Source organism: Pseudomonas canadensis (assembly GCF_000503215.1).
In the GTDB taxonomy this organism is placed as follows: Bacteria; Pseudomonadota; Gammaproteobacteria; order Pseudomonadales; family Pseudomonadaceae; genus Aquipseudomonas; species Aquipseudomonas canadensis.
In genome coordinates, this window is sequence record NZ_KI628539.1 from 791,767 (window position 1) to 833,744 (window position 41,978).

Sequence of the window (41,978 nt, forward strand, 5' to 3'; positions counted from 1 at the left end):
TGGCATCGTCCACCAGCAAGCCGATGGCCAGGATCATGCCGAACATGGTCAGGGTGTTGATGGTGAAGCCGAACGCGGCCAGGATCCCGAAGGTACCCAGCAATACCACCGGTACCGTCATGGTGGTGATGATGGTGGCGCGGAAGTTCTGCAGGAACAGGAACATCACCAGGAACACCAGCACGATCGCCTCGACCAGGGTGTGGACTACACCGGAGATCGATTCGGTCACGACTGGCGTGGTGTCATACGGCACCACGGCCTTCATGCCTGGCGGGAAGAACGGTTCCAGGGACGCCACGGTGGCACGGATGGCCTTGGCGGTGTCCAGGGCGTTGGCGCCCGATGCCAGCTTGATCGCCATGCCGGAAGCCGGCTTGCCGTTGAACTGTGCACTGATGCTGTAGTTCTGGCCGCCCAGTTCGATGCGGGCGATGTCACGCAGGCGCACTTGCGAGCCGTCGGCATTCACCTTCATGAGGATCTTGCCGAACTCTTCGGCAGTCTGCAGGCGGGTCTTGCCGATGATGGTCGCGTTCAGCTGGGTGCCGGGCAGGGCAGGCAAACCGCCCAGTTGACCGGTGGCCACCTGTACGTTCTGGGCCGAGATGGCGGTGCTGACGTCTACCGGGGTCAACTGGTAGTTGTTCAGTTTGGCCGGGTCGAGCCAGATACGCATGGCGTACTGCGAACCGAACACCTGGAAGTCACCGACGCCCGCGGTACGCGAGATCGGGTCCTGGATGTTGGACACGATGTAGTTGGACAAGTCGTCCTTGGTCATGCTGCCGTCTTCCGACACCAGACCGATCACCATCAGGAAGTTCTTCACCGACTTGGTCACGCGGATACCCTGCTGCTGCACTTCTTGCGGCAGCAGTGGGGTCGCCAGGTTCAGCTTGTTCTGCACCTGAACCTGGGCGATGTCCGGGTTGGTACCCTGGTTGAACGTCGCGGTGATGGTCATGCTGCCGTCGGAGTTACTGTCCGAGGCGACATAACGCAGGTTGTCGATACCGTTGAGCTGTTGCTCGATCACCTGCACCACGGTGTCCTGCACGGTTTGTGCGGACGCGCCTGGGTAGGTGACCTGGATGTCGATGGCGGTTGGCGCGATGGCCGGGTATTGGTTGATGGGCAACTTCAGGATCGACAGTGCCCCGACCAGCATGATCACCAGGGCAATTACCCAGGCGAAAATGGGACGGTCGATAAAAAATTTCGACATGGGTTACTCCCCCTGGCCAGCAGCGGCAGCAGGAGCTGGAGCAGAACCGGCAGGCTTGGCGTTGTCGGCGTCCTTGACCTTGACTTCGATACCCGGCTTGATGAATTGCAGGCCTTCGGTGATCACGCGGTCACCGGCGTTCAGGCCTTTTTCCACCAGCCAGTAGGCGCCGGCCGTGCGGTTGGCCACCAGTTGACGCTGCTCGACCTTGTTGTCTTTGTTCACCACCATCGCGGTCGGGATACCTTTGATATCGCGGGTCACACCTTGTTGGGGTGCCAGGATGGCCTTGCTGTTGACGCCAGCTTGCAGTTGGGCGTGTACGAACATGCCCGGCAGCAGCGTGTGGTCAGGGTTGGGGAACACGGCGCGCAGGGTCACGGAACCGGTGGTCTGGTCAACCGACACTTCGGAGAATTCAAGCTTGCCGTCCTGGCCGTAGTCGCTGCCGTCTTCCAGGGTCAGCTTGACCTTGGCGGCGTTGGCGCCGGCTTTTTCCAGTTGGCCGCTTTCCAGGTCACGGCGCAGTTTCAGCATTTCGGCCGAAGACTGCGTGACGTCGACGTAGATCGGGTCCAGTTGCTGGATCACGGCCATGGCATCGGTCTGGCCATTGCTGACCAGCGCGCCTTCGGTCACCGAAGAGCGGCCGATACGCCCGGAGATCGGCGCGAATACTTTGGTGTAACGCACGTTGATCTGGGCCGTTTGAACGTTTGCTTCCGCAGTCATGCGGTTGGCGACGGCGGTGTCGTATTCCTGGCGGCTGACGGCTTGTTCATCGACCAACTGCTTGTAGCGGTCGGAGATGGACTTGGTCTGGGTCAGGCTGGCTTGTGCGCTTTTCAGGGTGGCGTCGTACACCGACGGGTCGATCTGGTAGAGCTGTTGCCCTTCCTTCACGTCGCCGCCTTCCTTGAACAGGCGCTTGAGAATGATGCCGTTGACCTGTGGGCGAACTTCCGCGATGCGGTAGGCGGTGGTGCGGCCTGGCAGCTCGGACGTCAGGGTATAGGCTTGCGGTTGAATGGTGACCACGCCGACCTGAGGGGTTTGAGCGGGCGGAGCCGCTTCTTCCTTTTTACATCCGCTGAGCAGCGATGCCAGGGCGACGGCAGTGACCAGAGCGGTAACAGCTGGCTTAAGTTGCATGAAGATCCTCGGGTCAGGCGCGCAGAGTGCGCACAAGAAGTGTGGAAGGGTAAAAAACAAGCACTGACTGGATAAGTAGCTTGCTACGCAATATACTTACGTTCATGGTTGTTTGTAAACTCTTGACAGGCTGCGCGGAATGTTGACAAAGCAACGCCCAAAGCCTCGATTTCATTACGTTCGGCACCCATGACGGTGTCGTCCCACAAATATTCGGATGATCGTTACCGACGGTTAATTCTGCGTTAACGATAGTCTCAAGTGTCCTGATTGAGGTTGTACTGCCATGGTTCGTCGCACCAAAGAGGAAGCTCAGGAAACGCGCAGCCAGATTCTTCAAGCCGCCGAGCAAGCCTTCTATGAGCGCGGCGTCGCGCGGACCACGCTGGCGGACATCGCCGCGCTGGCCGGTGTGACGCGGGGTGCCATCTACTGGCATTTCAGCAATAAATCCGATTTGCTCCAGGCGTTGCTCGACACGCTGCATGAGCCGCTGGACGAGTTGGCCAGGGCGAGTGAAAGCGAGGATGAACTCGACCCGCTGGGCTGCATGCGCAAGCTGTTGATTCATTTGTTTCATCAAGTGGCCCTGGACCCGAAAACCCGGCGCATCAACGAGATCTTGTTCCATAAGTGCGAATTCACCGATGAAATGTGCGATATGCGTCGCCAACGTCAGACCCATAGCCTGGAGTGCAACCTGCGCATCGGCCTGACCTTGCGTAACGCGGTCCATCGCGGGCAACTGCCGGAAAACCTCGATACCACCCGTGGCGCGGTGTGCATCCACGCCTACATCAACGGGCTGATCGGCCAGTGGCTGCTGGTTCCCGACAGCTTCCAACTGCATCAGGAAGCCGAACGCTGGGTGGATGCCGGGCTGGACATGCTGCGCTGGAGCCCCAGCCTGCGCAATTGAGACAAAATGCGTAATTGCATCAGGTTGTGTCAACAGTAAAGCCTAAGGACAGTCAATCGTCCTTCCGCCTGATCGGTGGGGTGACTTTATATACGGGCTGGCGCCGGGTTGATAGGTAGCCGCCTAAGTATTTTGTAGCGATTTTGTTGCAGGGCTGTGAAGGAATGTTACCCAGCATCCATGAAAAAGCCCCGGTTCCTTCGAACCGGGGCTTTTTCGTTTCAGCTTTTTACATCACAGCGCCAGCGTCGGATAGTCGATGTAACCCACTGGGCCTTTGCTATAGAAAGTATCTGGGCGGGCTTCATTCAATGGCGCATCAGCCTTCAAGCGCGCTGGCAAATCCGGGTTGGCAATGAACGGCACACCCCACGCCACGGCATCGGCTTTGCCTTCGGCCAGCCAGGCGTTGGCGCTGTCCTTGGTGAAGCGTTCGTTGGCGATGTACACGCCGCCGAAAGCCTTCTTGAGTTGTGGACCGAGGCTGTCGCCGGCTTCTTTCTCACGGGAGCAGATAAACGCGATGCCACGCTTGCCCAGTTCGCTGGCAACGTAGGTAAAGGTTTCCGCCAGGTTGTCATCGCCCATGTCATGGGAGTCGGCGCGCGGTGCGAGGTGCACACCCACGCGGCCAGCGCCCCAGACTTCGATGGCGGCGTCGGTCACTTCCAGCAGCAGGCGTGCACGATTTTCCAGGGAACCGCCGTACTGGTCGGTGCGCTTGTTGGTGCTGCTCTGCAGGAACTGGTCGAGCAGGTAACCGTTGGCGCCGTGGATTTCCACGCCGTCGAAGCCGGCGGCCTTTGCGTTCTCGGCACCGGTGCGGTAGGCATCGACGATGTCGGCGATTTCCGCGGTTTCCAGGGCACGTGGCGTTGGGTAGTCGGCCAATGGGCGCACCAGGCTGACGTGGCCTTTAGGCTGGATCGCGCTCGGGGCCACTGGGCTTTCGCCGTTCAGGTACGACTCATGGGAAATACGCCCCACGTGCCACAGTTGCAGGAAGATCTTGCCGCCCGCGCCATGAATCGCCTTGGTGACGTTGGCCCAGCCGCGCACCTGGTCATTGGACCAGATGCCCGGCGTGTCCGGGTAGCCCACGCCCAGCGGCGTCACGGAGGTGGCTTCGCTGAGGATCAGCCCGGCGGAGGCGCGTTGCACATAGTACTCGGCCATCAGTGCGTTGGGTACGCGACCGGCGTCGGCACGGCAGCGGGTCAGCGGCGCCATGATGATGCGGTTCGACAGTTCCAGGTCGCCCAGTTTGATTGGATCGAAAATAGTCGTCATGGGGAAAGCACCTTTGTCTTTGAAGTGGATCAGTGTCTTTGAAGTGGATCAGTTAGTCGCGGGGGCCAGGTCGGCATCGCCGGTCTGACGGAAAGTAATCAGGGTCACCAACAGCGCGAGGATCGCCAGGGCCGCTGCGGCCAAGGGCACGCTGGTCAGGCCGAAACCATGGGCAATCACACTGCCGCCCACCCACGCGCCGAGGGCGTTGCCGATGTTGAACGCGCCGATGTTCAGGGTGGACACCAGGTTCGGTGCGGCCTTGCCGAAGGTCACCACGTTGATCTGCAGCGCAGGCACGGCGGCGAACGACGCGGTGGCCCACAGGAACAGGGTGATTTCGGTGGGGATCACGGCGACGCTGGTCCAGGTCAGTGCCGTGGAGACCACCGCCATGCTGATGAATACGCCGATCAAAGTGGCCGCCAGGCGCTTGTCCGCCAGCTTGCCGCCGATGATGTTGCCCACAGTGAGGCCCAGGCCGATCAACAGCAGGGTCCAGGTCACGCCTTTGGGCGACACGCCGGTGACATCGCCCAGCAGCGGTGCGACGTAGGTGAAGAGGGTGAACATGGACGCGGCAAACAGCGCGGTCATGCTCAACGACAGCCAGATGCCGGCGCCCTTGAGGGCGGTCAGTTCGGCGCGCATATCGAGTTTCTCTTCATCACGCTTGGCCGGCAGGAAGCGGATCAGGCCGATCAACGCCACCACACCAATCACCGTCACCGCCCAGAAGGTCGAGCGCCAGCCGGCTTCCTGGCCCAGTGCCGTACCCAGCGGCACGCCGAGCACATTGGCCAGGGTCAGACCGGTGAACATCAAGGCCACGGCCGAAGCCCGTTTGTTGGCCGGCACCAGGTTGGCCGCTACCACTGAACCAATCCCGAAGAATGCACCGTGGCACAGCGCGGTGACCACACGGGCAAACATCAGCACGTTGTAGTCACTGGCCAGGGCGCAGAGCAGGTTGCCGATAATGAAGATGCCCATCAACGCTACCAGCGCCGCCTTGCGTGGCAATTTGGCGGTGGCCAATGCCATGAAGGGCGCGCCGATGGCCACGCCCAGGGCGTAACCGGTCACCAGCCAGCCGGCGCCGGGAATCGACACACCCAAGTCCGCCGCCACATCGGGCAACAAGCCCATGATGACGAACTCGGTGGTGCCGATGGCGAAGGCGCTGAGGGCCAGTATGAGTAGCGAGAGGGGCATTAGCGTTTCCTTGTTACAACGCGGCGCTGTCGTGCGCGCTGAGTTCGGTGGTGAGCGCCGCGAGGAAGGCTTGGATGGTGTCCTCGTTGCGTTTGAAAAAGTGCCACTGGCCGGCCTTCTGGCTGCTGATCAACCCGGCGCGTTGCAGGGTGGCCAGGTGGGCCGACACGGTCGACTGGGACAAGCCGCAGCGCTGGTCGATCTGCCCGGCGCAGATGCCGTATTCGTGGTTGTGCAGTTGTTCGGGGAATTGCACTTTCGGGTCTTTCAGCCAGGTGAGGATGTCTCGTCGTACTGGGTGCGCCAGGGCTTTTATTATTTCGTCGAGGTCGATGGACATGGCAGGTGCTCGGTGTCTTGCAGCGTTATATCGCGATGAGGCGAACTTTATATCGGTCTATCCCGATAGACCAATATGATTTTGGTCTGAGCCTAGGCTCAATCGGTATATCGGGTTATAACGATACGTTGAGGGCAGTGGTAGACTGCGCACCATGAATTATCTCGCACATCTGCACCTGGGCGGCCAACTTCCTGCGCAACTGCTGGGCAGCCTCTATGGCGATTTCGTCAAAGGTCGCCTGCAGGGCCAGTTCAGCCCGCAAATCGAGTCGGCGATCCAGCTGCATCGTTCCATCGACCGCTTCACCGACAGCCACCCGCTGGTGGGGGAGGCGTTGTCACGCTTCAGCCTGACCCGCAGGCGTTATGCCGGGATCGTCCTCGATGTGTTTTTCGACCACTGCCTGGCGCGGGACTGGGCCTTGTATGCCGACCAGCCCTTGGAGCGTTTTACGTCGCAGGTGTACCGCGTGCTGGCGGCCGAGCCGCAGTTGCCGGGGCGGCTGGCGCAGATTGCGCCGTATATGGCGGCGGATGATTGGTTGGGCTCGTACCGCGAGTTTGCGGTGATGGAGCAGGTGTTGCGGGGGATTTCCCGGCGCCTGACACAGCCCGAGGAACTGAGCCATGCCATGCGGGAGCTGCGGGAGCTGTATGAGCCGTTGAGCGAAGACTTCAGCGTTTTCTACCCGCTGTTGCAAGACTTCTGTAGGAGCGAGCTTGCTCGCGAAGATCGTCAACGATAACGCAGCGCTGTCAGCCAGCCCGTGGCGCCTATTCGTTTTTCGCGAGCAAGCTCGCTCCTACAGTGAATTGGGTTCAGGCGGCAATCAGCGCGCCGCGCGGTTCGGCTGGCTGCACCACCTCACCAAACAACGCCTTCTGCACCGCCTGCTGCGCCTGATACGCCAGCGCCGCACGCTCCTGCCCGGTGCAGGCAATCGGCGTGAGCACATGGATTTCCACATCGCCCTGGTCGTTGGCAAACAAGCGCATCAGGTGCGAGAGCAAATCATCGTCGCCAATAAAAGGCGCCAGCGGGTCGACTTGGCCGTCACGCAGATAACGGATCGCCACCGGTTGCAGCGACACATCCGCATCGATCGCACTGGCCAGCAAGCGCCCGTGGAAGGTGCGCAGGCTGCGCCCGTCGGTGGTGGTGCCTTCCGGGAACATCAGCAACGGATGCTCTTGCTCCAAGTGGCGCGTCATCTGCTTGCGGATCAACTGGCTGTCGCCCGAACCCCGGCGGATAAACAAGCTGCCAGCCTTGGCCGCCAACCAACCTGCCACCGGCCAGGTGCGCACTTCGGCCTTGGACAGGAATGACATCGGCGCCACGGCGCCCAGCAGCGGAATATCGGTCCAGGACACGTGATTGCTCACCCACAGCATCGGCTGCGTCGGCAACTCACCGTGCACCGTCACGCGAAAGGGCAGGGCGTTGGTCAGTCGCGCCATGAAAAACCGCGACCAACGCTGGCGCCGCACCATCGAATTGGCGATGCCCATGCGCTCGAATACCCCAAACACACTGGCCATGCTCAAGCCCAGCGCCACCACCACCAGCACGCGGGCAATGCGCCCGTAAACTCGCAGGCGGCTCATCACATTGCAGCCTTGAAGTGGCGCGCGTAACGCGGGCACAGCTCATCGCGCTTGAGCAGGATGAACACGTCGGCCACCTGGAAATCCTCATCCCAGCACGGCTCGCCGCAGATCTTCGCACCCAGGCGCATGTACGCCTTGAGCAATGGCGGCATCTCGGCGATCACGTTGGACGGCAGGTCCAGCGCCGGCAGTGGTTTTTTCGGTTCGGCACGCAGGTGTTCATTGCACAGGTAGCGTTCACGCAGGCGCTGCATGATTGCGTGGGCCTGGATGCCGCCATCGTGCATCGGGATGCTCGCGCAACCCATCAGGTAGCTGTAGCCACCCTGGTTGAGCACTTCGGCCAATTCGCCCCACAACACGGCAATGGTGCCGCCGTTGCGGTAGGCCGGGTCGACGCAGGTGCGGCCGATTTCCAGGATCGGGCCTTGCAGATGGAGCAAGCCATGCAGGCTGAATTCTTCTTCACTGTAGAACCGACCCAGGGTGCTGGCAGCCTGGTGGTCCAGCAAACGGGTGGTGGCCACCAGTCGACCGCTGTTCAAGTCCCGCACGCCGATGTGGCTGCAGTGAACATCATAGTCATCCATGTCCAGGCCCAGTTCCGCGCCTTTCAGCTTGGCGTTGAACTCGCCGCTGAACACGTTGAACCGCAGGGCCTGGGCTTCCTGCAACGCCTGCGCGCCAACCAGGCGTTCGGCTTGCAGACGGCGTTCATTGCCGGTGTCGCTGATGCGGGCGATCTGAGTCATGGCGAGTCTCCGAGTGCCGGCCACGATTTCGGCCGGTCGACTTTGTTGTCCAAACTCAGGCTATGTAGGCTCGGTGTCATCTCCATGAAGTTATGGTGACGCTTGGATGACAGCCCCCGCTGTCGCAAATCTGTCATCACCCTCGGCTAGGCTCGCGGGCTTGAATGCCCCCTTGAGTCTGCGTCCATGGTCAGAGGCCTGTTGTACGTTGCCCTGCTGTTCGTCACCGTTACCGCCCACGCCGAAACATGGCCCGATAAAGACTGGGCCAAGGGCACACCGCTATCGGGTCCCGCTGTTGATGCCCTGGAGGCCTACGCCTTCCCGGCGCGGGACGACGCCACTCGCCAAGGCATCCGCACCGATGCGTTGCTGGTGATTCGCGATGGCGAGGTCATCTACGAACGCTACGCCGCACCCACCACCGCCAGCACCCCGCACCTCACCTGGTCGGTCAGCAAAAGCCTGATGGCGACCGTACTGGGCGTGGCCTACGGCGATAACCGCTTCAAACTCGCTGACCCCGCCGCGCGCTTTTACCCGCCGATGAAACAGCACCCGGCCGTGACCATGGCCGACTTGCTGCACTGGGCCTCGGGCCTCGACTGGCAGGAAGATTACGAATACGCGCCGCTGAAATCCTCGGTGGTGGCGATGCTCTACACCCGAGGCCGCGGCGACATGGCCGACTTTGCCGCCGACACCGAGGCCGCCACTGCACCGGGCCAGGTGTTCCGTTATTCCAGCGGCGACACCAATATCTTGTCCGCCACCCTTAAAGGCATGCTCGGGCACAAGGCTTATATGAGTTACCCGTGGGATGCGCTGTTCAAGCCCTTGGGCATTCGCAATGCCACTTGGGAGACCGACGCCGATGAAACCTTCGTCGCCTCGTCCTATGCCTACCTCACCGCTCGCGACTTGGCGCGTGTCGGTTTGCTGATGGCGCGGGACGGTCGCTGGGGCGATCAACAACTGTTGCCCAAAGACTGGGTTGCCTTTAACCGCCAGCCCTTCGATAAATACAAACCCGGCCAGGACGAAGCCGTCCCCGGTGGTCATTGGTGGCTCAATAAAGGCGCGTCAAGACCCTGGCCCGATGCTCCCGCCGACACCTTCGCCGCCCTCGGTCATTGGGGGCAGGCGTTGTACGTGATGCCCGACGAACACTTGGTCATCGTGCGTTATGGCGATGATCGCGACGGCAGCTATCGCCATAACGAACTGCTCAAGCGCGTACTCGCGGCGGTGCAACCATGATCCGCCGTCGGCCGGTTACCAGTCTGTTTCTGCTGTTGTTGCTCGCCTTGCTGGGTTGGCTCTGGCACGAACGCGTCAACCTGCAAGCCTTCCCCGACATCATCGCGGCCTACACTGCCAAGGAGTACTGCTCATGCCGGTACGTGGCGAACAACCCGGCCGAATATTGCCGGGGGTATGTGAAGCAGTACGTGCCGACGAGCGCGTTCAGCGATAACCCGGAGCGCAGTGAAGTGACGGCGAGCGGGTTGGGGCGTACGCATGTGGCGCGGTGGTTGGGGGAGCGGCAGGGGTGTCGCCTGCTGCCGTAGGATTTACCTTTGCACGTTTCAAGCGCAACGTGCAGCGTCCTGATTTTGATGCCGCGCGCATGTAGTAATCTTGCAGGTGGCCGATGACATGGGTTGCGGCCCTTCAGAGGCAGAGCGGATGTTTCTGGCTCTAGCGCGTGTGGCTCAACATTACTTCAGGATGATAAGAATGCGAATGCGAATGGGCATGGAGAAAAGCCATTTTTTTGAGGGTTTGATGATTGGATTGTTTTTGTTTTTTTTGAGCGCTTATAGTTTCCGGTCAAACGATAACGCTGCTATTTATATTTCTATCTGCGGGGCTAATGCACTTTTGTTTCCGTTCTCAAGGCGCGCAGTAGAAAACATTGTCTTCAGTGTTACCGGGAAACGCTTTTGGGGGTCGGATCCATTAAAGACGGCTGCATCCAATGGTGGGCACACACTGTTATGGCTGTTCTATTTTGTCTTCGCCGTTCCCCTTGGTGGGTTCTATTTGATGTGGTTTTACAGAAAAAAGTAATGCCCTCTAGCACGCTTCCTTACACAAGATTCGAACCAGTTATTCATGATTTTTGGCCGCCTGGTTTTTGGCGGCACTTCCCCCTCCAACGCAAGCAAGCTTGCTCACCACAGAGAGAGGCAAGCTTCAGGAAAACCATGTAATGCGGCAAGGTTCCACAGAGTGGAACCACCTTTGATTGTCCTCCTGCCCACATCGCGGTTAGCTGGCGATGTGCAGCAAACAAGAACGGGAACACCCGCCTGTGAGGAGAATCACCATGCGCCCACACCAGCACATCTTGGATTGGCTCAGCGACGTTACCGGCGATTTGCACGCCGTGCGCCAGGACATTCACGCCCATCCTGAACTGGGCTTTGAAGAAAACCGCACCAGTGCCCTCGTCGCCAAATCCCTGAAAGACTGGGGCTATGAGGTGCACACCGGCATCGGCAAGACCGGCGTGGTGGGCGTGCTGCGCAATGGCAGCAGTTCGCGCACCCTGGGCATCCGTGCCGACATGGACGCCTTGCCCATCATCGAAAACACCGGCGCGTCCTACACCAGCCAACACGCCGGTTGCATGCACGCCTGTGGGCATGACGGCCACACCACGATGTTGCTCGGCGCCGCGCGCTACCTGGCGGCCACGCGGCAAATTGATGGCACTTTGAACCTGATCTTCCAACCCGCCGAAGAGGGCCAGGGCGGCGCCGAAGCCATGCTGGCTGACGGTTTGCTGGAGCGTTTCCCCTGCGATGGCTTGTTTGGCATGCACAACATGCCGGGGCTGCCGGCGGGGCATCTGGGGTTGCGCGTTGGGCCAATGATGGCTTCGCAAGACTTGCTCACCGTGACCCTTGAAGGCGTTGGTGGTCACGGTTCCATGCCGCATCTGACGGTGGACCCGTTGGTGGCGGCGGCGAGCATGGTCATGGCGTTGCAGACAGTGGTGGCGCGCAATATCGACACCCAGGAAGCTGCCGTGGTCACCGTCGGTGCCCTGCAAGCGGGCCAGGCCGCCAACGTGATTCCCCAGCAGGCGCTGTTGCGTCTGAGCCTGCGCGCGCTCAATCCCAAGGTGCGTGAGCAGATGCTGGAGCGGGTGTTCGCCATTATCCACACCCAGGCCGCCAGCTTTGGCTGCACGGTGCAGATCGAACACCGCCCGGCCTATCCGGTGCTGGTCAATCACGCCGAAGAAACCGAATTCGCCCGCCAGGTCGGCGTCGCCTTGCTCGGCGCCGACGCGGTGGACGGCAACACCCGTACGCTGATGGGCAGCGAAGACTTCGCCTGGATGCTGCAACGCTGCCCCGGCAGCTACCTGTTCATCGGCAACGGCGTGTCGCGGCCGATGGTGCATAACCCCGCCTATGACTTCAACGACGACATCCTGCTGACTGGCGCCGCCTATTGGGGCGCGCTGGCCGAGAGCTGGCTCAAGCCTGCCTGACGACCTTCTTTTTCTGCCGCTGGACCCTTTCCCTCGATCGGTTGAATGGAGTGTTCCTCATGCAGACTGCAAAACCAGGTGTGTCCCGCACCCGCCAAGTGGTGGCGGCCGTGATCGGCAATGCGCTGGAATGGTATGACTTCATTGTCTACGGCTTTCTGGCGAGCATCATTGCCCGACAGTTTTTTCCTTCGGATGACGAGTACGCCTCGCTGTTGATGGCCTTGGCCACTTTCGGCGTGGGCTTTTTCATGCGGCCGGTGGGCGGCATCCTGCTGGGGATGTATTCCGACCGCAAAGGCCGCAAGGCCGCGATGCAGTTGATTATCCGGCTGATGACCGTGTCCATCGCGTTGATCGCCTTTGCGCCCAACTACGCCGCCATCGGCATGGGCGCGCCGTTGTTGATCGTGGTGGCGCGCATGCTTCAAGGGTTTGCCACCGGCGGTGAATACGCGAGTGCTACAGCGTTCCTGGTGGAAAGCGCGCCAGCCCATCGCAAGGGCTTATATGGCTCTTGGCAGTTGGTGGGGCAGTGCCTGGCGGTGTTTGGTGGCGCGGCGATGGTGGCTGCGGTCACGCACTTCTTTTCGCCGGACACCCTCGACCTGTGGGGCTGGCGTCTGCCGTTCGTGTTCGGTTTGCTGATTGGCCCGGTGGGCCTGTGGATTCGTCGGCACATGGAAGACCCGGAAGAATTCATCGAGGCACGCAAACAGGCGACCGGCCCGGCGCCGAGCCTGATGCAGGTGGTGCGCGAGCATCGGCGCAGCATCCTCGTCTCCATGGGCCTGGCCTGTGGCGCGACGGTGTCGTTCTATGTGGTGCTGGTGAACATGCCGACCTTCGCCCACAAAAGCCTTGGTCTGCCGCTGGACCAGGTGTTGATGGTGCAGATGTTCGCGGTGGCGCTGATGACCGTGGTGATTCCGCTGTCTGGTTTGCTGTCGGACCGCCTGGGACGGCGGCCGGTGTTGATGGCGTTCACCCTGGCGTTTTTTGTGATGGTCTATCCGCTGTATGTTTGGGTCGCCGCCGCGCCGTCCATCGAGCGTCTACTGGTGATGCAAGTGATGCTGTGCACCGCCATCGGTGGGTTCTTCGGCCCGGCGCCGACCGCACTGGCCGAGCAGTTTCCCATCGAAGTTCGCTCGACCGGTGTATCGGTCGCCTATAACGTGGCGGTCATGGTGTTCGGCGGTTTTGCGCCGCTGATCGTCACTTGGCTGACCAAAGTGCTGGGCACGCCCGTCGCGCCCTCCTTTTATGTGTTGTTCGCTTGCGTGCTGACGCTGCTGGGCACCTACAGCATGCATGAGGCACCGCGGGCACAGAAACCGCTACCGTTTTCCAAAGAGGTGAAGCCTTGAGTATTGTTGATTGGGATGCCACCGAACTGTCGCGGGCGATCCACGCGCGGCAGGTGTCGTGCGAAGAGGTGATGCAGGCGTATCTGGCGCAGATCCAGCGCTTCAATCCGAGCGTGAATGCGCTGGTGTCGCTGCGCGACGCTGATGACGTGTTGGCCGAGGCGCGGGTACGTGATCGCGAGTTGGACCAAGGCCAGTCGCGCGGCTGGATGCACGGTATGCCCCAGGCGATCAAGGACCTCGCTGCTACCCGAGGCTTGCGCACCACCTTGGGCTCTCCGCTGTTCGCCGAGCACGTGCCCAGCGAAGACGCCATCAGCGTGGCGCGCGTGCGGGGCAGTGGCGCGATCATCATCGGCAAGAGCAACGTGCCGGAGTTCGGCCTCGGTTCGCAGACCTACAACACGCTGTTCGGCACCACCGGCAATGCTTACGACTCCAGCCTCGTCGCGGGCGGCAGCAGCGGCGGGGCGGCGGTGGCCCTGGCACTGCGCATGCTGCCGGTGGCTGACGGCAGCGACATGATGGGTTCGCTGCGCAACCCGGCGGCGTTCAACAACGTGTTTGGCTTGCGCCCGTCCCAAGGCCGAGTGCCTTACGGACCGACCCCGGAACTGTTCGTGCAGCAACTGGGCACCGAAGGCCCGATGGGCCGCAGCGTGACGGATGTGGCGCGGCTGTTGAGCATCCAGGCGGGTTACGACCCGCGAGTGCCGTTGTCGTCCAAGGAGGACCCGGCGATGTTCGGCCAGCCCTTGCAGCGTGACTTCAAGGGGGCGCGCCTGGGCTGGCTGGGGGATTACAACGGCTATCTACCGATGGACGACGGCGTGCTGAGCCTGTGCGAATCGGCCCTCGGCGATTTCACTGCATTGGGCTGCACGGTGGAAAGCTGCCAGCCGGACTTTTCCATGGCGCGGCTGTGGCGCAGTTGGCTGGTGCATCGCCACTGGCTGGTGCACGGCAACCTCGGTGCGGCCTACGCCAACCCGCAGAAACGCGCACTGCTCAAGCCCGAAGCGCAATGGGAAGTGGAGGGTGGCCTGGGGTTGACGGCCCAGCAGGTGTACCAGGCATCGCTGGATCGCAGCGAGTGGTATCGCGCCCTCGCCAAGCTGTTCGAACGTTACGATTTTCTGCTTCTGCCCACCGCCCAAGTGTTCCCTTTCGATGCACAGCAGCCCTGGCCGCGCCTCGTTGGCGGGCGTGAAATGGACACCTACCACCGCTGGATGGAAGGGGTCATCGGCCCGACCCTGGCCGGGCTGCCGAGCATGAGCGTGCCGGTGGGCTTTAACCCCCAGGGCCTGCCCATGGGCGTGCAGATCATCGGCCCGGCCCAGGCGGATCGGGCGGTGCTGCAATTGGCCTATGCTCATGAACAGCTGACGCAATGGGTGCAGCGTCGGCCGCCGACGTGCCTGGCATCGACGGGGTGAGCGGCGACCGGGCCTGTATCTTGCTGTGAACAATGATCATCCACCGGCAACAGGGAGATCGAACATGGAGACAGGCACCGTACGCTCGGTCGAGCGCGCACTGGCAATCGTCGAGTTGCTGGGCGCGCACCAGGCCCTGGGGCTGGAGGAGTTGCACTACCTCACACGCCTGCCCAAGGCCACGGTGTCGCGCATGTTGCTGACGTTGCAGGAGCAGGGCTGGGTCTATCGCGGCTTGAGCGATCGTCGTTACCGCCTGCGCGCTCAACGTCTGTTCGGCGACACCCAGCAACGCTTCAAACGCCAAGTCGTGGAAAGCGCGGCGCCGTGGTTGCTGGAGCTCAGCGAACGCACCGGGCTGGTGGTGGATTTGTCCTGCTTTGATGGCGAGCGCCTGGAAGTCATGGAGAGCGCGATCCCCAGCGTGTTGCGCAAGCTTTATCCGAACAATTGCCAGATCGTCGGCCAGCACGCCAGCCTGTTTCATTCCGCGATGGGCAAGGCCTGCCTCACCCAATTGCCGGCCGAAGAGGTGCAACGGTTGGCGGGTCGCGACCATGTGGCGGCGGACGAGCAATACCAGGCCTGCGAGCAAACCCAGCACCAGGGCTTCGGCCAGCGCACCGAGGGTTATTGGGAGTATCCGGTGCGTTTGCCGTTTCTGATTCGCGCCGTCGCCCTGCCGGTGCGCGTCAATGGTCGTCTGGTTGGGAGCATGGCGCTGCATTGGCCGATGCATCAGGCGCCAGTGGAGCGGGTGTTGAACCTGCACATGGCCAGCCTGGAAGAGACGGTGCGCGAAGTGCAGCGCGCATTGGCGTAACCCTCGCGATCCGGTTAAGGTTCGTTCAGGTTTTTCGCCCCACGAGTCTTCAATGTTCAACGCTTCTGTGATCAAACCCCTGGCCTTCGCCCTGTTGGCCGCCGCTGCCGTGCCTGCCCATGCCGACTGGTATCTGGATAACGAATCGTCGCGTCTGTCGTTCGTCACCACCAAGAACACCGAAATCGCCGAAGTGCAGCGCTTCCTGGTGTTGCACGGCAAGGTCGACAGCCAGGGCGCGGCGCAACTGGAGGTGGAGCTGGAGTCCGTCAACAGCGGCATCCCGCTGCGTGACGAGCGCATGCGCAACCAGTTGTTCGAGATCAAGACCTTTCCCGATGCGCTGATCAACGCGCAGATCAACCTGCAGCCGATCAATGATTTGGCTCCCGGCGCACAATTGGAGTTGCGCCTGCCATTGTCCGTGACCCTGCACGGCAAAACCCAAACCTACAGCGCCGAGTTGTTGGCCACGCGGTTGGACGACCGACGCTTCCAGGTAGTGACTCTGGAACCGCTGGTGATGCATGCCGAGGACTTTGACCTGGCGCCGGGTGTGGCGGCGTTGCGCAAAGCGGCGGGGCTCAAGTCGATCAGTCTGTCAGTGCCGGTGGGTGCGGTGCTGATCTTCACGGCGCGCTGATATGAGCGGCGCGGTGTTCCCCTGGCGCAGCGCCAACCGTTTCGAATTGCTGATCGACGGGCCGAATTTCTTCCCGCAGATGCTGGTGGGCATTGCTCGCGCCGAGCGGCAAGTCGAGCTGGAGTTGTACCTGGTGGAAGCCGGCGCCTGCGCCGAAGCCATGGTGCAGGCGCTGGTGCTCGCCGCCGAACGCGGCGTGCAGGTGCGCTGCCTGTTCGATGATTACGGCAGCCTGGCGTTTACCCTCGGGCTGCGCAAACGCCTGACCGACGCTGGTGTGCAACTGCGTTTCTACAATCGCCTGAGCTGGCGCCGCTGGATGCGTAACCTGTACCGCGACCATCGCAAACTGTTGTTAATCGACCAGAATGTCGCCTTCGTCGGCGGCACCGGCGTGACCGATGAATTCTGGACGCCGGGCAATGACAGTGCCGACTGGCATGAAGTCATGGTGCAGATCAGCGGCCCGTTGGTGCAGGATTGGCAGGCACTGTTTGACCGCCAATGGCACGCCAACAACGCGCGCCGCGCATGGAAACCTGCCACCCACTTCGGTTTACCGCGTTTGCCCAGGATGCCCGCCACCGGGCCGGGGCTTGGCCGTGTCGCCTATGCCGACGCCCGTCAACACCGCGATATCCTGCAATCGCTGATCCGTGCCCTGAACAGCGGCCAGCAACGTATTTGGTTAGCCACGCCGTATTTCCTGCCGACCTGGGGCGTACGCCGTGCCTTGCGCCGTGCAGCGGGGCGCGGGGTGGATGTGCGCTTGCTGCTCACCGGCCCGCGCACCGATCACCCGTCCGTGCGTTACGCCGGGCACCGTTATTACCCGCGCTTGCTGCGCGCGGGTGTGCAGATCTTTGAATACCAGCCGTGCTTCCTGCACCTGAAAATGGTGCTGGTGGATGACTGGGTAAGTATTGGGTCGTGTAATTTCGACCACTGGAATTTGCGCTTCAACCTGGAAGCCAACCTGGAAGCGCTGGACCCTGAATTGACGCGGGCGGTGGTGGGCAGTTTCGAGCGGGATTTCGAGAAGAGCCAGGCAGTGAGCCTGGAGGCGTGGAAGTCGCGGCCGTTGTGGCGGCGGGTGAAGCAGCGGGTGTGGGGGTGGATTGATCGGTTGGTGGTGAATTTGCTGGATAGACGCGGCTAGTCAAGTCAACTCGATCTAAATGTGGGAGCAGGCTTGCTCGCGAAGGCGCAGTGTCAGCCACTGAATAGTTGACTGATCTACCGCTTTCGCGAGCAAGCCCGCACCCACATTTTTTTGACCGCGTCAGGCGTTACAGCAACTCGAACGTCTGCTGCTGCACATCCTGGGAATCCAACCCGATCTGTACATTGAACTCACCCGGTTCCGCCGCGAACTTGAGCTGAGTGTTGTAGAACTTCAAGTCTTCCTCGGTGATGGTGAAGTGCAATGTGCGCTCTTCACCCGCCTTGAGCATGACCTTCTGGAAGTTCTTCAGCTCCTTGATCGGGCGGATCATCGAGCCAGCCACGTCCTGGATATACAACTGCACCACGGTTTCGCCGTCCACCTTGCCGGTGTTGGTCACGGTGACACTGGCGTCAAGCTTGCCGGTCTTGTTCAGTGTGGTGGACGACAGCGCCATGTCCGACAGGCCGAACGTGGTGTAGCTCAAGCCGTAGCCAAACGGGAACAGGGGGCCGGTGGTGTCATCGAAGTACTGCGAGGTGTAGTTGCCCGGCTTGCCCGGGGTGAACGGCCGGCCGATGGTCAGGTGGTTGTAGTAGGTCGGAATCTGCCCCACCGAGCGTGGGAAGGTGATCGGCAGCTTGCCCGACGGGTTGTAGTCACCAAACAGCACGTCGGCAATCGCGTTGCCGCCTTCGGTGCCGGCGAACCAGGTTTCCAGGATCGCGTCGGCTTGCTGGTTCTCTTCGAGAATCGACAGGGGACGACCGTTCATCAGCACCAGTACCAGCGGCTTGCCGGTGGCCTTCAGGGCCTTGATCAGGTCGCGCTGGCTTTGCGGGATGTTCAGGTCGGTGCGGCTGGAGGATTCGTGGGACATGCCACGGGATTCGCCCACGGCAGCGACTACGACATCGGCATCCTTGGCGGCTTTGACGGCCTCGTCGATCATCACTTGGGCTGGGCGGGTGTCATCCACCACTTCCGGGGCATCGAAGTTGAGGAAGTTCAGGTAGTCGACCACGGCCTTGTCGTTGGTGATGTTGGCGCCACGGGCATAGATGATCTTGCCTTTTTCGCCGATCACGGCGTTCAAGCCGTCGAGCAGGGTTACCGATTGTTCCGGTTTACCGGCGGCGGCCCAACTGCCCATCATGTCGATCGGTGCTTTAGCCAGCGGGCCGACCAGGGCGATGGTCGCGGATTTTTTCAGCGGCAGGGTGTTGTTCTGGTTTTTCAGCAAGACCAGGCTGCGACGTGCAATATCACGGGCTTCGGCGCGATGCAGGCGGCTTTCGGCGTAGGTGTCGGCCGGGTCATCCTCGGCCTTGCCGATGCGCAGGTACGGGTCCTTGAACAGGCCCATGTCGTACTTGGCGCCGAGCACTTCGCGCACGGCGTTGTCGATGTCGCTCTGCTCGATCTCGCCGGACTTGAGCAGCCCCGGCAGCTCCTTGCCGTAGAGCGAGTCGTTCATGCTCATGTCGATGCCGGCCTTGATTGCCAGCTTGGCGGCTTCACGCCCGTCCTTGGCCACGCCGTGCTTGATCAGCTCGAAGATCGCGCCATGGTCGCTGACGGCCAGGCCCTTGAAGCCCCAGTCCTTGCGCAGCAGGTCGTTCATCAGCCAGGTGTTGGCGGTGGCGGGCACGCCGTTGATCGAGTTCAACGCCACCATCACGCCGCCGGAACCGGCCTTGATGGCCGCGTGGTAAGGCGGCAGGTAGTCCTGGTACATCTTGACCGGGCTCATGTCGACCACGTTGTAGTCGCGGCCGCCTTCCACCGCGCCATACAGGGCGAAGTGCTTGACGCTGGCCATGATGCTGTCGGCATTCGCGGCGCTGACACCCTGGAACGCCTTGACCATCACTTCGGCAATGCGCGAGACCAGGTAGGTGTCTTCACCGAAGCCTTCGGAGGTGCGGCCCCAGCGCGGGTCGCGGGAGATGTCGACCATTGGCGCAAAGGTGATGTCGAGGCTGTCGGCGGCGGCTTCCTGGGCGGCGATGCGCCCGGAACGGCCGATGGCGTCCATGTCCCAGCTGGACGCCAGGGCCAGGCTGATCGGGAAAATCGTGCGGTGGCCGTGGATCACGTCGTAGGCGAAGAACATCGGGATCTTCAGGCGGCTGCGCATGGCCGCGTCCTGCATCGGACGGTTTTCCGGGCGGGTGATGGAGTTGAACGTGCCACCGATGCGGCCGGCGGCGATTTCCTTGCGGATCAGCTCGCGGGGCATCTCGGGGCCGATGCTGATCAGGCGCAATTGGCCGATCTTTTCATCCAGGGTCATCTGCTTGAGCAGGTCGCTGACAAAGGCGTCCTTGTCTTTAAGCGCAGCAGGCTTTGTTTCTGCCCATACGGGGTGACTGGCCAGAGTGGCAACAAGGCCGAGCAAACACAGCTTTTTCATGAATATCCTTTTTCGGCTCACTGCACAGCGAAAATGCGCTGATCTGCCAAAATGTGGGGAACATATGTTGTTGTTCGAGTGTTATTGCAGAAAATGCACCACACTTCTGAACTCTTATTTGTGCTGGGCATCTTTTTAGCTGATTGATCTGATGCAATCCAGTCGCGGCAGCGGATTATGCCTTACCGTTGCCACATTCCACCAAGGTTCGCCAGGAGAAACACCATGCAAGCAGCACAAGGCTACCGCTGGGGCGTGAAAGCCGCAGTTTTGTTACTGATTAGTACCGTATTGAGCGGTTGCGGCATCAACAACATTCCCACACTGGATGAACAGGCCAAAGCCGCCTGGGGCCAGGTGCAAAACCAGTACCAACGCCGCGCCGACCTGATCCCCAACCTGGTGGAGGTGGTCAAGGGCTACGCCGCCCATGAGCAAGACACCCTCACCGCGGTGATTGAAGCGCGGGCCAAGGCCACCTCGATCCAGGTGGATGCAAGCACCCTCGACAACCCGGAAAAACTCAAGCAGTTCCAGCAGGCCCAGGACGGCTTGAGCGGCGCACTCAGCCGTTTGATGGTGGTGTCCGAACGCTACCCGGACCTGAAGGCCAACCAGAACTTCCTGGCCCTGCAATCGCAGCTTGAAGGCACCGAAAACCGTATTGCCGTGGCCCGTCGCGACTTTATCCAGGCGGTGCAGGCCTACAACACCGAGATCCGCACGTTCCCTGGCCGCCTGTGGCACAGCGTGATGTACAGCGACTTGCCGATCCGCGCCACGTTTGAAGCCACCAGTGCCGATGCCGATAAAGCGCCGCAAGTGAAGTTCAAATAAGGCTGCACTGAGGTGTCGATGCGTTTATTACGGATAGGCCTGGCGCTGTGGCTGTTGGCCTGCGTCGGTGCGGCCCAGGCGGCGCTGACCTTCCCGGCGCTGACCGGGCGGGTGGTGGACAACGCCCAAATGATCGACCCGGCCACGCGCCAGCAACTGACCCAGCAGTTGCAGGCACTGGAGCAGACGTCCGGCGACCAGATCGTGGTGGTCACCGTGCCCGACCTGCAAGGCGTGCCCATTGAAGACTTCGGTTACCAATTGGGCCGCGAGTGGGGCATCGGCCAGAAGGGCAAGGACAACGGCGCGCTGTTGATCGTCGCCCGCGATGAGCGCAAATTGCGCATCGAAGTCGGCTATGGGCTGGAAGGTGTACTCACGGATGCGCAGTCGTGGGTGATCATTAACCAAGTGATTGCGCCGGCGTTCAAGGCCGGCAACTACAGCAAAGGCATCAGCGACGGCGTGGCCGCGATGGTGCAGGTGGTGGGCGGCGAGCCACTGGCCGTGCCGGCCCATGTGGCGGATGCCAACTTTGCCAAGGATAATCCCGGGTTTTCCATCGGCTTGTTTATCCTGCTGATCGGTGTGTTGTGGCTATGCAATCGCATGGGCCTGCCGGTGGGCGCGATCTTGCTGGCGATTCTCAGCAGCAGTGGCCGTGGCGGTGGCGGTGGGGGAGGCGGCGGTGGTTTCCGGGGCGGCGGTGGCGGCTTCGGCGGCGGCGGGGCTTCAGGCGGCTGGTGATGATAATAACGAGAGAGCAAGCACAACCATGGCATTACTGACTGAACACGAGCAGCGCCAAGTCGCGGAAGCGATCGCCCGCGTCGAGAAAACCACCGACGCTGAGCTGGTGACCGTACTGGCCGCCCGCGCCGATGACTACGCCTACATCCCGCTGTTGTGGGCCAGCCTGATCGCGTTGGTGGTACCCGGCGTGGTGCATTACCTGTCGGGCTACCTGACCATGTACACCTTGTTGCTGGCGCAATGGGCGACGTTCATCGTGTTGTGCCTGGTGTTCCGCCTGCCCAAGGTCACCACGCGGCTAATCCCCCGTTCGGTGCGCCACTGGCGCGCGTCCAACCTGGCGCGGCGGCAGTTCCTGGAGCAGAACCTGCACCACACCCTGGGCAGCACTGGCGTGCTGATTTTTGTCAGCGAGGCGGAGCGGTACGTGGAGATCCTGGTGGATGACGGCATTTCCAAACGGCTGGATGACGGCAGTTGGGATGTGATCGTCAAGGCGTTTACCCAGCAGGTGAAACAGGGGCAGACGTTGGCGGGGTTTATCAGTTGCATTGAAGCCTGTGGCGAGTTGCTGAAGGTGCATGTGCCGGTGACGCAGACCCGCAATGAGCTGCCCAATCGCCTCGTGGTACTCGAATAAGGTCAATTGTGTGGTGAGCGGGCTTATTGTGGTGAGCGGGCTTGCCCCGCGCTGGGTGGCGCAGCCACCCCAATAAAACCACCCCATTCATTCTAGACAAAATGCGGTGCCTGGATTCAGGGCTGCTTCGCAGCCCAGCGCGGGGCAAGCCCGCTCACCACAACAAGCCCGCTCACCCTATGTTTTGTGTTTGCCGGGGGGTGAGTGCCGACCGTTGATCAAATAACCCCGTGCCCTAATCCCCCATCCCCCCTAAAATGCCCGGCATTCCCTGCCCGAGGCGTTTTTGTTCATGTCTGTCACTGTTCAACCGGATCATCACGCCCAGTTCATCGAACTGCTCAGCGCAAGCCTCGCGCAGAACGCCTTTATCAAGCTGGTGCTGGCCAAGTACGTCGGTGAGGAGGCCGAGTTGCAGCGGCTGATCATCAAGCCGGTAACGGTCAAGGAGCGGGCTTGCCTGTCGTTCGTCTACCGCTACAAGACCCGCGACATCACCAAGAATTTCCCGCTGGCAGACGGTGTGGCGGCGATTGCCGAGTTGCTGCCGACCTCTTTCAAGAACGCGCACCTGCTGTCGCTGACTGACGAAGCCCAGCTGGAATACAGCAAGAAGAACAAAAGCTCGCTGTTCAAAAGCAAGCCACAGCAACTGCGTGAAGCGCCCTCGGCTGAACATAACCGTGAGAAAAATCGCTTCCTCGACCTGAGCCGGCCGTTCCTCGCCGACCTGGGTGTGACCGACGCCAAGCAGGCGCTGATCCCGTCGATGTCGCGCAAGTGGAAGCAGATCAACAAGTTCATCGAAGTGTTCAGCCACGCGCTCACCTCGTCACCCTTGAAACTGGACCAGCCGGTGCGTGTTGCCGACTTCGGCTCGGGCAAGGGCTACCTGACCTTTGCCATCCACGATTACCTGCGCAACACCCTCAAGGCCGAAGGCGAAGTGACCGGCGTCGAGCTGCGCGAAGACATGGTGACCTTGTGCAACACCGCCGCCGCGCGCCTGGAGCATCCGGGGCTGGTGTTCAAATGCGGCGACGTGCGCAGTGTGGCGCCCAGCGAACTGGACGTGATGATCGCCCTGCATGCCTGCGACATTGCCACCGACTACGCGATCCACACAGGCATCCGTTCCGGTGCGTCGATCATCATGTGCTCGCCGTGCTGCCACAAGCAGATCCGCCTGCAGATCCAGAGCCCGGTGCTGCTGAAGCCGATGCTGCAATACGGCCTGCACCTGGGCCAGCAGGCGGAAATGGTCACCGACAGCTTGCGTGCGCTGTTCCTCGAAGCCTGTGGCTACGAGACCAAGGTGTTCGAATTCATCTCGCTGGAGCACACCAACAAGAACAAGATGATTCTTGCCGTGAAGCGCACCGAGCCGGTGGACAATGCGCAGTTGCTGGAGAAAATCCAGGAACTCAAGGCGTTCTACCACATCACCGAACACTGCCTGGAAACCCTGCTGCGCGCGGATGGCTACCTGAATTGAAGTGAACACGGTCCTCTGTGGGAGCTGGCTTGCCTGCGATAGCGGTGTGTCAGTCACCACCGCCATCGCAGGCAAGCCAGCTCCCACATCAGACTGAGCCAGCCTTGATTATGGGGGCTGGCTGCACCGTCGTCTTGCGCCCCAGCATCACCGTCACGATCACCCCACACGCAAACAGCCAGGTGATCGGCTCGATGTGTTCACCAAAGAACAACGCCGAAAACGCGATGGTGAAGAAGATCTGCAACAGCTGGATCTGGCTGACCCGCGCGATCCCGCCCATGGCCAACCCGGCGTACCAGGCAAAGAAGCCCAGGAACTGCGAGAACAGCGACACATAGCCAAACGCCCACCACGCACGCATCGACACCGCGCCCTGATGCTGCGCCGCCAGGTACCACACCGGGCCGATCAGCACCGGCGTTGACAGCACCAACGCCCAGCAGATCACCTGCCAGCCGCCCATTTCCTTGGCCAGGCGACCCCCTTCGGCATAGCCCAGGCCGCCGACGGCAATCGCACCCAGCATTAGCAAGTCACCTGCCTGGATGCTGCCGGCCCCGGTGATCAGCGCATAGCTCAACACCAACGCACTGCCCAGCGCCGCGCAGGCCCAGAAGGCTTTTGACGGCCGCTCATGGGACAGCCACGCCGCATACAGCGCCACGCACAGCGGTTGCAGGCCGTTGACCAGCGCGCCATGGGACGCCGGCAATGTTTGCATGGCCCAGGCCGACAGCACCGGGAAGCCGAGAATCACCCCCGCGATCACCAGGCACAGCCCGCGCACCTGGCGCCAGGTCGGCCAGCGTTCGCGGCGCCACAGCAGCAGCGCCGCCGCCGGGATCGCCGCGAACAACGCGCGGCCCAGGCCGTTGAGCAACGGGTGGATTTCCTGCACCACGATACGGGTGAAGGGCAGGGTCAGGCTGAAGATGACGACGCCCAGCAGGCCGAGGGCCATACCGGTGTTTTCGCGCGAGCTCATGGGGAAGAACCGAAATCTAGAGGGCTTCAAGGGAAGCCCATCTAGCCACATCCCCCGCCGATTGCGGGCCTACAGCTGGGTGCGGATTTATCCGTACAGTTTTTTCAGAAGAAGCGCGTGATGCTGATCTTGGCGTTGCGGCCTTGGCTGTAGACACCTTCACCGCTGAGTGCAGGTTGGTAGAAGCGGTTGAACAGGTTGTCGACGGTGAAGTTGATCTCTGTGCCTTTGAGACCGGCCTGCTGGGGTTTCCAATTGGCGAACAGGCCTTGTGTGTCGTAGCTGGCGTTTTCCGTCTGGTCGTAGATAAAGTCGCCGATGCTGGAGTTCAAACCGCCCGCGTAAACATCGGTGGGCACGCGATCGGTCTTGCGTACGAACTGGCCCTGCCAGCCCACCTGCGCGTCCCAGCTCGGGATCTTGGTCCCCAGCACCACCACCCATTTGGCCGGTGGGATATCCCGCGCCCATACGTGCAGGTTGGTCGCCCAGGGGTTGGTGTAGGGGTTGTCGCGCTTGCCTGTGGCCCAGGAGTAAGTCAGGGAACCGAACAGGTAGGTCGAGTCGTAGTAGCTTTCCAGCTCGAAGCCCTTGATGGTCATGCCACCCACATTGCGATAGTTGGTCCTGGATGCCGCGTCACTGCATACCGAATCGATACTGCCCGGTACTGTCAGTTGCCGTTCGCAGCCAATGCCGGTGGCCTTCATGATTTCGTCTTCGATGCGGTTATGGAACAACGTGGTGCGCAGTTGCAGGTTGTCCTCGCGGGTGAAGAGCCCCGAAAAGTTGGTGACGTTGCCCGCGGTAATCGCCGTAATGCGCTCAGGGTCGAGGTTCAGGCTGGTGGCGCTACGGGTGCTGATAGCGCCCTGGACTTCGTACTGTTCATCGATCACCGGCGCACGCCACGTGCGGTTCCAACTGGCGAAGAACGCCACATCCGGGGTCACGTTCCAGAACGCCGCCAGGCGCGGCGACCAACCGGTGTAAGTGCGGTCGCTGTAGTCGTGGCCCACTTTCGGGTCAGGGCTGCTGTAGTACGGCGCATCATTGGCTTGACCGCGGTTGCGCACATGGTCGTAACGCAGGGACGGCGTAATGGTCACGTTGCCCAGGGTAATCGCGTCCTGAATATAGAATGCGTTGGTGTCGACCTTGCCGTGAGGCATGAAATACGGCTGGAAATGCCCATAGTTGTATTTGGGGGTGTTGTAGGTTGCGCCCGGCATCCAGCTTTCGGTTTCGCGCTTGTGCTTGCGGATCTGCACGCCCGTGGTCACCGCGTGTTCCAACGGGCCGGTGGTCAGCAGGCTGGTATTGCGCAGTTCGAGGATGCGGTCGGTGTAGGACGTGTCCATCTTGCGTCCGCCGGTGGCCAGGCTAATGACGGCATTCTCGGCGCGCTCATCGGTCTGGTCGGTATTGGACTCCGAGTAGCTCAGCTTCAGGTCGATCAGCGGGTTGTTCAGTGGGTGGTATTCGTACTTGCTCGACCAGGTGGTGTCCACCGTGTCGCGGTCGGCCAGGAAGCGTGATACGGCCGTGGCGTAGCCGTAGCGGTCGATAGCCGATTGTGTCGGGGGTGATGGATAGGACTTTGCCGAGAACGGCGTCATACGTTGGCTTTGGGCGCGTGAGTAAGACAGGCCCATGCTGTGTTCGTCGGTGAAGTACGCGTTGAACTTGAACAACTGGCCTTCGACATCCTGCGCGCTGTTGGGCAAGCGTTTGGGGTTGATCGGGTATTGGTTGCGCGGATCAGGCGGAGTGTCGGCCAGCTTGAGGTCATCGCCGTCGCGCTTGGTCAGGTAGGCTAGGCCGTCCATGCGGCCGTCGTCGGTTCGGCCATACACGGCGCCGGTGTAGACCTGCTCGTGGGTGTTGCTGGCGTAGCCGTATTTGACCATCGCCCCGGCATTTTGCCCGTCCTTGAGCAGGTCCGGTGCGTCCTTGGTGATCATGTTGACCGTGCCGCCAAAACCGCCGTTACCGGTATATGGCGAGTAAGGGCCTTTCTCCACCTCAATGCTTTTGATCAACTCGGGTTCAATGAAGATAGTGCCTTGTTGATAACGCTCGAAACCGCTTTTGGCCGCGCCATCCACGGTCATTGGCACATCCTCGGCATCGCCCATGCCGCGGATGTTCATGGTCTGGCCGCCCGGCTTGGGTGAACCGCCCATGGATACCCCGGGCAGGGTCTGCAACAGCGAAGGAATGTTATCGGGCTGGTAGCGGTCGATGTCCGCTTGGCTCAGGGTGGAGCGGCCCACGGTGATGGAGTCGACCTGGTTACCGGTGCCGATCACGCTCAGTGCATCCAGTTGAACAACGCCGCTGTTGGTGGTCTTGCCCTCATCGGGGCGCACGACGTAGGTGCTGCCGACCTTGATCAGGGTGAATTCGCCGTTTTTCAACAGGGTGCGAATCGCCACTTCCGGCGTGAAGTCGCCGTTGAGCGCGGGGGCTTGCACGTTCTTGAGCAGCTCTTCATCGAACAGCAACTGGATCTGTGCCTGTTGCGCCACCTGGCTGAGGGATGTGGCCAGTGACTGCGCTGGCAGTTGCAGCGTGAGCGAATCGGCCTGTGCACTGAGGCTGAATACCAGGCAACTAGCGATGAGCGTCGGTCGAAGAAACAGGTGAGAAGCGTGGCAAGGCGCGCGAAACATGAAATCCCCCGGTGTGGCCAAGTGGCCGAAAAGGTGTGCGTATCAAACGCAGACCGGGGGAAGACGCGGCTGCTCGAAAAAACCACACCTGCGAATGCAAAATATTCTCAAATAAGAATTTTGCAAGGTTATTTGCTCGGTTCGATGCGTATGATGCCATCGGCCGACGCCACGGTTTTCACCGGTAACAGGGCGGGCAGGGCGTTGAGCAGGGCGTCGGGATCATTCACATCCAGGTTGCCGGAGACCTTCAGGTGCGCCACGGCGTTACTGACCTGCAACGGTGCCTGTGGGCGGTACAGACTCAATTCATCGATCAGGCTGACCAGCTCGCGGTTGCGAAACGACAGGTGACCGCTGCGCCAGTCGGCCACCTCTTCGGCGGTGAGGGTCTGCTGCTGCAACGTGCCCTTGGCGTAGCTGAAGATCGCACGCTGCTGCGCGCCCAATAGGGTGACGGGGCTTTTGGCATCCGGCTCGAACGCGACCTGGCCATGGGCGACGCTGACCACCAGTTGCTGCTGGCTGCGCCGCACATCGAAGCCGGTGCCGACCACGCGCACATTGGCCTCGCCCGCTTGCACGAACAGCGGGCGTTCCTTGTCGGCGGCCACTTCGAGGTACAGCTGGCCTTTGTCCAGGTGCACGATGCGCTGGTACGCGGTGAACTCCACCCGCACGCGGGTGTTGGCATTCACATACAAGGTGCTGCCATCGGGCAGATTGAGGGTGCGCAGGCCTTTGGCGTGGGCTGCGACCTGGGTGTGATACAGCTCGCGGGGCGCGCCGATAGGCGTGGCCATGATTGCACACAGCAAGGCGGCCGCCACGGCAAGGGCAGGGCGCCATACGGAAGGCTTGCGCTTGGGCAGCGCCACGGGTTTGTTCAGTTGCTGCAACTGGGCGAGGTCTGCCCACAGTTGCTCGAATTCGGCATAGGCGCGGGCATGGGCCGGCTCGGCTTGCCAGGCGGCAAAGGCCTTGCGGTCGGCACGCCCCGCGTCATTATTGCGGTTGCGGGCAAACCAGCTGGCGGCTTGGGCATCAATGGCGTCACGGTCTTCGATGTCCAGGGCGTCGGTGTCGCTCAGGCGGTTCATTCTGGCTGCTCCGTGCCGGGTTCGTGTTGAAGGCGTCGCTTGCAGTGCAGCAGGGCAAACGCGATGTGCTTTTCCACCATGCTGGTCGAAATGCCCATGCGCTCGGCGATCTGCGCCTGGCTCAAGCCTTCGAAGCGGTGCAGCATAAGGGCTTCTCGCCTGCGGGGCGAGAGTTCTGCGAGGACTTCTTTCAACTGTTCCAGGCGTTGCAAGCGTTGCACGGCGGCCATGGGATCGTTTTGCTCGTCGGTGACAGGCTCGGCGTCCATTTCGGCCTGATCAGAGTGGACGGTATGCCGTACCTTCTGTTTGCGCCAGTGATCACGCAGCAGGTTGCGCGCCATCTGGAACAGAAACGCCCGTGGCTGCTCGACTTTGGCCCGGTCGCGGTAGTCCAGCCACTGAGTGAAGACATCCTGGGTCATGTCCGCGGCGTCGCTGGCGTTGTCTGTGCGCTTGCGCAGGAAATACAGAATGTCTGTATAGAACCCGCGAAAGGCATCGGCCGACAGCGGGTCGGGCTTGGGACGAGACATGGATATCCTTCTTGACGAAGCACGACTTGGAGAAAGTCGCGAATGGTATCGAGAACCATTGTCATTTGTCTCGTTTATTTTGTCGGAGCCGGATATCCGGCTCCTGCCGCCTTTTTCAGACGGTTGTCAGCATTTTTCTCAAGTGTTCAATCCCGGTTTCACCTAATGGGAACACCGGCAGACGCGGGTCACCCGCTTCCAAGCCGGTCAACCGCAGCCCGGCCTTGATCGTGGCTGGCAATCCACCCTTGAGGATGAAGTCCAGTAACGGCAACTGGCGGTAAAACAGCTCCCGCGCCTGGGTGAGGTCATTCGCCAACACCGCCTCATACAACGCCAGGTTGAGCTGTGGGATCAGGTTCGGCGCCGCCGTGCACCAACCCTTGGCACCCGCCGCAAAGGCTTCCAGCGCCAGCGGATTGCAACCGTTGTAGAACGGCACGTCGCTGTGGCGATGCAACTGGTGCATGCGCTGGATATCCCCGGTGCTCTCCTTGACCATCGTCACGTTGGCCACCTGCTTGATGATGCGCAGGATCAGGTCCACCGACATGTCCGTGCCGCTGGTGGCCGGGTTGTTGTAGAGCATGATCGGCACGCCGATGCTGTCGCCGATCGCGGCGTAGTGGGCGATGATTTCTGCTTCGCTGAGTTTCCAGTAGGAGGTCGGCAGCACCATCACTACATCGGCGCCATTGGCCTCGGCGTAGCGGGCGCGGCGTACGGCTTTGGCGGTGGTGAGGTCGGACACGCTGACGATGGTCGGTACTCGACGGGTGATTTTGGCCAGGCTGTAGGCGCTGACTTCGTCCCACTCGGCGTCGCTCAAGTACGCACCTTCACCGGTGCTGCCCAGTGGCGCGATGGCGTGTACGCCGCCGTCAATCAGGCGGTCAATGGAGCGGCCGAGGGCGTCGAGGTCAACGCGTTGGCCGTCGGCGCTGAACGGGGTGATGGTGTAGCCGATGATGCCGTGAATGGTTGGGCTGGACATGGGAAGTCTCCGGTCAGAAAAGGGCTAGTCAGTTCAGGCAATCGGCGTGTTGACGCAGGTTCTGCCGGGCGTAGTAGTTGAACGCGGCACCGTGACGCTTGGGCCGGGAGATCCAGTCATGGGCCTCGCGACCCAGCTCGGGCAGGATCGGCTTGATGGTGCCGGCCGCCATCGCCAGCAACTGCAATTTGGCCGCGCGCTCGATCAACTGCGCGATCACGCAGGCTTCCTCGATGCTCGCCCCGGTGGACAACTGACCGTGGTGCGAGAGCAGGATCGCGCGTTTGTCACCCAGTGCCGTGGTGATGATTTCCCCTTCTTCATTGCCCACCGGAACACCCGGCCAGGCCTCCAGGAAGGCGCAGTCTTCGTACAGCGGGCAGAGGTCCATATGGGACACCTGCAGCGGCACTTCCAGCATCGAGAGCGCGGCGATGTGGGTGGGGTGGGTGTGGATGATGCAGTTCACATCCGGCCGCCCACGGTATACCCAACTGTGAAAACGGTTGGCCGGGTTGGGAATGCCGTGGCCTTCCAGTACTTCAAGGTCCTCGTTCACCAGCAACAGGTTGCTGGCGGTGATCTCATCAAAACCCAGGCCCAATTGCTGAGTGTAATAGGTGCCCTGTTCCGGCCCGCGCGCGGTGATCTGCCCGGCCAGGCCGGAGTCGTGGCCGTTCTCGAACAGGATGCGACATGTAAGCGCCAGCTTTTGCCGGACGGTCCACGTATTATCCGCCAGGGTGTTTTGCATCTGGACCAGTGCTTGCTTGACCAGTTGGTCTTTTGGGAGTGCTAATGTCTTGGCCATATCGGGTGCCCTCGGTGGCTGCAAATGACACTAACGATGCTATATGACACTTTGTGTCATTGGCAAGCACAGCTCATCGCTTACTGCATGGATTAATCGCAGCGCATGTCTATTCGTTTGAAATTATTGAGAAAAAAACTTGGTGTGACGTTGGATGTCCTGGCCGAAAAGTCTGGGATGACCAAGAGTTACCTGTCCAAGGTCGAGCGCGGGCTCAACACGCCGTCGATTGCCGCCGCGTTGAAGCTGGCCAAGGCGTTGAACGTGAAGGTCGAAGAGCTGTTCAGCGAAGACAGCGTCAGCCTCGACAGCTACAGCCTGGTGCGCAGCCATGAGCGGCCGGACACGTCACCGGGTTATGCGGTGCTGGCCCATCAGGTCAGCGAACGCAGCCTGCTGCCGTTCATCATCTACCCGCCGGCGGAGTTCACCGACAAGACCTTCAAGGAGCATGTGGGGGAAGAGTTTCTGTTTGTGCACGAAGGCCAGGTGGAAGTGGACTTCATGAACGAACGGGTGATCCTGGAGCGCGGCGATGCGCTGCACTTCAATGCGCAGAAGCCCCATCGGTTGCGCTCGGTGGGGCCGGTGCAGGCACAATTGCTGGTTGTGGTGCACAGCTCGGAAGAATGACCACGATACAGGATTGAAATAGGGGCCAGTGTGGGAGCGAGCAAGCCCGCTCCCACATTTTGATCAGCGTTCGACAGGCACTGACAGCGCTAGGTTGCCCAATGGATGCGTGCGCGCCGCAAAGAACTTCAGTTCCACGCCAGTCCCCTCAAACAACTCCGAATACCGCCGCTTCTGCTGACGGATAAACCCATCACTGCGCCCCGACACCGAGATCGCCAGCGTGGTCAGCCTGGCATGGCGAATCGCATCCACCAGGTGTTTGTCCTGCGGTCCCAGGTCATGGCCAAAGATGCACAGTGCACCTTCGTGGCTGAGCATCTGCTCATAGCAGAACGACAGGTAATCCGAACTGCGGATCGTCTTGAGCTTCTCCTCAACCTTGCCCTCGCTGACAAACAGCGGCACATCGTCCAGGGTCTTGATCGTGTTGTTGATCGCAAAGCTGCTGAGCAAGGTGCTGTCGGTGGTCGGCAGTTTGCGCGCGGTACCATCCAGGTTGCGCACCAGGTGCAGGCCGCCGTGCAGGTAGAGGATGCGCGTAGCATCGGTGCGGGTGTCACGCAGGTCGAAGCTGGCGTCGGCGCTGCGGAACAGGTCGTCGATGCCCGGCGTGTGCAGGATGGCCCAATAGTTGAGCAGGTCGTAGTTGCTGGTGAATACCGTTGAGTAATGCTTCAGCTCAGCGTTGATCGTTGCCAGCGTCGACGGCTGCACCAGGCGCCATGGGATATGCACCGCATGGATGGTATTGATCAAGGCTTCCTTGATCGCGTAATAGCGATTGCGCGGCGCCGCCGAGCTGACGGCCAGAGCCTTGTTGACCCGGCTGGTGGTCTTCAACGCGCCCAGGGCTTGCTCGAAACTGCGGGTTTGCAGGGCGTCGAATACGCTGAGCTCGGACTGGCTGAGGGGTTTTTCTTCGACGGTGCGAGCGTTTTCGAACAGCGAGTCGTAGGCAAAGTCTTCCCAAATGGCACGGCTCGCGCCATTGCCGATCAGAATCCCGCTGAAGTCCGTACTGCTGCGCAGGGCGCTCCAGTCTTCAAGGTGGGCGTCAATATCCTGGAAATCCTTCATTGCGGCGGGTCTACTCGAAATCGGCTGGACGGAGACTTTATCACGGGTCGGCGTTGATCCTGATCAAGATGCGCTGGGTAGCGCAGGTTGATGCTGTAGGCATAAAGCCTCTGAGGATTGACCATGAGCAGCACCTTCTTTATCCCCGCCGTGAACATCATGGGCACCGACTGCCTCGACGAAGCCATGACCGCCATTCGCAACTATGGTTTTCGCAAGGCGCTGATCGTCACCGACGCCGGCCTGGCCAAGGCCGGCGTGGCGAGCATGATCGCTGAGAAACTGGCGATGCAGGACATCGACTCGGTGATCTACGACGGCGCCAAGCCCAACCCGAATGTGGAAAACGTTGAGAAAGGCCTGGCGCTGTTGCAGGAAAGCGCTTGTGATTTCGTGGTGTCCCTGGGCGGCGGTTCACCCCATGACTGCGCCAAAGGCATCGCCCTGTGTGCCACCAACGGTGGACATATCGGCGACTACGAAGGCGTTGACCAGTCCGGCAAACCGCAACTGCCCCTGGTGGCCATCAACACCACCGCCGGCACCGCCAGCGAGATGACACGTTTCTGCATCATCACCGACGAAACCCGCCATGTGAAAATGGCCATCGTCGACCGCAACGTCACGCCGCTGCTGTCGGTCAACGACCCGGCGCTGATGGTCGGCATGCCCAAGGGTCTTACCGCCGCCACCGGCATGGACGCGTTGACCCACGCCATCGAAGCCTACGTGTCCACCGCCGCCAACCCGATCACCGACGCCTGCGCCATCAAAGCCATCGAACTGATCAGCGCCAATCTGCGCCTGGCGGTGCGCGACGGCAGCGACAAGGCCGCCCGGGAAAACATGGCCTATGCGCAATTCCTCGCCGGCATGGCCTTCAACAATGCGTCCCTGGGTTTTGTGCACGCCATGGCGCACCAACTGGGAGGTTTATACGATCTGCCCCACGGCGTATGCAACGCGGTGTTGCTGCCCCATGTGCAAAGCTTCAACGCCAGCGTCAGCGCCAAACGCCTGAGCGACGTGGGCCGTGCGTTGGGTGCCGATGTCAAGGGCATCACCGATGAAGAGGGCGCCCAAGCCGCCATCGCCGCCATTCGCAGCCTGGCCCATGATGTCGAGATCCCGGCAGGATTGCGCGAGCTGGGCGCCAAGTTGCAGGACATTCCTTTACTGGCGACCAACGCGCTGAAAGATGCCTGCGGCCTGACCAACCCTCGGCGGGCGGATCAGCGTCAGATTGAGGAGATCTTTCGCAGCGCGTTTTGATAGGGGCAGCCTTTAGCCGCAAGCGTTAAGCTACAAGCTGAATGCGTTCAACTTGAGCTTGAAGCTTGCGGCTTGCCGCTGAGGTCCCCCTATGAGAGTTCTGTTATTCGGCGCCACAGGCATGGTCGGCCAAGGCGTGCTGCGTGAGTGCCTGTTGGCCGCCGACGTGCAGGAAGTCGTCGCTGTCGGCCGCACGCCCCTGACCCAGGAACACGGCAAGCTGCACCAGGTGTTGCACAGCGACATGCTGGATTTCCAGCCCCTGGAAAACCTGCTGCAAGGCTTTGATGCGTGTTTCTTCTGCCTCGGCGTTTCGTCGGCGGGGATGAATGAAGTCAAGTACACCCACCTCACCTATGACCTCACTCTGGTCGCCGCCAGCACGTTGGCGCGGCTCAATCCACACATGACGTTTATCTATGTGTCCGGCGCCGGTACCGACAGCTCCGAAGCGGGCAAGTCGATGTGGGCGCGGGTCAAGGGTAAGACCGAGAACGCCTTGCTGCGCCTGCCCTTCAAAGCGGTGTACCTGTTCCGTCCGGGAGTGATCCAGCCGTTGCATGGCGTGCGTTCGAAGACGCCGTTGTATCAGTCCTTCTATTCGGTGCTTGGGCCGTTGCTGTCGTTTGTGCGACGGCTGAAACCGGGTTGGGTGGTGAGTACCGAAACGGTGGGCCGGGCGATGTTGCAGGCGGCGCGCCAAGGCGCGCCGCAGCCGGTGGTGGAGCAGGCCGCGATCAATCGGCTGGCCAGCGAGCGTCGCTGATGTTGCACAAGAGCCTGGTGCGGCGGCTGGACCTGATCACATTGCAGTTGTTCGTCGCGGTGTTTGAGGAAGGCACGCTGACCCGCGCCGCCAACCGCGAAGCTATCGCCGTATCGGCCGCCAGCAAGCGGCTGATGGAGCTGGAGCAGGTGCTGGGCGTCAGTCTGTTCGTACGGCGGGCCAAGGGTATGGACCTGACTGCCGCTGGCGAAACCCTGTTGCACCATGCGCGGCAGATGCTGTTCAACGTCGAGAAGATGGGCCTGGAGCTGGGCGAGCACAGCCATGGCGTGCGCGGTTATGTGCGGATGCTGGCCAATCTGTCGGCAATCATTCAGTTCCTTCCGGAAGACCTGCGGGATTTTTCCGAGCGGCATCCCGAAGTGAAAACCGACCTGGAAGAACGTCCCAGCAATGGGGTGGTGCAAGGCGTGCTGGATGGCGTGGCGGACCTGGGGATCTGCTCCAGTGACACCGACACCAAAGGCCTGCCCAGCGTGACGTATCGCCACGACAAACTGGTGGTGCTGATGCCGGCGGATCATCCATTGGCAGCGCGCAAAACCCTGGCCTTCAACGAAACCCTGGATAGCGACTACGTCGGGCTGCACGCCGCCAGCTCCATCAACATGCGCACTCACGCCGCTGCGCGCGAGGCGGGCAAGATGCTGCGCCTGCGCATTCATGTGCCGGGGTTCGATGCGATGTGCCGGATGGTCCAGGCGAACATGGGCATCGGAATCCTGCCGCAGAAAGCATATGAACTGTTTGGTCGTGCATTGGGTTTGCATGCCGTGCCGCTGACGGACGACTGGTCGGATCGCAGCCTGATCCTGGTGGTGCGTGATGAGGCGCAGCTGTCCCCCGTCAGCCGGCTGCTCTTCGACTACCTCCACAACCCCTTGTAGGAGCCCGGCTTGCCGGCGATGGCCATTTCAATGCATCCGCCGGTTTCGAGGACGCCATCGCCGGCAAGCCGGCTCCCACAGGGGCGTTCGCGTTTAGAGAACGCTTGTTGCCAACTGACGGTTGGATTTCCCGTGCACCGGCCCTCTAGTCTTGGCGTCACATTCCAAGAATAAGAGGTACACCCCATGACGGCTCCCCTGAGCGGTATCAAGGTGATTGAGATCGGCACCCTGATTGCCGCGCCGTTCGCCGCCCGGCTGATGGCCGAGTTTGGCGCCGAGGTGATCAAGATCGAAGCCATGGGCCAGGGCGATCCGCTTCGCAAATGGCGAAAGCTGCACGAAGGCACGTCGCTGTGGTGGTACCTGCAATCGCGCAACAAGAAGTCCCTGGCGCTGGACCTCAAGTCGCCGGAAGGCTTGGACCTGATCAAGCAACTGCTCGGCGACGCCGATGTGCTGATCGAAAACCTGCGCCCCGGTGGCCTGGAAAAACTCGGGCTGGGCTGGGACGTGCTGCACGCCCTCAACCCCAAGCTGACCCTGGTGCGCATTTCCGGCTATGGCCAGACTGGCCCTTACCGCGACCGTCCGGGGTTCGGAGCCATCGGCGAGGCCATGGGCGGTATCCGTTACACCACCGGCAATCCGGATTCACCGCCGGCACGGGTTGGTGTAAGCCTGGGCGATTCCCTGGCCTCGTTGCACGGCGTGATCGGCGCGCTGATGTCGCTGTTGCGGGTCAAGACGGGGCAGGGTGATGGACAGATTGTCGATGTGTCACTGGCCGAAAGTGTGTTCAACCTGATGGAAAGCCTGGTGCCGGAATACGACATGCTGGGCCATGTGCGCGAACGCAGCGGCGGCGCCTTGCCGGGCATTGCGCCGTCCAACACCTACCTCACAGCCGACGGAGCCTATGTGGTAATCGCCGGCAACAGCGACCCGATCTACAAACGCCTGATGACCACCATCGGCCGTGCCGACCTGGCTGACGCGCCTGAGTTCGCCCACAACGATGGCCGCGCGGCCAAGAGTGGATTGCTCGACGCCGCGATCACCCACTGGACCAGCAGCCTGCCCATCGACCAAGTACTCAGCGCGCTTGAAGCCGCAGAGGTACCGGCGGGGCGCATCTACTCCGTCGCGGATATCGTCAGTGACCCGCACTACCAGGCGCGTGACATGTTGCTCACTGCGCAGCTGCCCGGCGGTGTGTCGGTGAAGATGCCGGGCATCGTGCCCAAGCTCTCGGAAACCCCCGGCAGCGTGAATTGGCAGGGCCCGACGTTGGGCCAGCACACCGACGCTATCCTCGGCGATCTGGGCATGACGGTTGCCGATATCCAACGCCTGAAAGCCTCGGGAGTGGTGCAATGATTTCTGATTATTCCGACGCGCTGATCGTGCAGGAAGTGTCGCCGCGCGACGGTCTGCAGATCGAGCCGACCTGGGTCGAGACGGCCGACAAGATCGCTCTGATCGACCAGCTTTCCCAGGCCGGCTTTTCGCGGATCGAAGCCGGTTCGTTCGTCTCGCCCAAGGCCATTCCGGCGTTGCGTGATGGTGAACAAGTGTTTCAGGGCATCGAGCGCAAACCGGGTGTGATCTACGTGGCGCTGATCCCCAACCTCAAGGGCGCGCAGCGTGCCATCGCGTCTCGCGCCGATGAACTGAACCTGGTGATGTCCGCCAGCCAGACCCACAACCTGGCCAATATGCGCATGCGCTGCGAGGCGTCGTTGGCGGCGTTTGATGACATCGTCAGTTTTGCCCGCGACTACCCGGTGAGGCTCAACGGCAGCATTGCCACCACCTTCGGTTGCCCGTTCGAGGGCAGGATCGATGAAGACCGCGTTCTGCAGATTGTCGAGGATTATCAAGCACTTGGAATCCAAGGCATCAGCTTGGCGGACACCACCGGCATGGCCAATCCGCGTCAAGTGACACGCCTGGTCAAACGCGTGCTGGAGCGTGTGCCCGCCAGCAATCTGACCCTGCATTTCCACAACACGCGCGGCCTGGGCTTGTGCAACGTGCTGGCCGCCTATGAGGCCGGCGCCCGTCGTTTTGACGCGGCGCTGGGTGGCTTGGGGGGCTGCCCGTTTGCGCCGGGGGCGTCGGGCAATATCTGCACCGAAGACCTGGTGAACCTGTGTGATGAAGTCGGGATTCACACCGGCATCGACCTGCCGCATCTGCTGAATATGTCCCGCCGTCTTCCCGCTTTGCTTGGACACGAGTTGCCCGGCCAGGTAGCCAAGGCCGGACGCAATTGCGACCTGCATCCACCCCCGGCGTATATCGCAACGCTGTAACGCCGCACCAGACAACAAAAACAATCGGGCGCCTGTGAGCAGCCCGCTGGAGAGAAACCATGAGCACTAATACGTTGGAGGCCGGCGCGCGCCCGGCCGCTGAAATCGATGCCGAAAAAGCCCTGGTCAGCAAGGTCGCCTGGCGCCTGATGCCGCTGATCATGGTGTGCTATCTGTTCGCGTTTTTTGACCGTATCAACATCAGCTTCGCCAAGTTCCAGTTGCAGGCTGACCTGAGCCTGAGCGACACCGCCTACGGCTTGGGGGCCGGGCTGTTTGTGGTGGGTTATGTGATCTTCGAAGTGCCGAGCAACATGATGCTGTACAAGGTCGGCGCGCGACGCTGGATTGCGCGGATCATGATGTCGTGGGGGCTGGCGACGGCGGCCATGGTGTTTGTCACGGCCGAGTGGCAGTTCTACGGCCTGCGCTTCATCATCGGCGCGATGGAGGCGGGTTTTGCGCCAGGCGTGCTGTATTACCTGACCTTATGGTTCCCGCAGCATTTCCGTGGGCGCATCACTTCGATGCTGTTCCTGGCCTCGGCCTTTGCGGGCCTGGTGGGCGCACCGTTCTCCGGCCTGGTGTTGGAACACCTCGACGGTGTCTTGCAGATGCGCGGCTGGCACTGGTTGTTCCTGCTCGGCGGCTTGCCGTGCATCGGCCTGGGTTTCCTGGTGCTGACCTTGCTCAAGGATCGCATCGAAGACGCCCACTGGCTGACGGCGGCGGAGAAGACCCTGCTGTCGAGCCGCATCGCCAAGCATGAGCCGAACCAGCACGGTGGTTCTCTGTTGTCGGCGATCCGTATTCCAGGGTTCCTGATGCTCGGTTTCATCTACTTTCTGATCCAGGTGGCGTCCTACGGCCTCAACTTCTGGGCGCCGCAGTTGATCCGCAGCGCGGGCACCCAGAGCCCGGTGATGATCGGCCTGCTCACGGCGATTCCTTATGTGTGTGGCGCCATCAGCATGGTGGTGATCGGGCGGCTGTCGGATGCCACGGGTGAGCGTCGCAAGTTCGTCTGTGGCCTGGTGGTACTGGGTGCGGTGGGCTTCTTCAGTGCCGGCATTTTTGCCGATCACACTACCTTCCTGATCATTGCCCTGGGCATGTTGGGCGCGGGCATCATCGCTTCGATCCCGACCTTCTGGACGCTGCCACCCAAGCTACTGGCTGGTGCTGGAGCCGGCGCGGCGGGCGGGATTGCGGTGATCAATACCCTCGGCCAGTTTGGTGGCATTGTCAGCCCGGTGATGGTGGGGCGGATCAAGGACCTCACCGGCAGCACCACGCCGGCGCTTTACGTGATCGGCGTGTGTGCGTTGCTGGCGGCGGCGTTGCTGCTGTGGGGGTTGCCGCAAAAACTGCGCACCCTCGACAAGGGCTGATCAGCCAGCGGTGGCCAAGACGCGTGCGGGTGTAGCGCTGAACTGAATCAACCCGACGCCGCCGATCAACAACAACGCCCCCAGCACGCGGGGCGTTGTCAGTTGGCGCTCCACCAGGCCGAACAGGCCGAAGTGATCCAGCACCAGCGACGCCAGAATCTGCCCAGCCATGGCCAGCGCGATAAACCCCGAGGCGCCGAGCTTGGGCAACAGCATCAACGCCAGGGAAATAAAGCACACGCCAAACGCACCACCGGCCCACATCCATAGCGGCGCCTTGCTGATAAACGCCAGGCTCGGTAGCGGCAGGCGCAGCGCCAGAATCACCGGCAGCAACACGATGATGCTTACCAGCAACGACGCCAACGTGGCCCACAACGGGTGGCCAAGGCCGCGTCCGAGGTTGGCGTTGATCGCACTTTGAAACGGCACCACTGCACCGGCGATGACCGCCAGCGCCAATAAACCCACCCAATGCAACGTTGTCATGGCGAATCTCCCAGAGGTTTTGCTGGACTCTAGGCTATTCGTCACGCAAATTTAAATTCCAAGTTCTTATGCTGAGCATGCAGCTGATGAATGATCTGCGCCGCATCGACCTCAACCTGCTGGTGATCCTCGACGCCTTGCTCAGCGAGCAACACGTCACCCGTGCGGCTGAGCGTCTACACCTGAGCCAACCGGCGGTCAGTCATGCGCTGGCGCGTCTGCGTGACCTGCTCGGTGATCCGCTGCTGATGCGCCAAGGTGGCAGCCTGGTGCCGACCGCCCGCGCGCTGGAGTTGGCCACGCCACTGGCTGAAGCCCTGGCCCAGGTGCAGGCCTTGCTGGCGCCGAATCGCTTTGACCCGGCGTCGGCCAAGCGCAGGTTTCGGGTGGCGATGTCTGACTACAGCGCGGCGATGTTCCTACCCGACCTTGTGCGTGCGCTGCGCCGCGAAGCGCCGGGTATCGACCTGCAAATCATCCAGGCCAGCCGTGAAGGTATGGTGGACGGGGTGCTCAATGGCGACCTCGACCTGGCGGCGGGGGTGTTCCCCGACATGCCCGCCGAACTGCGGACTACACCCTTGTTCGAAGAGCACTACACCTGTCTGGTGGACCGCGAAAGCCTGCCGGCAGGCGGCACACTGGATCTGCCCACCTACCTGTCACGCCCCCATGTATTGCTGGAAATGCGCGGCAGTGGCACGCCGGAAATCGAGCGGGCTCTGACGGCGATTCGGGAGCGTCGGCATGTGGCGATCAGCCTGCCGCACTGGGGCGTGGCGCCGCAGTTGATCCGGGGCACGGACTTGATCCTGACCGTGTCTTCCCGAGGCGTGCTGGATGTTGATCAAGAGCAGTTGCTGGCGGTGCCGCCGCCCTTTCATATTCCGTCGTTTGCGTTCGAACTGGCGTGGCATGTACGGCGGGGCGGGGATTCGGGGTTGCAATGGTTGATTGGGCGAGTGCAGGGTGTATTGTCCGAAAGCCACTGCTGACAGGAAAACCCCAACATGCTCTCAGGCTTCAACCACCTGACCCTGGCCGTCACCGACTTGCCGCGCAGCATCCGTTTCTACCATGAGCTGCTGCAACTTCACCTTGATGCCACTTGGAACGCCGGCGCCTATCTCTCACTGCCAGGGCTCTGGTTGTGTTTGTCGCTCGATGCGCTGCGCGATTCGAAGCCGGCGGCCGATTACACCCATTACGCGTTTACAGTGGCAGCGGCTGATTTCACCGCGTTGGTAGAACGCCTGCGAGCAGCGCTGGTAGAGGAGTGGCGCGACAACCGCAGTGAAGGTGCCTCGTTCTATTTTCTCGACCCCGATGGCCACAAGCTCGAAGCCCATGTCGGCGACCTGGCCTCGCGGCTGCAAGCCTGTCGGGCCAAGCCCTATGCCGGAATGCAGTTTTACCCGTAGTGTGGGAACGTGCAGAATCCCTCCACCGCTTAACCCTCAGTTGAGTCGCGCCCATGACCCCATCCTTGCTGCTGGCCGTCCTCGCTTCAGGTTTCATCTACGGTATTACCCCGGGGCCGGGGGTGCTGGCCGTATTTGGCATCGGCGCCGCCCGTGGTCGTCGTGCCGGGGCCGGTTTCCTTTGTGGGCATCTGGTGTAGTGCTCCACGGCGCTGATCGCGATTGTTGGCGCGCGGGAGGTGGGCGGTGTTTATTGGCTTCGCCATCAACGCCCTGGCGCACGCTTTGCCGGGCCTGTTTGGCAGCAAACCCACTTGATTTGATGATGACCGTTCGTCGCACTGGCGAGTTTTTTCTAAACCTTTGCCGCCCTGAAAATTCGAATTGAGGGCGGGGTGTGTTCCCCCGCCTTTATTTTCAGCCTGGAGGAACCCATCATGAGCCGCATGGCTATCCGGTTACGCACCGCCAGTTTCGCGATGCTGCTGGGCCTCGGCGCCAGCAATGCTTTCGCCCAGTCGCCTGCTGAATTCATCGAGCAGGCTTCGGCCAAGGGTATGGCCGATATCGAAACCAGTCGCATGGCCCACGCCAAGACCTCTTCCCAAGAGATCAAGGACTACACCATCGAGGTGATCAACGAGCGCACCCTGGCCAACCAGCACCTGGCGGCCATCGCCAAGAAGCTTGATCTGCCGGTAGCGCCGCGGGAAAAAATTGTCGACAAAGCCGAAACCCTGATGCCCGAACTCAAGGACGGCGACTCGTTTGATGCGGCCTACACCGCACAGCAGGTGAAGGAAAACGAAGACGCCATCGCGCTGTTCAAACAGGAAGGCGCGGCGTCGGACGTGCCGGAAATAAAAGCGCTGGTCGATGAGACGCTGCCCAAGCTGGAAGAGCGTTTGCAGAAGGCTCGCGCCTTGGCGTCGACCTACGGCAAAGGTCATCAAGGCGACGGTTAAGTGCGTCACTTGAAATAAAACAACGGCGGTTGG

At 61.4% G+C, this 41,978-nt stretch carries 40 protein-coding genes and 1 pseudogene (1 of these 41 running past the window's edge); 25 read left to right on the plus strand and 16 right to left on the minus strand.

Annotation, left to right across the window (positions count from 1 at the left end):
* Window positions 1-1,228, minus strand: the 5' portion of a protein-coding gene (locus U367_RS0126530; protein WP_028619279.1) for an efflux RND transporter permease subunit. 1,934 nt of this gene lie to the left of the window's left edge; the window shows 1,228 of its 3,162 coding nt (coding positions 1-1,228); the start codon lies at window positions 1,226-1,228; its stop codon lies off the left edge, out of view.
* Window positions 1,229-1,231: 3 nt separating this feature from the next.
* Window positions 1,232-2,380, minus strand: coding sequence for an efflux RND transporter periplasmic adaptor subunit (locus U367_RS0126535; protein ID WP_028619280.1), 1,149 nt, complete (start codon window positions 2,378-2,380; stop codon window positions 1,232-1,234).
* Between the two features lie 286 nt (window positions 2,381-2,666).
* Here U367_RS0126535 and U367_RS0126540 point away from each other — a divergent pair, with 286 nt between their 5' ends.
* Window positions 2,667-3,299 (plus strand): TetR family transcriptional regulator, encoded by a 633-nt coding sequence (locus U367_RS0126540; RefSeq protein ID WP_010212311.1) that lies wholly within the window; start codon window positions 2,667-2,669, stop codon window positions 3,297-3,299.
* Window positions 3,300-3,533: 234 nt separating this feature from the next.
* Here the strand turns inward: U367_RS0126540 and U367_RS0126545 are convergent, their stop codons facing one another.
* Genes U367_RS0126545 through U367_RS0126555 form a run of 3 tightly spaced genes read right to left on the minus strand, consistent with a single transcriptional unit; the run spans window position 3,534 to window position 6,144 of the window.
* The gene (locus U367_RS0126545; RefSeq protein WP_028619281.1) at window positions 3,534-4,589 is read right to left on the minus strand and encodes an alkene reductase; all 1,056 of its coding nucleotides are present in this window, start codon (window positions 4,587-4,589) and stop codon (window positions 3,534-3,536) included.
* Window positions 4,590-4,637: 48 nt separating this feature from the next.
* Window positions 4,638-5,804, minus strand: coding sequence for an MFS transporter (locus U367_RS0126550; protein WP_028619282.1), 1,167 nt, complete (start codon window positions 5,802-5,804; stop codon window positions 4,638-4,640).
* 13 nt (window positions 5,805-5,817) lie between these two features.
* Complete coding sequence (locus U367_RS0126555; protein WP_016975101.1) at window positions 5,818-6,144, minus strand: ArsR/SmtB family transcription factor; 327 nt, start codon at window positions 6,142-6,144, stop codon at window positions 5,818-5,820.
* Window positions 6,145-6,298: 154 nt separating this feature from the next.
* Here U367_RS0126555 and U367_RS0126560 point away from each other — a divergent pair, with 154 nt between their 5' ends.
* On the plus strand, window positions 6,299-6,892 hold the full coding sequence (locus tag U367_RS0126560; protein WP_028619283.1) for an acyl carrier protein phosphodiesterase: 594 nt from the start codon (window positions 6,299-6,301) through the stop codon (window positions 6,890-6,892).
* A gap of 73 nt (window positions 6,893-6,965) precedes the next feature.
* Here the strand turns inward: U367_RS0126560 and U367_RS0126565 are convergent, their stop codons facing one another.
* Both U367_RS0126565 and olsB read right to left on the minus strand, forming a co-directional pair.
* Entirely contained in the window at window positions 6,966-7,754 is a 789-nt protein-coding gene (locus tag U367_RS0126565) for a lysophospholipid acyltransferase family protein (protein WP_028619284.1), read from the minus strand.
* Window positions 7,754-8,509 carry an L-ornithine N(alpha)-acyltransferase gene (gene olsB, locus U367_RS0126570; protein WP_003172415.1) on the minus strand — a complete coding sequence of 252 codons (756 nt, stop codon included), beginning with the start codon at window positions 8,507-8,509 and terminating at the stop codon, window positions 7,754-7,756. Before olsB ends, U367_RS0126565 begins: the two co-directional genes overlap by 1 nt.
* Before the next feature lie 186 nt (window positions 8,510-8,695).
* On the opposite strand from olsB, the gene U367_RS0126575 reads away from it, so the two are divergent.
* The 8 genes from U367_RS0126575 to U367_RS0126615 all read left to right on the plus strand — a co-directional run bounded on the left by U367_RS0126575 (window position 8,696) and on the right by U367_RS0126615 (window position 17,451).
* Window positions 8,696-9,769, plus strand: a complete 1,074-nt coding sequence (locus U367_RS0126575) for a serine hydrolase domain-containing protein (RefSeq protein WP_028619285.1) — start codon at window positions 8,696-8,698, stop codon at window positions 9,767-9,769.
* Window positions 9,766-10,080, plus strand: a complete 315-nt coding sequence (locus U367_RS0126580; protein WP_028619286.1) for a hypothetical protein — start codon at window positions 9,766-9,768, stop codon at window positions 10,078-10,080. Before U367_RS0126575 ends, U367_RS0126580 begins: the two co-directional genes overlap by 4 nt.
* A gap of 761 nt (window positions 10,081-10,841) precedes the next feature.
* Window positions 10,842-12,017 (plus strand): M20 aminoacylase family protein, encoded by a 1,176-nt coding sequence (locus U367_RS0126590; RefSeq protein WP_028619288.1) that lies wholly within the window; start codon window positions 10,842-10,844, stop codon window positions 12,015-12,017.
* 59 nt (window positions 12,018-12,076) lie between these two features.
* Entirely contained in the window at window positions 12,077-13,387 is a 1,311-nt protein-coding gene (locus U367_RS0126595) for a citrate-proton symporter (RefSeq protein ID WP_028619289.1), read from the plus strand.
* Window positions 13,384-14,826 carry an amidase gene (locus U367_RS0126600; RefSeq protein WP_028619290.1) on the plus strand — a complete coding sequence of 481 codons (1,443 nt, stop codon included), beginning with the start codon at window positions 13,384-13,386 and terminating at the stop codon, window positions 14,824-14,826. Before U367_RS0126595 ends, U367_RS0126600 begins: the two co-directional genes overlap by 4 nt.
* Before the next feature lie 64 nt (window positions 14,827-14,890).
* Entirely contained in the window at window positions 14,891-15,649 is a 759-nt protein-coding gene (locus U367_RS0126605; protein WP_028619291.1) for an IclR family transcriptional regulator, read from the plus strand.
* Window positions 15,650-15,701: 52 nt separating this feature from the next.
* The gene (locus U367_RS0126610; RefSeq protein ID WP_028619292.1) at window positions 15,702-16,292 is read left to right on the plus strand and encodes a YceI family protein; all 591 of its coding nucleotides are present in this window, start codon (window positions 15,702-15,704) and stop codon (window positions 16,290-16,292) included.
* A gap of 1 nt (window position 16,293) precedes the next feature.
* Window positions 16,294-17,451, plus strand: coding sequence for a phospholipase D-like domain-containing protein (locus U367_RS0126615; protein ID WP_028619293.1), 1,158 nt, complete (start codon window positions 16,294-16,296; stop codon window positions 17,449-17,451).
* A gap of 130 nt (window positions 17,452-17,581) precedes the next feature.
* Here U367_RS0126615 and bglX read toward each other — a convergent pair whose 3' ends face one another.
* Window positions 17,582-19,873: a beta-glucosidase BglX gene (gene bglX / locus U367_RS0126620; RefSeq protein ID WP_028619294.1), complete on the minus strand. Its 2,292-nt coding sequence runs from the start codon at window positions 19,871-19,873 to the stop codon at window positions 17,582-17,584.
* A gap of 225 nt (window positions 19,874-20,098) precedes the next feature.
* Between bglX and U367_RS0126625 the strand changes: the two genes are divergently transcribed.
* From U367_RS0126625 to U367_RS0126640, 4 genes are all read left to right on the plus strand, one after another.
* Entirely contained in the window at window positions 20,099-20,710 is a 612-nt protein-coding gene (locus tag U367_RS0126625) for a LemA family protein (protein ID WP_028619295.1), read from the plus strand.
* 18 nt (window positions 20,711-20,728) lie between these two features.
* Window positions 20,729-21,457 carry a TPM domain-containing protein gene (locus U367_RS1000000132555; protein ID WP_028619296.1) on the plus strand — a complete coding sequence of 243 codons (729 nt, stop codon included), beginning with the start codon at window positions 20,729-20,731 and terminating at the stop codon, window positions 21,455-21,457.
* A gap of 28 nt (window positions 21,458-21,485) precedes the next feature.
* Entirely contained in the window at window positions 21,486-22,103 is a 618-nt protein-coding gene (locus tag U367_RS0126635) for a TPM domain-containing protein (RefSeq protein WP_028619297.1), read from the plus strand.
* A 292-nt stretch (window positions 22,104-22,395) separates the two neighbouring features.
* Window positions 22,396-23,598, plus strand: a complete 1,203-nt coding sequence (locus tag U367_RS0126640) for a class I SAM-dependent methyltransferase (RefSeq protein ID WP_028619298.1) — start codon at window positions 22,396-22,398, stop codon at window positions 23,596-23,598.
* Between the two features lie 88 nt (window positions 23,599-23,686).
* Here the strand turns inward: U367_RS0126640 and U367_RS0126645 are convergent, their stop codons facing one another.
* The 6 genes from U367_RS0126645 to U367_RS0126670 form a co-directional block, all read right to left on the minus strand.
* Window positions 23,687-24,586, minus strand: a complete 900-nt coding sequence (locus tag U367_RS0126645; RefSeq protein ID WP_028619299.1) for a DMT family transporter — start codon at window positions 24,584-24,586, stop codon at window positions 23,687-23,689.
* Window positions 24,587-24,690: 104 nt separating this feature from the next.
* Window positions 24,691-27,261: a TonB-dependent receptor gene (locus U367_RS0126650; protein ID WP_028619300.1), complete on the minus strand. Its 2,571-nt coding sequence runs from the start codon at window positions 27,259-27,261 to the stop codon at window positions 24,691-24,693.
* 128 nt (window positions 27,262-27,389) lie between these two features.
* Window positions 27,390-28,361, minus strand: coding sequence for a FecR family protein (locus U367_RS0126655; RefSeq protein WP_028619301.1), 972 nt, complete (start codon window positions 28,359-28,361; stop codon window positions 27,390-27,392).
* Window positions 28,358-28,897 (minus strand): RNA polymerase sigma factor, encoded by a 540-nt coding sequence (locus tag U367_RS0126660; RefSeq protein ID WP_016975119.1) that lies wholly within the window; start codon window positions 28,895-28,897, stop codon window positions 28,358-28,360. Before U367_RS0126660 ends, U367_RS0126655 begins: the two co-directional genes overlap by 4 nt.
* Window positions 28,898-29,012: 115 nt before the next feature.
* Window positions 29,013-29,891, minus strand: coding sequence for a dihydrodipicolinate synthase family protein (locus tag U367_RS0126665; protein ID WP_028619302.1), 879 nt, complete (start codon window positions 29,889-29,891; stop codon window positions 29,013-29,015).
* A 28-nt stretch (window positions 29,892-29,919) separates the two neighbouring features.
* Entirely contained in the window at window positions 29,920-30,702 is a 783-nt protein-coding gene (locus U367_RS0126670; protein WP_028619303.1) for an aldolase, read from the minus strand.
* Window positions 30,703-30,807: 105 nt separating this feature from the next.
* On the opposite strand from U367_RS0126670, the gene U367_RS0126675 reads away from it, so the two are divergent.
* Window positions 30,808-31,335: a helix-turn-helix domain-containing protein gene (locus U367_RS0126675; RefSeq protein WP_028619304.1), complete on the plus strand. Its 528-nt coding sequence runs from the start codon at window positions 30,808-30,810 to the stop codon at window positions 31,333-31,335.
* 63 nt (window positions 31,336-31,398) lie between these two features.
* Here U367_RS0126675 and U367_RS0126680 read toward each other — a convergent pair whose 3' ends face one another.
* Window positions 31,399-32,415: a DUF4917 family protein gene (locus tag U367_RS0126680; protein ID WP_028619305.1), complete on the minus strand. Its 1,017-nt coding sequence runs from the start codon at window positions 32,413-32,415 to the stop codon at window positions 31,399-31,401.
* A 123-nt stretch (window positions 32,416-32,538) separates the two neighbouring features.
* Here U367_RS0126680 and yiaY point away from each other — a divergent pair, with 123 nt between their 5' ends.
* The 6 genes from yiaY to U367_RS0126710 all read left to right on the plus strand — a co-directional run bounded on the left by yiaY (window position 32,539) and on the right by U367_RS0126710 (window position 39,070).
* Entirely contained in the window at window positions 32,539-33,687 is a 1,149-nt protein-coding gene (gene yiaY / locus U367_RS0126685; protein ID WP_028619306.1) for an L-threonine dehydrogenase, read from the plus strand.
* A gap of 91 nt (window positions 33,688-33,778) precedes the next feature.
* Window positions 33,779-34,453, plus strand: a complete 675-nt coding sequence (locus U367_RS0126690; RefSeq protein ID WP_028619307.1) for an NAD(P)H-binding protein — start codon at window positions 33,779-33,781, stop codon at window positions 34,451-34,453.
* Window positions 34,453-35,361 (plus strand): LysR family transcriptional regulator, encoded by a 909-nt coding sequence (locus U367_RS0126695; protein ID WP_028619308.1) that lies wholly within the window; start codon window positions 34,453-34,455, stop codon window positions 35,359-35,361. Before U367_RS0126690 ends, U367_RS0126695 begins: the two co-directional genes overlap by 1 nt.
* A gap of 186 nt (window positions 35,362-35,547) precedes the next feature.
* Entirely contained in the window at window positions 35,548-36,741 is a 1,194-nt protein-coding gene (locus tag U367_RS0126700; RefSeq protein ID WP_028619309.1) for a CaiB/BaiF CoA transferase family protein, read from the plus strand.
* A complete protein-coding gene (locus U367_RS0126705; protein WP_028619310.1) occupies window positions 36,738-37,679 on the plus strand; it encodes a hydroxymethylglutaryl-CoA lyase in 942 nt (313 codons plus the stop codon). Before U367_RS0126700 ends, U367_RS0126705 begins: the two co-directional genes overlap by 4 nt.
* A 59-nt stretch (window positions 37,680-37,738) precedes the next feature.
* Window positions 37,739-39,070: an MFS transporter gene (locus tag U367_RS0126710; protein ID WP_028619311.1), complete on the plus strand. Its 1,332-nt coding sequence runs from the start codon at window positions 37,739-37,741 to the stop codon at window positions 39,068-39,070.
* Here the strand turns inward: U367_RS0126710 and U367_RS0126715 are convergent, their stop codons facing one another.
* Window positions 39,071-39,559 (minus strand): DMT family transporter, encoded by a 489-nt coding sequence (locus tag U367_RS0126715; RefSeq protein WP_028619312.1) that lies wholly within the window; start codon window positions 39,557-39,559, stop codon window positions 39,071-39,073.
* Window positions 39,560-39,636: 77 nt separating this feature from the next.
* On the opposite strand from U367_RS0126715, the gene U367_RS0126720 reads away from it, so the two are divergent.
* The 4 genes and pseudogenes from U367_RS0126720 to U367_RS0126735 all read left to right on the plus strand — a co-directional run bounded on the left by U367_RS0126720 (window position 39,637) and on the right by U367_RS0126735 (window position 41,945).
* Complete coding sequence (locus tag U367_RS0126720; RefSeq protein WP_394365201.1) at window positions 39,637-40,554, plus strand: LysR family transcriptional regulator; 918 nt, start codon at window positions 39,637-39,639, stop codon at window positions 40,552-40,554.
* A gap of 15 nt (window positions 40,555-40,569) precedes the next feature.
* Window positions 40,570-40,980, plus strand: coding sequence for a fosfomycin resistance glutathione transferase (gene fos, locus U367_RS0126725; RefSeq protein ID WP_028619314.1), 411 nt, complete (start codon window positions 40,570-40,572; stop codon window positions 40,978-40,980).
* A gap of 53 nt (window positions 40,981-41,033) precedes the next feature.
* Window positions 41,034-41,177 (plus strand): annotated as a pseudogene (locus U367_RS01000000130330) (LysE family translocator); the annotation flags it as partial.
* A 240-nt stretch (window positions 41,178-41,417) separates the two neighbouring features.
* Window positions 41,418-41,945, plus strand: a complete 528-nt coding sequence (locus U367_RS0126735; RefSeq protein WP_016975135.1) for a DUF4142 domain-containing protein — start codon at window positions 41,418-41,420, stop codon at window positions 41,943-41,945.
* The last annotated feature ends 33 nt before the right edge of the window (window positions 41,946-41,978 follow it).

Coding starts and splice junctions, on each gene's coding strand:
- U367_RS0126535 (WP_028619280.1), bottom strand. CDS start 2,380: ATGCAACTTAAGCCAGCTGTTACCGCTCTGGTCACTGCCGTCGCCCTG.
- U367_RS0126540 (WP_010212311.1), top strand. CDS start 2,667: ATGGTTCGTCGCACCAAAGAGGAAGCTCAGGAAACGCGCAGCCAGATT.
- U367_RS0126545 (WP_028619281.1), bottom strand. CDS start 4,589: ATGACGACTATTTTCGATCCAATCAAACTGGGCGACCTGGAACTGTCG.
- U367_RS0126550 (WP_028619282.1), bottom strand. CDS start 5,804: ATGCCCCTCTCGCTACTCATACTGGCCCTCAGCGCCTTCGCCATCGGC.
- U367_RS0126555 (WP_016975101.1), bottom strand. CDS start 6,144: ATGTCCATCGACCTCGACGAAATAATAAAAGCCCTGGCGCACCCAGTA.
- U367_RS0126560 (WP_028619283.1), top strand. CDS start 6,299: ATGAATTATCTCGCACATCTGCACCTGGGCGGCCAACTTCCTGCGCAA.
- U367_RS0126565 (WP_028619284.1), bottom strand. CDS start 7,754: ATGAGCCGCCTGCGAGTTTACGGGCGCATTGCCCGCGTGCTGGTGGTG.
- olsB (WP_003172415.1), bottom strand. CDS start 8,509: ATGACTCAGATCGCCCGCATCAGCGACACCGGCAATGAACGCCGTCTG.
- U367_RS0126575 (WP_028619285.1), top strand. CDS start 8,696: ATGGTCAGAGGCCTGTTGTACGTTGCCCTGCTGTTCGTCACCGTTACC.
- U367_RS0126580 (WP_028619286.1), top strand. CDS start 9,766: ATGATCCGCCGTCGGCCGGTTACCAGTCTGTTTCTGCTGTTGTTGCTC.
- U367_RS0126590 (WP_028619288.1), top strand. CDS start 10,842: ATGCGCCCACACCAGCACATCTTGGATTGGCTCAGCGACGTTACCGGC.
- U367_RS0126595 (WP_028619289.1), top strand. CDS start 12,077: ATGCAGACTGCAAAACCAGGTGTGTCCCGCACCCGCCAAGTGGTGGCG.
- U367_RS0126605 (WP_028619291.1), top strand. CDS start 14,891: ATGGAGACAGGCACCGTACGCTCGGTCGAGCGCGCACTGGCAATCGTC.
- U367_RS0126610 (WP_028619292.1), top strand. CDS start 15,702: ATGTTCAACGCTTCTGTGATCAAACCCCTGGCCTTCGCCCTGTTGGCC.
- U367_RS0126615 (WP_028619293.1), top strand. CDS start 16,294: ATGAGCGGCGCGGTGTTCCCCTGGCGCAGCGCCAACCGTTTCGAATTG.
- bglX (WP_028619294.1), bottom strand. CDS start 19,873: ATGAAAAAGCTGTGTTTGCTCGGCCTTGTTGCCACTCTGGCCAGTCAC.
- U367_RS0126625 (WP_028619295.1), top strand. CDS start 20,099: ATGCAAGCAGCACAAGGCTACCGCTGGGGCGTGAAAGCCGCAGTTTTG.
- U367_RS1000000132555 (WP_028619296.1), top strand. CDS start 20,729: ATGCGTTTATTACGGATAGGCCTGGCGCTGTGGCTGTTGGCCTGCGTC.
- U367_RS0126635 (WP_028619297.1), top strand. CDS start 21,486: ATGGCATTACTGACTGAACACGAGCAGCGCCAAGTCGCGGAAGCGATC.
- U367_RS0126640 (WP_028619298.1), top strand. CDS start 22,396: ATGTCTGTCACTGTTCAACCGGATCATCACGCCCAGTTCATCGAACTG.
- U367_RS0126645 (WP_028619299.1), bottom strand. CDS start 24,586: ATGAGCTCGCGCGAAAACACCGGTATGGCCCTCGGCCTGCTGGGCGTC.
- U367_RS0126650 (WP_028619300.1), bottom strand. CDS start 27,261: ATGTTTCGCGCGCCTTGCCACGCTTCTCACCTGTTTCTTCGACCGACG.
- U367_RS0126655 (WP_028619301.1), bottom strand. CDS start 28,361: ATGAACCGCCTGAGCGACACCGACGCCCTGGACATCGAAGACCGTGAC.
- U367_RS0126660 (WP_016975119.1), bottom strand. CDS start 28,897: ATGTCTCGTCCCAAGCCCGACCCGCTGTCGGCCGATGCCTTTCGCGGG.
- U367_RS0126665 (WP_028619302.1), bottom strand. CDS start 29,891: ATGTCCAGCCCAACCATTCACGGCATCATCGGCTACACCATCACCCCG.
- U367_RS0126670 (WP_028619303.1), bottom strand. CDS start 30,702: ATGGCCAAGACATTAGCACTCCCAAAAGACCAACTGGTCAAGCAAGCA.
- U367_RS0126675 (WP_028619304.1), top strand. CDS start 30,808: ATGTCTATTCGTTTGAAATTATTGAGAAAAAAACTTGGTGTGACGTTG.
- U367_RS0126680 (WP_028619305.1), bottom strand. CDS start 32,415: ATGAAGGATTTCCAGGATATTGACGCCCACCTTGAAGACTGGAGCGCC.
- yiaY (WP_028619306.1), top strand. CDS start 32,539: ATGAGCAGCACCTTCTTTATCCCCGCCGTGAACATCATGGGCACCGAC.
- U367_RS0126690 (WP_028619307.1), top strand. CDS start 33,779: ATGAGAGTTCTGTTATTCGGCGCCACAGGCATGGTCGGCCAAGGCGTG.
- U367_RS0126695 (WP_028619308.1), top strand. CDS start 34,453: ATGTTGCACAAGAGCCTGGTGCGGCGGCTGGACCTGATCACATTGCAG.
- U367_RS0126700 (WP_028619309.1), top strand. CDS start 35,548: ATGACGGCTCCCCTGAGCGGTATCAAGGTGATTGAGATCGGCACCCTG.
- U367_RS0126705 (WP_028619310.1), top strand. CDS start 36,738: ATGATTTCTGATTATTCCGACGCGCTGATCGTGCAGGAAGTGTCGCCG.
- U367_RS0126710 (WP_028619311.1), top strand. CDS start 37,739: ATGAGCACTAATACGTTGGAGGCCGGCGCGCGCCCGGCCGCTGAAATC.
- U367_RS0126715 (WP_028619312.1), bottom strand. CDS start 39,559: ATGACAACGTTGCATTGGGTGGGTTTATTGGCGCTGGCGGTCATCGCC.
- U367_RS0126720 (WP_394365201.1), top strand. CDS start 39,637: ATGCAGCTGATGAATGATCTGCGCCGCATCGACCTCAACCTGCTGGTG.
- fos (WP_028619314.1), top strand. CDS start 40,570: ATGCTCTCAGGCTTCAACCACCTGACCCTGGCCGTCACCGACTTGCCG.
- U367_RS0126735 (WP_016975135.1), top strand. CDS start 41,418: ATGAGCCGCATGGCTATCCGGTTACGCACCGCCAGTTTCGCGATGCTG.